The 57,671-nt window shown below is 45.7% G+C and carries 40 protein-coding genes and 1 riboswitch (1 of these 41 only partly in view); of the genes, 15 read left to right on the top strand and 25 right to left on the bottom strand.

Going from position 1 to position 57,671, the window contains the following annotated elements; all coding sequences use genetic code 11:
• On the bottom strand, nt 1-4,728 hold the full coding sequence (locus QUB39_RS16245; RefSeq protein ID WP_333212252.1) for a glutamate synthase-related protein: 4,728 nt from the start codon (nt 4,726-4,728) through the stop codon (nt 1-3).
• Nucleotides 4,729-6,066: 1,338 nt separating this feature from the next.
• Here QUB39_RS16245 and QUB39_RS16240 point away from each other — a divergent pair.
• Together QUB39_RS16240 and QUB39_RS16235 are read left to right on the top strand one after the other, a co-directional pair.
• A complete protein-coding gene (locus QUB39_RS16240) occupies nt 6,067-11,559 on the top strand; it encodes an AAA family ATPase (protein WP_333485102.1) in 5,493 nt (1,830 codons plus the stop codon).
• Nucleotides 11,560-11,674: 115 nt separating this feature from the next.
• Nucleotides 11,675-13,807, top strand: coding sequence for a phosphodiester glycosidase family protein (locus tag QUB39_RS16235; RefSeq protein WP_333397350.1), 2,133 nt, complete (start codon nt 11,675-11,677; stop codon nt 13,805-13,807).
• Nucleotides 13,808-13,924: 117 nt separating this feature from the next.
• Here the strand turns inward: QUB39_RS16235 and QUB39_RS16230 are convergent, their stop codons facing one another.
• The 3 genes from QUB39_RS16230 to QUB39_RS16220 all read right to left on the bottom strand — a co-directional run bounded on the left by QUB39_RS16230 (nt 13,925) and on the right by QUB39_RS16220 (nt 14,957).
• Nucleotides 13,925-14,332, bottom strand: coding sequence for a hypothetical protein (locus QUB39_RS16230; RefSeq protein WP_333055959.1), 408 nt, complete (start codon nt 14,330-14,332; stop codon nt 13,925-13,927).
• The gene (locus QUB39_RS16225; protein ID WP_190739384.1) at nt 14,322-14,537 is read right to left on the bottom strand and encodes a hypothetical protein; all 216 of its coding nucleotides are present in this window, start codon (nt 14,535-14,537) and stop codon (nt 14,322-14,324) included. Before QUB39_RS16225 ends, QUB39_RS16230 begins: the two co-directional genes overlap by 11 nt.
• A gap of 204 nt (nt 14,538-14,741) precedes the next feature.
• Nucleotides 14,742-14,957 (bottom strand): plasmid partition protein ParG, encoded by a 216-nt coding sequence (locus QUB39_RS16220; protein WP_333055961.1) that lies wholly within the window; start codon nt 14,955-14,957, stop codon nt 14,742-14,744.
• A gap of 227 nt (nt 14,958-15,184) precedes the next feature.
• Here QUB39_RS16220 and QUB39_RS16215 point away from each other — a divergent pair, with 227 nt between their 5' ends.
• From QUB39_RS16215 to QUB39_RS16205, 3 genes are all read left to right on the top strand, one after another.
• Nucleotides 15,185-15,397 carry a hypothetical protein gene (locus QUB39_RS16215; RefSeq protein ID WP_333278841.1) on the top strand — a complete coding sequence of 71 codons (213 nt, stop codon included), beginning with the start codon at nt 15,185-15,187 and terminating at the stop codon, nt 15,395-15,397.
• Between the two features lie 142 nt (nt 15,398-15,539).
• Nucleotides 15,540-16,391, top strand: coding sequence for a 3-deoxy-7-phosphoheptulonate synthase (aroF, locus tag QUB39_RS16210; RefSeq protein WP_333212182.1), 852 nt, complete (start codon nt 15,540-15,542; stop codon nt 16,389-16,391).
• Between the two features lie 306 nt (nt 16,392-16,697).
• Nucleotides 16,698-16,898 carry a heavy-metal-associated domain-containing protein gene (locus tag QUB39_RS16205; protein WP_333055964.1) on the top strand — a complete coding sequence of 67 codons (201 nt, stop codon included), beginning with the start codon at nt 16,698-16,700 and terminating at the stop codon, nt 16,896-16,898.
• 2 nt (nt 16,899-16,900) lie between these two features.
• On the opposite strand, the gene QUB39_RS16200 is transcribed toward QUB39_RS16205, so the two are convergent.
• Nucleotides 16,901-17,308, bottom strand: coding sequence for a metalloregulator ArsR/SmtB family transcription factor (locus tag QUB39_RS16200; protein WP_333485103.1), 408 nt, complete (start codon nt 17,306-17,308; stop codon nt 16,901-16,903).
• A gap of 146 nt (nt 17,309-17,454) precedes the next feature.
• On the opposite strand from QUB39_RS16200, the gene QUB39_RS16195 reads away from it, so the two are divergent.
• On the top strand, nt 17,455-17,622 hold the full coding sequence (locus QUB39_RS16195; RefSeq protein WP_333055965.1) for a metallothionein: 168 nt from the start codon (nt 17,455-17,457) through the stop codon (nt 17,620-17,622).
• 289 nt (nt 17,623-17,911) lie between these two features.
• Nucleotides 17,912-18,172: a DUF7219 family protein gene (locus QUB39_RS16190; RefSeq protein WP_333055966.1), complete on the top strand. Its 261-nt coding sequence runs from the start codon at nt 17,912-17,914 to the stop codon at nt 18,170-18,172.
• 113 nt (nt 18,173-18,285) lie between these two features.
• Here QUB39_RS16190 and QUB39_RS16185 read toward each other — a convergent pair whose 3' ends face one another.
• Nucleotides 18,286-19,386, bottom strand: a complete 1,101-nt coding sequence (locus QUB39_RS16185; RefSeq protein WP_333055967.1) for a metal ABC transporter solute-binding protein, Zn/Mn family — start codon at nt 19,384-19,386, stop codon at nt 18,286-18,288.
• 66 nt (nt 19,387-19,452) lie between these two features.
• On the opposite strand from QUB39_RS16185, the gene QUB39_RS16180 reads away from it, so the two are divergent.
• Entirely contained in the window at nt 19,453-20,172 is a 720-nt protein-coding gene (locus tag QUB39_RS16180; RefSeq protein ID WP_333055968.1) for a metal ABC transporter ATP-binding protein, read from the top strand.
• A 256-nt stretch (nt 20,173-20,428) separates the two neighbouring features.
• On the top strand, nt 20,429-21,265 hold the full coding sequence (locus QUB39_RS16175; RefSeq protein ID WP_333055969.1) for a metal ABC transporter permease: 837 nt from the start codon (nt 20,429-20,431) through the stop codon (nt 21,263-21,265).
• Between the two features lie 158 nt (nt 21,266-21,423).
• Here QUB39_RS16175 and QUB39_RS16170 read toward each other — a convergent pair whose 3' ends face one another.
• The 7 genes from QUB39_RS16170 to cynS form a co-directional block, all read right to left on the bottom strand.
• Complete coding sequence (locus QUB39_RS16170; RefSeq protein ID WP_333212179.1) at nt 21,424-22,530, bottom strand: WD40 domain-containing protein; 1,107 nt, start codon at nt 22,528-22,530, stop codon at nt 21,424-21,426.
• Nucleotides 22,515-22,865, bottom strand: coding sequence for a hypothetical protein (locus tag QUB39_RS16165; RefSeq protein WP_333278844.1), 351 nt, complete (start codon nt 22,863-22,865; stop codon nt 22,515-22,517). The genes QUB39_RS16170 and QUB39_RS16165 overlap by 16 nt, the downstream gene beginning before the upstream one ends.
• A 46-nt stretch (nt 22,866-22,911) precedes the next feature.
• Nucleotides 22,912-23,883 (bottom strand): GTP-binding protein, encoded by a 972-nt coding sequence (locus tag QUB39_RS16160; RefSeq protein WP_333212175.1) that lies wholly within the window; start codon nt 23,881-23,883, stop codon nt 22,912-22,914.
• Between the two features lie 238 nt (nt 23,884-24,121).
• Nucleotides 24,122-25,156, bottom strand: a complete 1,035-nt coding sequence (gene cobW / locus QUB39_RS16155; protein ID WP_333055973.1) for a cobalamin biosynthesis protein CobW — start codon at nt 25,154-25,156, stop codon at nt 24,122-24,124.
• Between the two features lie 266 nt (nt 25,157-25,422).
• The gene (locus QUB39_RS16150) at nt 25,423-25,833 is read right to left on the bottom strand and encodes a DUF1636 domain-containing protein (protein WP_332960812.1); all 411 of its coding nucleotides are present in this window, start codon (nt 25,831-25,833) and stop codon (nt 25,423-25,425) included.
• 22 nt (nt 25,834-25,855) lie between these two features.
• A riboswitch (cobalamin riboswitch) is annotated at nt 25,856-26,002 on the bottom strand.
• Nucleotides 26,003-26,150: 148 nt separating this feature from the next.
• Nucleotides 26,151-27,530, bottom strand: a complete 1,380-nt coding sequence (clpX, locus tag QUB39_RS16145) for an ATP-dependent protease ATP-binding subunit ClpX (RefSeq protein WP_333055974.1) — start codon at nt 27,528-27,530, stop codon at nt 26,151-26,153.
• Between the two features lie 359 nt (nt 27,531-27,889).
• A complete protein-coding gene (cynS, locus tag QUB39_RS16140) occupies nt 27,890-28,333 on the bottom strand; it encodes a cyanase (protein ID WP_333055975.1) in 444 nt (147 codons plus the stop codon).
• Between the two features lie 553 nt (nt 28,334-28,886).
• Here cynS and QUB39_RS16135 point away from each other — a divergent pair.
• The 5 genes from QUB39_RS16135 (at nt 28,887) to QUB39_RS16115 (ending at nt 36,340) form a co-directional block, all read left to right on the top strand.
• Nucleotides 28,887-30,155 carry a transposase gene (locus tag QUB39_RS16135; RefSeq protein WP_333212172.1) on the top strand — a complete coding sequence of 423 codons (1,269 nt, stop codon included), beginning with the start codon at nt 28,887-28,889 and terminating at the stop codon, nt 30,153-30,155.
• Between the two features lie 17 nt (nt 30,156-30,172).
• Nucleotides 30,173-30,517, top strand: a complete 345-nt coding sequence (locus QUB39_RS16130; protein WP_333056031.1) for a slr1659 superfamily regulator — start codon at nt 30,173-30,175, stop codon at nt 30,515-30,517.
• Nucleotides 30,518-30,664: 147 nt separating this feature from the next.
• A complete protein-coding gene (locus QUB39_RS16125; protein WP_333485101.1) occupies nt 30,665-32,803 on the top strand; it encodes an ATP-binding protein in 2,139 nt (712 codons plus the stop codon).
• Between the two features lie 544 nt (nt 32,804-33,347).
• Nucleotides 33,348-33,623 carry a hypothetical protein gene (locus QUB39_RS16120; RefSeq protein WP_333212169.1) on the top strand — a complete coding sequence of 92 codons (276 nt, stop codon included), beginning with the start codon at nt 33,348-33,350 and terminating at the stop codon, nt 33,621-33,623.
• Between the two features lie 131 nt (nt 33,624-33,754).
• Entirely contained in the window at nt 33,755-36,340 is a 2,586-nt protein-coding gene (locus QUB39_RS16115) for a PAS domain S-box protein (RefSeq protein WP_333485100.1), read from the top strand.
• A gap of 345 nt (nt 36,341-36,685) precedes the next feature.
• Here the strand turns inward: QUB39_RS16115 and QUB39_RS16110 are convergent, their stop codons facing one another.
• Both QUB39_RS16110 and QUB39_RS16105 read right to left on the bottom strand, forming a co-directional pair.
• Complete coding sequence (locus QUB39_RS16110; protein ID WP_333212880.1) at nt 36,686-37,147, bottom strand: VOC family protein; 462 nt, start codon at nt 37,145-37,147, stop codon at nt 36,686-36,688.
• 514 nt (nt 37,148-37,661) lie between these two features.
• Nucleotides 37,662-38,147: a glutathione peroxidase gene (locus tag QUB39_RS16105; protein WP_333161383.1), complete on the bottom strand. Its 486-nt coding sequence runs from the start codon at nt 38,145-38,147 to the stop codon at nt 37,662-37,664.
• A gap of 18 nt (nt 38,148-38,165) precedes the next feature.
• On the opposite strand from QUB39_RS16105, the gene QUB39_RS16100 reads away from it, so the two are divergent.
• Nucleotides 38,166-38,411, top strand: coding sequence for a hypothetical protein (locus QUB39_RS16100; RefSeq protein WP_333262597.1), 246 nt, complete (start codon nt 38,166-38,168; stop codon nt 38,409-38,411).
• Between the two features lie 26 nt (nt 38,412-38,437).
• Here the strand turns inward: QUB39_RS16100 and QUB39_RS16095 are convergent, their stop codons facing one another.
• From QUB39_RS16095 to QUB39_RS16050, 10 genes are all read right to left on the bottom strand, one after another.
• The gene (locus tag QUB39_RS16095; protein WP_333055982.1) at nt 38,438-39,331 is read right to left on the bottom strand and encodes a DUF2382 domain-containing protein; all 894 of its coding nucleotides are present in this window, start codon (nt 39,329-39,331) and stop codon (nt 38,438-38,440) included.
• A gap of 221 nt (nt 39,332-39,552) precedes the next feature.
• Nucleotides 39,553-40,407, bottom strand: a complete 855-nt coding sequence (locus tag QUB39_RS16090; protein ID WP_333210577.1) for a DUF2382 domain-containing protein — start codon at nt 40,405-40,407, stop codon at nt 39,553-39,555.
• A 602-nt stretch (nt 40,408-41,009) separates the two neighbouring features.
• The gene (locus tag QUB39_RS16085) at nt 41,010-41,525 is read right to left on the bottom strand and encodes a DUF1499 domain-containing protein (protein WP_333338976.1); all 516 of its coding nucleotides are present in this window, start codon (nt 41,523-41,525) and stop codon (nt 41,010-41,012) included.
• Between the two features lie 68 nt (nt 41,526-41,593).
• Entirely contained in the window at nt 41,594-43,252 is a 1,659-nt protein-coding gene (locus tag QUB39_RS16080) for an adenylate/guanylate cyclase domain-containing protein (RefSeq protein WP_333233414.1), read from the bottom strand.
• The gene (locus tag QUB39_RS16075; RefSeq protein WP_333245958.1) at nt 43,227-45,785 is read right to left on the bottom strand and encodes a response regulator; all 2,559 of its coding nucleotides are present in this window, start codon (nt 45,783-45,785) and stop codon (nt 43,227-43,229) included. The genes QUB39_RS16080 and QUB39_RS16075 overlap by 26 nt, the downstream gene beginning before the upstream one ends.
• Nucleotides 45,782-46,174: a response regulator gene (locus QUB39_RS16070; protein WP_333055987.1), complete on the bottom strand. Its 393-nt coding sequence runs from the start codon at nt 46,172-46,174 to the stop codon at nt 45,782-45,784. Before QUB39_RS16070 ends, QUB39_RS16075 begins: the two co-directional genes overlap by 4 nt.
• 363 nt (nt 46,175-46,537) lie before the next feature.
• Nucleotides 46,538-47,962, bottom strand: a complete 1,425-nt coding sequence (locus tag QUB39_RS16065) for a response regulator (protein ID WP_333485099.1) — start codon at nt 47,960-47,962, stop codon at nt 46,538-46,540.
• A 7-nt stretch (nt 47,963-47,969) separates the two neighbouring features.
• Nucleotides 47,970-51,914: a PAS domain S-box protein gene (locus QUB39_RS16060; RefSeq protein WP_333338979.1), complete on the bottom strand. Its 3,945-nt coding sequence runs from the start codon at nt 51,912-51,914 to the stop codon at nt 47,970-47,972.
• Between the two features lie 776 nt (nt 51,915-52,690).
• Nucleotides 52,691-55,459: a family 10 glycosylhydrolase gene (locus QUB39_RS16055; protein WP_445299487.1), complete on the bottom strand. Its 2,769-nt coding sequence runs from the start codon at nt 55,457-55,459 to the stop codon at nt 52,691-52,693.
• 493 nt (nt 55,460-55,952) lie between these two features.
• Nucleotides 55,953-57,671, bottom strand: partial view of a DEAD/DEAH box helicase gene (locus tag QUB39_RS16050; RefSeq protein ID WP_333485097.1) — the 3' portion only. 1,020 nt of this gene lie beyond the right edge of the window; only the last 1,719 of its 2,739 coding nucleotides appear in the window; its start codon lies beyond the right edge, outside the window; it ends in the stop codon at nt 55,953-55,955.

Raw genomic sequence — 57,671 nt, 5'->3', positions numbered from 1 at the left:
TTAAACTTCCACAGCAATCTTTTGTTCCGAAGCCTCCGGCGAATTCGCTTCACTTGGCGGCACAACTTGCCAGAACTTAGGCAAATATTCCGACCAATTTGCTAAAATCTTCTCAGCTTTCTTGCTGCCGGTTCGATCGCGCTGAGCCTCAATCAACTCCTTCAATTGCGCCTCCCCAGCCGCCGTACAAACGCGCTGCATCTTCACAATCTCCCCGTTGACGTGAGCCGGGAAAGTCCCATCTTCATCGAGGAAATAAGCCAAGCCGCCCGTCATTCCAGCGCCGACGTTGCGGCCGACTTTTCCTAACACGACGATCGCGCCGCCCGTCATGTACTCGCAGCAGTGATCGCCCGCACCTTCAATGACTGCTTTCGCCATCGAGTTACGCACCGCAAACCTTTCGCCAGCTTTGCCCGCAGCCAACAGAGTTCCGCCCGTCGCACCGTACAAACAAGTGTTACCGACGATCGCATTTTCGGAAGCATCATAAGTCGCACCAGCCGGCGGTGCGATCGCGATTTCGCCGCCGTGCATCCCTTTACCAACGTAGTCGTTGGCTTGGCCTGACAGTACCAGCGTCATCCCTGGCAAATTGAACGCGCCGAAGCTTTGGCCCGCGCTACCAGTGAAGTTGAGGGTGATTTGACCGCTAAAGCCGGTGTTGCCGTGTTGCTGTGCGATCGCACCACTGATTCTTGCGCCTACAGTGCGATCGGTATTCACCAAGTTGACACTCTTGCTAACAGTGCCGTGATTGGCGATCGCACTTTGAATCTCAGCATCCGCCAGCAAATCATCGTCTAACACAGGCCCGTTGGTGTGTACGTCGCCGTGGATCAAGAAAGATCGATCGCTCTTAGTATCCGGTAACTTAGTCAAACAATCCAAATTAATCGCTTGGGTTTTAGTTAGTTGCACCCCCTCGCGCATTTTCAGCAAATCCGCGCGGCCGATGATATCTGCGATCGACTTATAACCCAATTTCGCCAGCAAACTCCGCACTTCTTGTGCTACGAAATAGAAGAAATTAACAACGTGTTCCGGCGTTCCGGGGAACCGTTTCCGCAAGTGTTCTTGTTGAGTTGTCACACCCACGGGACAACTATTCATGTGGCAAACGCGAGCCATAATGCAGCCTTCTGCAATCATTGCCACCGTGCCGAAACCGTACTCTTCGCCGCCCATCAAAGCGCCTACAATCACGTCCCAGCCGCTTTTAAAGCCACCGTCAACGCGGAGCAAAACTCGATCGCGCAATTTATTTTCCATTAGCACCCGGTGAACTTCTGTCAATCCGAGTTCCCACGGAGAACCTGCGTGCTTAATCGAACTCAGTGGCGAAGCACCGGTGCCGCCATCGTGACCGGAAATTTGAATCACATCAGCATTTGCCTTGGCGACACCAGCGGCTACAGTCCCGATGCCAACTTCCGACACCAACTTCACCGAAACTCCTGCTTTCGGATTGATTTGGTGCAAGTCAAAAATCAACTGTGCCAAATCCTCGATCGAATAAATATCGTGGTGAGGAGGAGGCGAAATCAGCGTCACACCCGGTTTCGATCGGCGCAAATAAGCAATGTACTCGCTCACTTTCGCCCCCGGCAATTGACCGCCTTCACCCGGTTTCGCACCTTGTGCGATTTTAATTTCGATTTGTTGGGCGTTCATCAGGTACTCAGGAGTCACCCCGAAACGCCCGGAAGCTACCTGTTTGATGGATGAAGAAGCTGTATCGCCGTTCTGCAAACCTTTTAAGTGAGGTAGCGTTTGTGAGAAACCGGCCTCGCTCACATCGTTTAGCACTTTGTAGCGCACCGGATCTTCGCCCCCTTCGCCGGAGTTCGATTTGCCGCCGATGCGGTTCATCGCAATCGCGAGAGTTTCGTGGGCTTCCGGGGACAAGGCGCCGAGGGACATACCGCCGGTGGCGAACCGCTTGACAATATCTGCTACAGATTCTACGTCTTCGATGGGAATGGAAGGGCGATCGCTCTGGAAATCCAGCAAATCGCGCAAAGCCGTTACCGGGCGGTTTTCAAGCTGTTGCTTGTAAACCTCGTAATGATCGTAAGCCGTTTCCGAATTTTTGAGACCCATGGGTCTCATTTTTGGTTCGGTCCCATTGCCGTTACCGTTAGTTTGAGCCTTAAAAGTAGTCACAGCCTTGTGCAAAGCCTTCGCCATTTCCGGGCTGTTCATGTGATATTCACCACCCCGGCGGTACTGCACAAAGCCGTAATTTTCCAGCTTTTTGAGGTGCAATTCTGGGAAAGCCTGACTGTGGAAAGACATTACCTCGTTAGCGAGTTCCGCCACACTCAAACCGCCGATGCGGGAAACAGTGCCTTTGAAACCCAAATCTAGCAAATCACCGCCAATGCCGATCGCCTCAAAGATTTGCGCCCCCTGATAGCTAGACAGCAGCGAAATCCCCATTTTCGACATAATCTTCAGCAAGCCGTTTTCCACCGCTGTGCGGTATCTAGCTTGAGCTTGTGTCACGGTAATATTGGGAACTTTGCCGTGCTGCATCAAATTTTGAGTCTTGGCGTCAGACCACCAGGCGCGCACGCTTTCCAAGGCCAGGTAAGGGCAAACAGCCACCGCCCCGTAACCCATCAAACAAGCGAAGTGGTGAGTGCTCCAACATTGGGCGGTATCGACAACTAGCGAAGTTTGCATCCGCAGCCCGACGCTAATTAAGTGGTGGTGAACCGCGCCAACTGCCAGGAAGGGCGGAATATAAGTACATTCAGCACTCAATCCCACAGAAGATTCGCCTTCTTCCTTCGATGGTCGATCGCTCAAAATCAGAATTCTCGAACCCTCGCGCACCGCTTCAGCCGCCTCTTGACAAAGTTGCTCGACTGCTGTTTTCAAACCAGAAGGCCCGGCAGAAATTTTGTAAAGCGTTGACAATTCGGTTGCGGTGAAAGACTTTTGGTCTTTCAAGAAAGATAGTTCAGCGTCGTTGAGTACGGGGGAATCAATTTTTAGCAGCTTGGCATTTTCCGGGATTGCTTGCAGTAAATTGCCCCGCAGGCCCACATTCATCGTCAGGGACATGACCATCCCCTCGCGCAGGGGGTCGATCGGCGGATTTGTGACTTGAGCGAACCGCTGTTTGAAATAGTTGTACAGCAACTGAGGCTTTTCTGACAATACAGCTAAGGGAGCGTCGTCGCCCATGCAGAAAGTCGGTTCTTTTCCAGAACTCGCCATCTCGACGATTACCATGTCCAAATCTTCGGCTGTGTAGCCAAAAGCAGTTTGGGTTGCTAACAGCGTTTGCGAGTCGAGGGTTGCTGTTTCGGCAAAAGGCTGCGGTTGCAAGATTTCGCGGTTTTGTTTCAGCCATTCGCCGTAGGGGTGCCGCTTAGCAATTCGCTGTTTTAGTTGCCAATTTTTGAGAATTTCCTTAGTTTGCAGGTCAACTGCAATCATTTGTCCGGGCCCCAAACGGCCTTTTTCGACAATATCTGCTTCGGGAATATCGACAACTCCGGCTTCGGAAGCGACAATTACCAAACCGTCTTTAGTAATGCAGTAGCGGGCCGGCCGCAAACCGTTGCGATCGAGCGTAGCACCTACTTGTTTGCCGTCGCTGAACACGAGCAGTGCGGGGCCGTCCCAAGGTTCTTGAATGCCACTGTAATACTCGTAAAAATCGACAATTTCTGGGTAGGGAGCCAAATCCGGCTGATTTTTGTAGGCTTCGGGTACCAGAATTGTCAGGGATTCTAGGGGGGTGCGGCCGGAGTGCACCAACAATTCCATCACGTTGTCCAAGTTGGCCGAATCGCTGCTTTCGGGATTGACAATTGGGTTGAACGTGTCGATATCAGCTTGAGTCCAATTCGGGTGAGATAAATTGGCTTGCCGCGCCTTCATCCAGGTAATATTGCCCAACAGCGTGTTAATTTCGCCGTTGTGTCCCAGCAAGCGCATCGGCTGGGCTAAGTGCCACCGGGGCATGGTGTTGGTGCTGAAGCGCCGGTGATAGACGGCAAAGGAGCTTTTATAAGCGGGATTTTTTAGGTCTGGGTAAAATTCTGCCAGTACGGCCGATCGCACCATGCCTTTATAGACGATCGTGCGGCAGGAAAAAGAGCAAGTATAAAAGTCTCGGCGGGTGAAGTTGGGGCGATTTGACAGCGCGTGTCCGATGGTGCGGCGCGCCAAAAATAGATGTTTGTCGAGTTCGTCTCCGGAAGCGTGCGGTGAACTGACAATTACTTGTTCGATTTGAGGTTGATTTTCTAGCGCTTGCTCGCCCAAAACCGATGGTACAATGGGAACTTGGCGCCATCCCAAAAGTTTCAGCCCGCGATCGGTCAGAACTTGCTCAACCACCTGCCGCGCTATAGTCGCTTGAAATTTATCTTGAGACAGAAACAGCATTCCCACGCCACAGTTTTCCCGTGCGGGAGGCACAATTCCCTGTTCGGCGAACCAAGTATCCAGCAATTCCCAAGGAATCGCGGTCATCAAACCCGCACCGTCGCCGGAATCTGAGTCAGCGCTGCAACCGCCGCGATGTTCCAGACAAGTTAAAGCTGGCAGCGCTTTTTCAATAATCGAGTGCGTAGCTTCGCCGCTTTGGTTGGCAATAAACCCCACACCGCAGGCATCTCTTTCTTCCACTAACCAGCTTTGGCCGGCGAATGGAGTTCCTCGCTCTGTTTGATGCACGTTTCTGTTTGGATCGATCGTGTTACCCATGTTGATTGAATGTTATTTCCGTGATTGTGTGGTTGATGTGTTTTTATAGCTCGGAGAGAGAAGGCTGCCGAGCGGTGGGAGCCTAGTAAACTTTAAAACAGCACATTGGAAGCTGATTGGATAAAAATTTACGTCGATGCTGCCTGTACTTAGCACTAAAACCCTGTTGGCAGATTTCAAATTATCTCGCTCGCATCGCCTCGGAGATGTCTCCTAGAATACCTTGCTGTTAAAAAGCTGTGATTCTTTGGGAAATCGCCGCCCTGCAACTATATACATTGCAGGCGATCTAGTTTTTTGTGTGGGTTTTTCCTGAGTTCGGAAGGGTAGCCTTGCGAACACAGGTAGATAGTAACTTTAGCGTAATTTTGCTTGCTGCGCTGTTGAGTTGCTTTCGTCAGCGCCCGCAGACACAAAAGCCACCTGCCCGCTAAGTCGGTAGGTGCAATGTAGCAGCGCGGTTCACAACTGGTGAAACCTGTCTTATTGTGAAGTCAACTCTCAAGCCGCGAACATCAAGTTTATCAAAAAATTGATAAAATTTCACCCATTACACTCAGAGTTGGGGTGCAAGTCTTGTCAGGGATGTTCAGAACCCTGGCTAAGATGCCTAGCCCAAAAAGGTTGACAATTTTCCCTAAGCCTATTTTGTATTTTTTTACCCACAAACTTTTTTGACACTTTATGGTCTACAGACGCGCTTGATTCTTGATTCGTTGAGGCGATTTGATGATGCAGATTTTATAACCGCAACCGTGTCGGAATTAATACCAAAACTCCTCGTTAATTGACTTAGCTAGGCCAGGATTTTTTCACTACAACAGTTCTCAATCTTGGCGATGTATGCCTTAGACTCTATGCCCACGGAGGCAAAGGCTCGCCGATCAAGCGTGCACATCATGTTACTGAGAATGGCTATATATTTTTCATTCTATTAATTAGGATCTCGAATTAAATAACTTACAATTTTAATTGTTATTGTGGGATGGGCTCTTATAGCCCGTCCACTCATGACGGGCTATAAGAGCCCATCCCACTTTCAAGAGTGGAAGTTATTTAATTCTCATTCCTTAGCGTCTTACCTTCCTCTTCAATAATGAACTGCTGTCATTCAATCAGCGTTAGCATCCTTGATTTTCTACTTAGTATCAAATCCCTTATCAACATTTATTACCTCAAATATTAAGTCTTGTTTTAAAAATTGCATTTTCATAATTTGAGCTACAAAGTAGATTAAACTAAATATAGTTAATCAATAGCACGGCCGATAGAGCGAAAATATTAGATAGTAACTCTAAAAAGCTTCAGGCTTGACAGAAGCAGTAGGAATAGGTAGGTATGGCTAGTATAACAAATATTTTGCGAGGATATCAGATTAACGAGCAAATATACGCAGGCAATCGAACTCTAGTTTATCGTGCCCGTCGGTCTGCCGATCGGCAGCCCGTAGTGATCAAACTGCTGCGAAATGACTTTCCCCGCTTCCACGAACTCGTTCACTTCCGCAATCAGTTTGTCATTACTAAAAACTTAGAGATCCCCGGCACTGTCAAGGCATACAGCCTGGAGACATACCATAACCACTATGCTCTGGTGATGGAAGACTTTGGCGGAATTTCCTTAAATAGCTACCTCGCTAGTCTAGTGTTCGCCAGCAAGGAACCTCTGGAAGGGTTGCCTATTAACGAGTTTCTTCCCATTGCCATTCAAATTGCCAACTCGCTTGACGGACTTTATCGCCACCACGTCATCCATAAAGACCTCAAACCTGCCAATATTTTAATTAACCCTGTCAGCAAACAAGTTAAGCTGATTGACTTCAGCATCGCTTCCCTGTTGCCGCGCCAAACCCAAGAAATTCAAAATCCCAACCTCCTCGAAGGCACTTTACCTTACATATCTCCCGAACAAACTGGGCGAATGAACCGAGGCATTGATTACCGCACGGATTTCTACTCTCTGGGAGTTACATTCTACGAACTGCTGACGAGACAGTTGCCTTTCCAAAGCGAAGATCCGATAGAGTTAGTACACTGTCACCTTGCCAAGCAGCCTATCCCACTCCATCACCTCAACAAAAGCGTTCCATTGGTGCTGTCTGAAATTGTTAGCAAACTGATGGCGAAGAATGCTGAAGATAGGTATCAAAGTGCGATCGGACTCAAGTTTGATTTGGAAACTTGTTTGTACCAGTGGCAAGAAACTGGAGAAATCGCCTCTTTTAAGCTAGGGCAGCGAGATTTGTGCGATCGCTTCATCATTCCCGAAAAATTATATGGTAGAGAGAACGAAGTATTCTCCCTACTGGCAGCCTTCGATCGCGTAAGTGCAGGAAGCGCGGAAATGATGCTGGTGGCTGGCTTCTCAGGTATTGGCAAAACCGCCGTCGTCAACGAAGTTCACAAACCGATTGTCGCAGCGAGAGGCTACTTCATCAAAGGCAAATTCGACCAATTTGGACGCAGCCAACCATTCTCAGCTTTTGTACAAGCTTTTCGCGATTTAATGGGTCAATTGTTGAGTGAAACCGACGCTAAAGTTGAACAGTGGAAGACTCAAATTATGACAGCATTGGGCGAGAATGCTCAGGTAATCGTTGAGGTAATTCCTGAACTAGAACGGATTATCGGAGAGCAACCACCCGCACCAGAGCTTTCGGGCAGTGCTGCCCAAAATCGCTTCAATCGCTTATTAGAGAAGTTCATTCAACTGTTCACAACCAAAGAACATCCCCTCGTCATCTTCTTAGACGACTTGCAATGGGCAGACTCAGCCTCATTAAACTTGATTCAACTTTTGACGAGCGATCGCGATCGGCACTATCTCTTTTTAATAGGAGCATATCGAGATAACGAAGTCAGTCCCGTGCACCCTTTAATGCTGACATTATCCGACATTCAACAAACCGGAGCCACAGTCAACACTATTACTCTCGCGCCACTCGATTGTTTCAATTTAAATTGTTTGATTGCCGATACTTTAGTTTGTTCTAGAGCGTTGGCCATGCCCTTAACAGAACTGGTCGATCAAAAAACCCAAGGCAATCCATTTTTCAGCACACAATTTCTCAAATCTTTGCATGAAGATGGGCTAATTACCTTTAATTTTGACGAGCGGTATTGGCAGTGCGATATCGCCACAGTGCGAACCTTAGCTCTGACAGATGATGTTGTCGAGTTCATGGCGATTCAATTGCAAAAGTTGCCGATCCAGACGCAAGAAGTTTTAAAGTTAGCGGCCTGCATTGGCAACGAATTCGATTTGGCAACGCTGGCGGTAGTGTGTGAAAAATCTTCTTCAGATACGGCAGCCAACTTGTGGCCAGCTTTGCAAGCAGGGTTGATTCTGCCACTAACTGAAGTTTATAAATTTTTCAGTTCAGAGGAGTTTGAATTCACAAATCAGAATTCAGAAGAAGAAAGCAATACTTCTGACTCGTGGTTCCAGAATCCCGACTCCTGTTATTACAAATTTTTGCACGATCGCGTACAGCAAGCAGCTTACGTTTTGATTCCAGAATCCCAGAAACAATCCACTCACCTCAATATTGGTCAACTTTTGTTGATTAATACTCCAACAACAGAAAGAGAAGAGAAAATTTTTAATATAGTCAACCAGTTGAATTATGGTGTTGATTTAATTACCGAACCAACAGAGCGTTACCAACTGGCTGAGTTGAATTTAATCGCTGGACGCAAGGCGAAGAATTCTACTGCTTATGCTGCAGCACGCAAATATTTAAGTTTTGGCAGGCAAATCCTAGCTCCCGATAGCTGGCACACTCACTATGAAACAGCCCTGGAACTGCACGTATTAGCGGCCGAAACCGCATACCTGAGCTATGATTTTCAGGAAATGGAGGAATTAGCAGCTTTAGTCCTGCACAATGCCAAAACGCTGCTGGATAAGGTCAAAGTTTATGAAATCGAGCTTTCTGCTTGTACGGCGCAAGTCAAACCTCAACAAGCCGTTGAAATGGGCTTAGCAGTTCTCAAACTCTTGGGAATTTGCTTCCCAAAAAATCCAACTCCGGCAGATATTCAGCAGGGACTAGGACAAACCGCATCACTTTTTGCTGGCAAAAAAATTGCCGACTTTATTGATTTGCCAGAAATGGAAAATCTCCAAAAACAAGCAGCCTTGCGAATTTTATCAGGTTTAGTTTCTCCAGCCTACATCACGGCTCCACTTCTCCTGCCACTGGTTATTGTCGAAATGGTTAATTTGTCGGTTAGTTATGGCAATGCGCCCTTATCTGCTTTTGCTTACGGCTTGTATGGATTGGTATTAAGCGGTGTAGTTCAAGACATTGAAACAGGGTTTGAATTTGGAAAACTAGCGTTAAATATTGTAGATTTATTTAATGCTAATTATCTCAAAACTAAAGTATATTATACAGTCGGCGTTCACATCATACATGGTAAACATCATGTTAAAGAAACCATCCCTCTTTTAAAAGAGGGTTACGCCAGAGGACTGGAAACAGGAGAGCTAGAATTAGGATATTCTGCCAAAGAAATCTCTCAATATTCATATTTAATCGGTCGGGAAATTGCGGGACTCGAACAGGAGGTGGCGACTTACTGCAATGCGCTGGTTCAATTTAAACAAGAAGCAGCTTTAAATTATACTAAAATCGTTCATCAGGCTTTATTAAATCTGCTGGGGCGATCGGAAAATCCCTGTCAATTTGTGGGAAATGCTTACAATGAAGAAACAATGCTCCCCTTTCACATCCAAGCAAACGATCGCAACGGACTCCACTATTTTTATTTCCATAAATTGCTTGTGTGTTACCTGTTTGGAGAAACCGAGCAAGCTTTAGAAAATGCTCGGCAAGCCGAACAGTATTTAGACGCGGTTATGGGTATGCTTAATGTGCCGATATTCTATTTTTATGACTCTCTAGCACGGCTGGGAGTTTGTAGCGATGTGGGTTCATCCCAAGAGAAACAAGAACATCTGCAAAAAGTGAGAAGCAACCAGGAAATCCTTCATAAATGGGCACATCACGCCCCCATGAATTTTTCGCACAAATGTTACCTAGTGGAAGCCGAACTGTTCCGAGTGCTGGGTGAGAATGTGCAGGCGATGGAGGCATACGATCGCGCCATTTTTCTGGCTAAAGAAAACGATTATCTCAACGAAGAAGCTCTGGCGAATGAATTGGCTGCTAAATTCTACCTGGCATGGGGGAAAGAAAAAGTTGCCCAGGTATATTTAATAGATGCTTACTATGCTTATGCTCGTTGGGGAGCGAAAGCAAAAATCGACGCTCTAGAACAACGCTATCCCGAACTTCTGGCTCCTATATTCAAACAGGAAAACGCTCGTTCATTGGAGAAAGGTACTACCTCCCATGAGACTTCATTGATTTCTATTCATCGCCAAACAATTGCTGGCAGTACGAGTACCACAGTCATAGATTTACCAACTGTTATCAAAGCTTATCAAGCTTTGTCTAGCGAAATTAAGCTGGAACAATTGCTCACTACCCTGATGGAAGTGGCGATTCAGAATGCAGGCGCTCAAACAGGAGTATTAATTTTAAAAGAAGACGACAACTGGACTATCGCCGTCCACTGTAGCGATCGCCAAGGCTGTCTTCTGCAAGAAACTATTGGGATTGAGGAGAGCGAATCTATTCCCCAGACTGTGATTAATTACGTTAAACGTAGCAATAAAACCCTAGTTTTCGATGATGTCAAGACTGAATTAATATTTAGTTCTGACCCCTATATCCAGCAGCACCAACCTAAGAGCATCCTATGTACTCCGATTATCCATCAAGGCAAAATGATGGCAATTCTGTATTTGGAAAATAATCTGACGACGGGGGCATTCACTGGCGATCGCGTCGCCCTCCTCAACATCCTCTGCTCCCAAGCTGCCATCTCGCTGGAAAACGCCCGCTTGTATCAGCAATCTCAACAGCTTTATCAACAATCTCAGGATTATGCCCAAAAACTGGAGCAGTCTATTCAGAATCTCAAACAGATGCAGTTGCAATTGGTACAGGGTGAAAAGATGTCTGCTTTGGGAAATTTAGTCGCAGGGGTAGCCCACGAAATTAACAATCCCGTAGGCTTTATCGCCGGCAACTTGCAACCTGCTCAAGACTACGTGGGGGATTTATTCAATTTGATTGATTTGTATCAAGAAAAATTTCCCAATCCGGGAGGGGAAATTGAAGCCGAAATAGAGGATATGGACTTGGAGTATTTGCGAGAAGATTTGCCAAAATTGATTGGCTCGATGAAGGAGGGAGTCGAGCGCATCCGCAATATCAGTACGAGTCTGAGAACGTTTTCCAGGGCTGATAGCGATCGACCAGTTTCTTTCAATATTCACGATGGACTAGAGAGCACTCTGCTAATTCTCAAGCACCGTTTAAAAGCCAGCGAGTTCCGCCCTGCCATTGAAGTTGTGAGAGAGTATGGTAAATTGCCTCTAGTGAAATGCTTTCCCGGACAGTTAAACCAGGTATTTATGAATATACTGGCTAATGCCATTGATGCTCTGGAGGAGTCAAATAAGGGGCGCAGTTTTAGTGAAATTAAAGCCATACCTAATCAAATCACGGTTCAAACTGCTCTGAGCGAAGACAACAATCAGGTTTTGATTCGGATTAAGGATAATGGAGTGGGGATGTCGAAGGAAGTCCAAGAAAATATCTTTAACCACTTATTCACAACCAAGCCTGTGGGTCAAGGAACGGGATTAGGATTGTCGATCGCCCATCAAATTGTGGTGGAAAAACATGGAGGTACGTTACTCGTGAATTCTTCTTTGGGGGAGGGTTCGGAGTTTGTGATTTCTATTCCGGTGTGAGCCTTTTGTAGTAAGGCTTGAGGGCAATTAGTGCCGTTGAGTAAGAAGAGACATACGGATTTTCCGGGTTTCTAAATCCCCATGTGTTTAGAAGTGAAATTGTGAGTGGTAAGCTGTGAAACGTAATTTTTTCTATTGGCGTCTAATATTGTTAGTCTCGATTTTACCCGTAATGGCGATCGTCCCGTCTTTAGTCTGGAATCAACCCGCAAGAGCACAAGAGGGGGAAAAGGCTGGGTTGATTCATGCTTCGAGATCCCGCCAGGGAATTCATTCCCTGGCTGATAGCGAAAGTCGGTTAAAACCGACTGAAATATTGACAGATAGTCCTCTTGAGAGGACTTCAGCTATGAGACAGGGAATTCATTCCCTGTCGGAATATAGGTTTTTGGCTCAATCTCTACCGCCAGATTCCAGAATCAAACAAGGCCGCCAAGTGTCTCTAAACGGCCGCATTCTCCCCCTAAGTTGGACTCAGCAGCCGGCAAACAGCACTTCTGCGAATTTCCGAACTTGGATTGCTGATGTTGGATTGATGCAAGGTGCGGGAGTGGATTTGCTTAGCAGCGCCGACAGTACCAAACAACCTGTGCAGTGGTTTTCGGTATCTTTAACCGGTGATCAAAGCTTAGCAACCTGGGCAACAGGCCCGTATCGTTACTTAGATGTTACCGATTTTGCTAGACTTGCGGGCTGGGAGATATCTGCTGATGGGAATATTCTAAAAATTACTTCTCAAACTGCAAGTGTTACCGGAATTCGGCAAGCAGAAATAGAATCGGGCGATCGCATTGTAGTAGATATCGATCGACCCGCCCCTTGGCAAGTCAACTTTGTCAATAAACCAATCCCGTCGCCGACACCCACACCCAACCCCCCGGACGACCCCACAAAGCCCGCTATCCCACTGCCAAACCTCCGCGCAGCGCCAAACCTCGAAACACCAGACGACCCGACCAAACCCGCTCTCCCGCTGCCAATAACGCCCGCAGCGCCGATCGCCGGTCAAGAATGGTCGATCGCGATCGATGCCAAAGTCGATCCGGCGTTACTTCAGGAAACTTTTCAAACCAGCCAACAATTGCTATCACTAAAAGTCGAACCTGACGGAGATCGAACCAAAGTCAAAGTGAAGATTCCTTTAGGTTGGCGGCCGCAAGTTTTGGGCCTGGGAAATCCCAATCGATTAGTTATCGACATTCGGCCAGATTCGCTAGTAGAAAAAAACATCGTTTGGGCGCCCGGTGTGCAGTGGCGGCAGCAGTATCAGAATTTAGGAACCGATCGTTTTCCGGTAGTTTGGTTAGAAGTTAATCCGCGTCAAGCGGGTGTGAAAATTCGACCAATTCTCAGCAATCCGCCTGCCGATCGAGGCACTGCACCTTTATTGGAAACAGCCGAAGTTTCCGGTGCTGCTGCGGCGATTAATGCAGGGTTTTTTAATCGAATTAATCGCTTAGCTTTAGGGGCAATTCGGCGCGACAATAAATGGCTTTCCGGGCCGATATTGAACCGGGGGGCGATCGCGTGGAACGATCGGGGAGAATTTGCGATCGATCGTTTAACTTTGCAAGAAACTGTGATGACTCCGGCCAATCAACTTTTGCCTGTTTCTCATCTCAATAGTGCCTACGTACAACCGGGAATCGGTCGCTACAATTCTGATTGGGGAACAACTTATACTCCGTTGTCTGGCAATGAAATAGTTGTGACAGTTGCTGGCGATAGAGTTGTCAGCCAATCCCCCGGAGGTGCGCCGGGAACAACAACTTTTCCCATTCCAGCTAACGGTTATATTTTGGCTTTGCGTGCCGATTTGTTCCCGGCATCTGAACTTTCTATCGGCACTTTATTGCGTTTGGAAACTAACACTTTTCCTGCTGATTTCAACCGTTTTCCTTACATTATCGGCGGCGGCCCGGTGTTGGTACAAAACAGTCAAGTTGTGCTGGATGCTAAGGCGGAAGGGTTTAGCGATGCGTTTGTTAGACAGACAGCAATTAGAAGTGCGATCGGGCGAAATGCTGCGGGGAATTTGCTGATTGTAGCGGTGCACAATCGCGCGGGCGGGGCGGGGCCAAATTTCGCAGAACTGGCGCAGATTTTGCAGCAAATGGGTGCTGTGGATGCTTTAAATTTGGATGGGGGAAGTTCGACGGGTTTGTATTTGGGAGGTAGTTTGCTCGATCGACCTCCGTCAACTGCTGCGAGAGTTCATAATGCGATCGGTATTTTCATTCAACCATAAGTAGTTAAAGATTTTTGAGGCACATAGTTGCCAAGAGAGCGCTCTTTCATAGATATTAAGAGCGCTTAAACGCAACTACATACCTTTTTTGTGCCAGTTGCGCTCAGGACTAAAATATTAAGCAGCGGCCGTAGCATTTGCTTCCAGAGGCTCGATTTCCTCCGGCGTAGCGTGACGGCGCGGATCATTAAAGCTGCGTGCCGCTAGCCAGTTAGAATTTTGCGCCGCCTCGCAACCAATCACGTAAAGCGAAGATTGGTTAAAAGCAGCCCAGAGAGCATCACAAGCCTGTTTATCCATCAGTGAATCGGCGATCGGGCGATCGTGAATCAGAGCAAATAAATCAAACTCATTTCGTTTTGGATTCCACTGATATTGCAAAATAGGAGCATAACCCATTTCGATCAATTGTGCGATCGCGCGATCGGGCGTATATCCGTCTAAATGCACCCGATTGAGATAGATAGACACTTGCACATACTCATCTCTGGCAGGTAGCAGTCGGTAATTCGAGTTAGTCATCATTATTTGTCTCCGTGCAGTAGTAATAAGAACGGCCTGCAATATCGGGGCGTTTTTCAGCCTTCATTTTATGCTGAGCACATCGTCGCTTAGCATAAAGGTCTTTTTCAATTTCAGTCTCGCCGGGGGCATAAAAAGGACGGTGAGGAAGCAGTTCCGCTTCTAAATCCTCCCAAGATTTCTCTGGGTTGTCTGAATCTCTCAGCATTTGTCCCTCGCGGTTGGTTCGAGGATGCCATTTATTCGATATAGTCGATCGGTCATTCGATTTTAGATTTTAGATTTTGGATTTTGGATTGACTTGCGCGAGATAAATTCGGGGGACGCAAGGATTTGAGATTTGAGATGCTTTCGATTGATTTGCGCGAGATAAATCACGTGGCGGCTACCACATGAAGAAATTCGCTTGTCATCAGTGTGTTTCCTCAGTTTTGGCGATCGTCTTGACGCGCTGGGGCTTTGGCTCTAAAACGGGTTCGTTTTCCTGTAACCAAGTTTCGATATACTCCAACAGAACCTCATTCATGCTGAGGCTACGCATGGCGCAAGATGCTTTGAACTTGGCTCTTGTCTCTTCAGGTAGATAGATTTTTACGGACACAGTTTTACTTGTAGTCAAAGTTTCCATATCGCTATATCGATTTGTCTATGTGTCTAGCCTGACACACAGGCGCGCGATCGGATAGGGTCGCTTGTCGATATAAGGACTTGTCGCTTTGTCCCTATATCGATATAATAACAGACATAGCCAAAAAACGACAACCGCGCCGAGTTAAACGCCATTGCCGTTTCCATACATTTTGCAAACAATGCTTGACATCCCAGTCTCCCTGTGCTAGCTTGTCGAATAGTATTGTGTTTAATCCAAAAATCGCAGCACTTCAGCTATGTTCACAGCCAACAGCTATTTTTATTTTTGGTACAGCCAAGTTCGCCCGGAGTGAATTTGCAATTCACTGTGAACATCCGGGCGAACCGCAGATTAACACCTGCGGTTTTGTTTTTTCTACTTCTTTCCCCAACAACCAATCGAGTACAAGCGAAAACAGCAATGACATTATTCAGTAACTGGTACTACAGCTTTTATTTTTGGCCCAACAAGAGTTCTGGGTAAATTGTCGCGCTGTCTTTTCGCACGAACCCGGAACTCCTAAAAGTTCCGGGTTTTTTGTTGTCAACCACCCACTTAATTTTGCTGGAAAATATCCTCATGTTAGAAGCCAAACTCGTAACCAAATCTCATCCCGAACACCAAACAATTGTCAAACTTTCAGAAACAGTCTCAGTCGGCGGCACAGAATTATTAATCATCGGTGGCCCCTGTACCGTAGAAAGCTCCGCACAAATGGAAACAGTTGCCCGCCAACTATCCGCCGCCTCCGTGCAAGCTTTGCGAGGCGGAGTCTACAAACCCCGCACTTCTCCCTATTCTTTCCAAGGGATGGGAATTGAGGGACTGGAAATTTTAGCCGATGTCAGCCGGCGTTACGGTTTGCCCGTGGTGACAGAGGTAATGTCGAGCGCCCAAATTGAGCCAGTTGTCACCTATGCTGATATGCTGCAATTAGGCAGTCGGAATATGCAAAACTTCGAGTTACTAAAGGCGATCGGTCAAGCCGGAAAACCAGTTTTGTTAAAACGCGGCTTGTCAGCCACAATCGAAGAATTTGTGATGGCCGCCGAATACATTGTCAGTCACGGAAATCCTCATGTAGTTCTCTGCGAAAGAGGCATCCGCAGCTTCGACAATTACACCCGGAATGTATTAGATTTAGGTGCAGTCGTAGCCCTCAAACAGTTAACTCATTTGCCAGTAATTGTAGACCCTTCTCACGCCGTCGGCAAGCGAGAATTAGTCGCACCACTCGCCAAAGCAGCGGTTGCTTGCGGTGCAGACGGATTAATTATTGAATGTCACCCGCAACCAGAAAAATCGGTTTCTGACGCGCGGCAAGCTCTTTCTTTACCAGATATGGTAGATTTAGTTGCGAGTTTACGGCCTGTAGCCGCCGCCGTTGGCCGGTGCATACCAGATATTAAGTCATTAGTCATCAGTCATTAGTCATTAGTTATTAGTCATCAGTCATTAGTCATCAGTCATCAGTCATCAGTCATATTATGTCCGGTCGATTACCCCTAATACGGTAGGGGCGGGTTCACCCACAATATCTGCCAATAATTAACAATCTCAAAAACCCGCCCTTTTAATCGCTCGATCGGAGATGATATCCTTAGTCATTAGTTGGCGCCGCAGGACTTGGCTTTTGTAGGGTCAGAATTTATTCTGGCGCACTTTTGCGGGGAAAGCGAAATTAGATTAAAATAAAAGCACAATCAACACTGTCATCTACAATATTTGGCTTTTATTATGGCAATACTACTTAAGGTTCCCTCGATCGTCTGTTCTGGCTGCGGTGATACAATTACCAAAGCCATCAAAACTGTTGACTCCGAAGCTACTGTCAATGTGGATGTCGCAGCTAAGACTGTTACTGTTGAAGCCCAAGCTTCTGATGAGTCAATCAAACAAGCTGTGGTAGCTACGGGCCACACCATCCAAGGAGAATAAGATTAGGTTTCGTCTAAGTGTTCGGCGACTGCTTGGTAAAGTTCAAAAACGTGGCGATCGAGTAAACTATAAAAAACTTGTCTCCCAACCTTGCGGTAACTTACCAACCGCATCGCCCGCAAAGCCCGCAACTGGTGCGATACTGCTGACTCACTCATACTCAACGCCACAGCTAAGTCACACACGCACAGTTCTTGTTTTGCCAAAACCGACAGTAGCCGCAGGCGATTCGCATCTCCCAAAAGACTGAAAAACTCAGCCATCCGCTGAGCTTTTGCGGTGTTGAGAACCTGTGTTTGGATGTCGCCAGCCCGCACACAGTCAACTAAGTGCGATGGATCGCACATTGGTGTATCGTTTTGTTCGTGAGACTGACTTATCGCTCCGTTAACAGCAGAGTTGGGTGACATCTTTTCCCGGCTAGTTTTAATTCTCATTTTCATTTTAGTGCGATCGGCAAACCTTTTGTAACAAAACTTTTACATTCCCTTGACTTATATCTGAATATGTGTTCATATATAAGTATAGACAAACAACCCCACCAGGAGAAGCTCAAATGACTACCGCCACCCAAACAAAATGTGCCTGCCCTTCATGTTCGTGCGTTGTCAGTCCCAGCGAAGCCATTGAAAAAGACGGCAAAACATATTGTTCCAGTGCTTGCGCTGACGGACACCCCAACGGCCAAGGCTGCGGCCATACAGGCTGCGAGTGCAACAAATAAATATTCGGCTTCAGAAAAGGTTAATCACCCACTGCCAAATATCTCTAAAGGGAGATGCGAACCGCGCATTTCCCAATTTTTTTGCTTTTAGGTTAAAGAAAAGTTAAAATAAAGCTAACTTAAGGTTAAGACTGCATTAATAGACTAAATACAGAGCGAAAAAGCACAATTGCTACTTACGCAATACAATAGAAGCAAGTTGGCGCCGCGATACAGAGTACAAATAGTGCTATTAACAGCAGAGACCGAACCAAAAGTTGAATACCAAAAGTTAAATTAGGAGGGGGCAATGAAAGAGCGGGAAGATTTTTTACATCCTCGCAATCGCTACTACGGTGATTTCACGCCAGAAAACTTGGCGTTTAATGCCAATTTGCAGGAGTTTGCTCAAAAAATAACTTATATTTGCTCGCTGGAAACAGGGGGGAAAATTAGTGCTGAGAAAGCCTATAAAGATATTAAGATGCTTTGGAAAGACTTAAAATCCTCTAAGAAGCAATTGGGAATTGGCCAAAACCCCCCCAGTACCGAGGAGCAAAATTCACCTTAAAGTCATCGCAGCCAACGCAGCGTTTGCAATCGAAAACCCCTGCGATTGCAAACGCTGCGTTTTGCTGCGTATCCAGCAAATGTAAGGTGCTTGCTAGGCGAACTTTAGAAAGTCTATGGTTTGGGATTTGGTGCAGTTTCTCCTGCAAAGGAAGTACAATTGCCGCCGAGGCCAGAAATAATCGTGCAAGTATTAGTTTTCAGCATTCCCTGATAAGTATCAGCACCGGTGCCGGGGCCGCCCAACTCGTCGCTGTAAAGTTCCTTGTCCCAAATTTTGACATTTGCCTCCCTCGCCACAGTCTCCATCAACTTCGGATTAGTTGTAGTTTCGGCAAAAATAGTCGGCACTCCTGTACTCTTAATTTCTGAGGACAATTCGGCAATTCTTGCGGCCGTGGGCTGTTCCTCTGTCGTCACACCCTGTAAAGCTCCAGCCATCTCCAAACCGTAAGCATCGGCATAGTAACTCAGAGCATCGTGAGTTGTTACTAACTTGCGTTTTTGGGCTGGAATAGTCGCAATTTGAGCTTTGATCCAAGTATCTACTTTTTGCAACTCATCTGTTAAGGCGGCTGCATTTTTTGTATAAAGTTGAGCATTGGTGGGAGAAACTTCGATCAATTGGTCGCGAATTGTTTCTACCATACGGATGCCATTTTGAGGGTTATGCCAAACGTGAGGGTCAGGGACTTTTTCGCCTTCTGCATGGGCTTCATTTTCCGCTTTCTCTTCGCCGTGTTCGTGCTCGTGTTCGCCTATCAGCGGTTTGGGAACTGCGAGTTCGTGTACGGCGATTTTGGGTGCGGAATTACTGCTAGATTCAATTAACTTAATGATGCTGGGTTCGTGGTTGTAGCCGCCGTATAAAATCAGATTTGCGGTTTCAATCGCTTTGCGGTCTTCCGGCTTAGTTTGATAGGCGTGGGGGTCGTCTCCCGGCTTGATTAGACAGGTGGTGTCGATCGAACTTTGAGCGATTTCTCTAGTTAGGTTGCAGATAACGCCAGTCGTGGCGACGACTTTGGGCAAGTTGGCGGCCTGACTGGCTGGAGTTTGAGTTGCGGCGGGACTCTCTGACACCGGATTGGTTGCGTTCTGTCCTCCACTGCAGCCAACCAGCCCGCAGCCAATTGCCAAAACAGTGGCACCGCAAAATCTGCGGGTTTTTCCAGGCAAGTTCTTTAACATTTTCACCTTTGGAACGATAATCATTATTGCTTTTTCGAGTTATCCTATTGTAGTAGCTACGAACAAGAATCGTTCTCAAAATCTCTAATTATGCTAGAAGTGCAAGACTTGGCTGTCAATTATCGCGGAATTGCAGCCCTCAACAGCGTGAATTTCCAGTTAGATCCCGGACAATTAACGGGTGTGTTCGGCCCCAACGGCGCGGGGAAAAGCACGATGGTGAAAGCGATGCTGGGATTGATCCCGGCTTGTCGCGGTTTGGTGAAATATCAGGGGCGGTTGTTGAAGCAGCAGTTATCGCGGGTGGCTTATGTGCCCCAGCGATCGCAAATTGACTGGGATTATCCGATTACGGTGTGGAATGCGGTGATGATGGCGCGAACCGTTAAGACTGGCTGGTTTCGCAGCCCCTCGAAGCAGTCCCAAGAATTGGTCAAAGCCGCTTTGCTGCGGGTGGGAATGTGGGATTTGCGCGATCGACAAATTGGCGAACTGTCTGGCGGACAGCAACAGCGGATTTTTTTAGCAAGGTCGATCGCCCAACAAGCCGATTTATTTTTCTTCGACGAACCTTTTAACGCGATCGACAAAGCAACCGAAGAAATTATTTTCGATATTTTTGCCGAACTAAAAGCAGAAAATAAAACATTGCTAGTAATCAGTCACGATTTAGGCGAAACGTTAAAACAGTACGACAATTTATTATTGCTCAACAAGCAGTTAATTGCGAGCGGTTCCTGCCAGGAAGTGCTCACCGCAGCCAATATTCAAAAAGCCTATGGATACGATTTAAGTTTAGTGTCAGCGTAAGCCAAAAAAGATTTATCTTTAAAATTGATTGTGGCACAGGCGTCCCGCCTGTGCAATTGATTGTGGCACAGGCGTCCCGCCTGTGCAATTGATTGTGGCACAGGCGTCCCGCCTGTGAAGTAGATTGTGGGACAGGCGTCCCGCCTGTGAAGTGGATTGTGGGACAGGCGTCCCGCCTGTGAAGTGGATTGTGGCACGGGCGTCCCGCCTGTGCAATTGATTGTAGTTAAAAAAAACCTATTATTAACCTAATTCAATGTTAAACCTACTAATTGAGCCGCTACAATTCGAGTTCATGCGAAATGCGATCGCCGTCGGCATTTTGCTAGGAATTCTCTGCGCCGTTGTCGGTTCATACCTAATTGTACAGCAAATGGGAATGATGGTTGACATGATTGCCCATTCAGTATTAGCAGGATTGCCCGTAGCTTTTTCTTTAGGTTTCAATATTTCGATCGGTGCCTTTATATCGGGAATTATCAGCGCCGTGATTATGGCGTGGATTCAATCCCAATCGCGCCTAAAAATTGATGCAGTCATGGCATTAATTTTATCGACATTTTTAGCAATTAGCGTCACCTTAATTAGCCTGTTGCGGACAACAAAATTAGACCTAGATGGGTTTTTGTTTGGGAATATATTGTCAGTTGCACCTGCTGACGTGCAGCAGACTTTTGTGATAACTTTGATTATTTTGGCGATCGTTAAAATCTTTTACAAAGAACTGCTATTCTATACTTTTGACCCCCTGGGGGCGCAAGCCTGCGGTTTGCCTGTAAACTGGATTTATTTGGGGATGATTTCGGCGATTACGCTGACGATTGTTGCGAGTTTGCAAACCGTGGGAGCGCTGTTAGTAATTTCGCTGTTAATCGGGCCGGGAATGACGGCGTATTTGTTGGTAAAAGAGCTACATTTAATGATGGGATTAGGAGCTATTATTGGGATTACAGCTAGCGTGACTGGTATGTATCTCAGCTATTATTGGAATATGCCGTCTGGTGCGGCAATTGTATTAGTTGTTTTTGGGTTATTTTTAGTAGCTTTGCTGTTCAGTCCCAGTCAAGGGATTTTGACAAGAAAGAGAGGATAACACTCCAGGACGCACTTCGACGCTTAGAAACCGGGTTTTTTACTCGATGCGGTATGCAACGAAGTAGACGCTCGAAAAAGCCGGTTTCTCGGCATCCGTGGGTAAATCCTAAAGTTTTCAATTGTTTATGTTTTGGTCAAACCGGCACCTATGCGAACTTAGCGCCCCCCGAAGCCTTTGCCACGCATAAACTTTGACCAAACCAGCAATTCGCCTCCACAGCCGCCAGCCGCGAGAAACTGGCCTTCGGGATGCCATGCGAGACAGGAAAAACCGCCCTCTGCACCTTTGAGAATTTGCAGCAATTGTTCTGCTTCATACCACAAACAAACTTGACCATCTGCGGCTGCAGAAGCTAATAAAAATGTGGTAGGTTGAAAGGCGATCGCATTTACAACTTTTTCATGCACTTCTAACGCCCAACCTTCCCAACCGACTCTTTCATCAGCGTCTCTTTCCCAGACAGAAATGCCTTGAGAACTCGAAGCAGCTAACAAAGGTGCACCCAAAGAATTAGTTTTACCCGACCAAGCTAACTGCCGAACTTTCCCCGGAAAACCCTGCATTATCCACGGTTGAGAACTGCCCCATTCATTAACAATTAGGGTGTTGTCAATATTACCGCAAGCTAAATATTTCCCTGACGTATCCCAAGAAATTGCACCTGTTGCAGACGGTACTGACAAGACGTGCGGGTCTTCGTCCCAGTCTTCGCCGTCCCAAACTTTGACACCTTGATAGCCGCTAACTGCCAGATATTTAACAACAGGATGCCATGCTAAATCGAGGATAGATGATGAGTCGAAATTCAGCGTTACTTCAACAACATCATCATCAGCATTCCAAACTTGAACGCAGCGGCCCATACTAAAAGCTAACTGATTGCAGTTCGGACTCCAAACTAACTTGTCCACCCAGACGCGCTGGTTGTCCAAATTAGCAATTAATTCCCCAGAATTAACGCGCCAAATTTGCACCCGTCCGTCTTGTCCGCCAGCAGCTAGGAATTGACTGTCGCGTGAAAAAGACAAGCAATCGGCTGATTTACCCGTAGCAGTTTGTAGCGGTTGCAAGGACAATTCATTCATTGTCCCTACAGTCCCTAACATCACTTCGCCCGCAGCGGAACAGACTGCTAAAGTTTTGCCATCCGGCGACCAAGTAACAGCAGTTACGTAGTCAGACAGCATTTTTTTAGCGTGAAATTGCAGGGTTAGTTCACTTTTATTTGTCTTTTTGTTACCCATATTTATTGAATCTGACATATTGTACTATTCTTAAGAACGGGCAAGATGCCCGTTCCACAAGAGATGAATTCTCTTCTTGTGGAACAGGCATCTTGCCTGTTCCCTTCCACAAAAGATGAATTTTCATCTTGTGGAACAGGCATCTTGCCTGTTCCCTTCCACAAAAGATGAATTTTCATCTTGTGGAACAGGCATCTTGCCTGTTCCCTTCCACAAAAAGATGAATTCTCTTCTTGTGGAACAGGCATCTTGCCTGTTCCCTTCCACAAAAGATGAATTTTCTTCTTGTGGAACAGGCCGGAAAGCCTGTTCCCTTCCACAAGAGATGAATTCTCTTCTTGTGGAACAGGCATCTTGCCTGTTGCTAAAAGGCTTATTGAAAATGCTTCAATATGTCAGTTAAACCAGACATTTACGAAAATCCTCTCGCAATTGATTTTCGTTTAAATTCCGACCGATAAATACAAGCTCATTTTTAGGAGTTTCTGTATCTTTCCAAGGTCTATCCGGTCGGCCATCGAACACCATGTGTACTCCTTGAAAAACAAATCGCTTGTTGTCTCCGGCGACATTCAAAATGCCTTTTGTCCGAAAGATATTCGGGCCTTGAGTTCGCAACAATTCCTCAATCCAATCGCTAAATTTGTTGCCATCAATGGCGCCGGATTCTACTATTGCTACCGAGGTAACAGTTTCGTCGTGTTCGTGAGTGTCTTCGCCCAAAAAGTCGGGTTCTATTTCTAATGCCCGGTTTAAATCAAATGCTTTGACGCCCAACAAAGCATCCATTTGTAATTCAGCGTTGTGAGTACGGTAAATTTTTGCCATTGCATTCATGGCGCGAATTCGCTTTTCTAATTCTGCCAATTCTTCCTCAGTCACTAAATCTGTTTTGTTGAGCAAAACTACATCGGCGAATGCAATTTGCTCTTGAGCTTCGTCTGCGTCCCAGTGCTGCCAGATGTGCTTGGCATCGACTACGGTGACAACTGCATCTAGCAGTAATGTGTCCCGCATATCTTCGTCTACAAAAAATGTCTGAATGACGGGTGCGGGGTCGGCTAAACCTGTGGTTTCGATGACTATGTGGTCGAATTTGTCTCGCCGCTTCATCAAGTTGCCGATAATCCGAATTAAATCGCCTCGCACTGTACAGCAAATGCAGCCGTTGTTCATCTCGAAAATTTCTTCGTCGGCATCAATTATCAGTTGGTTGTCGATGCCTACTTCGCCGAACTCGTTGACGATGACTGCAACTTTTTTGCCGTGTTCCTCTGTTAAAATTCGGTTCAGTAGCGTAGTTTTGCCTGCACCCAGATAGCCTGTGAGAACGGTAACAGGAACTGATTCGATCGCCCCAGCACTCACCATACTTGACCTCGATTAGTGTACAATGATAACCATTATCGTTATTTTACACCAAACTTGCTGGTAGTAGCAAGTTTATTAAAAAATGTTAAGAGTTTTTAACTACAGGAATACGCAGTCTTTGGTTCAGGGCTTACCCATAGGGCTAGAAACCGGGTTTCTACGAGTTTTGGAAGAACGAGAAATATAGGAAGAAACCCGGTTTCTGAGGTCAGCGTGTGTGGCTAATGACTGATGACAATTAATTGTTAATCATAGCTGCAATTCGATCGCGCTCTAACTCTCGACCGATCAGCACTAATTTGGTTTGACGGATCTCGGAAGATTGCCAAGGGCGATCGTAAAAATATTCTATCCGAGAGCCCACACCTTGCAACACCATCCTCATCGGTTTCTTGGGAACCGCCACAAACCCTTTAATCCGATAGATTTCCTCCTGCTGCATCAAGGATTGCAGTTTTTTCACCAAAGCTTCAGGTTCAAATTCGCGATCGGCAATAAAGTAAGTCGAGTTAATATCATCATCGTGCTCGTGTTCCTCCTCAGTGTCGTGGTGACTTGGGCGAGACTCCAAATCATCCTCAACCGCCGCATTAAATCCCATTAACACATCCGGGTTAATTTCGCCACCTTTGCAGGGCACAATTTTCACACTCGGACGTAACTCTTGCTGCAACCAGCTTTGGACTTTCTTGTGAGTTTCCACATCTACGCGATCGACCTTCGTTAAAAGTACCATATCGGCACAGGCTAACTGGTCTTCAAACAATTCCTCGATCGGAGTTTCGTGATCTAAACTATCATCAGCCTGCCGCTGTGCCATCAAAGCATCGATATCACCGACAAAAGAACCGCTAGCAATAGCTTCGCAATCGACAACAGCAACCACACCGTCTACAGTAGCACCCGTGCGAATTTCCGGCCAGCGAAAAGCTTGAATCAAAGGTTTAGGAAGTGCGAGGCCCGAAGTCTCAATTAAGATACAATCTATTTGCTCTCTACGCTTCAACAATTCCTGCATAGTGGGCAAGAATTCCTCTTGAACAGTGCAGCAAAGACAACCATTTGTTAGTTCAACAATATTGCTGCTGACATTTTCTTCTTCGTCGCAAACTTGGCAATCGCGCAGCAGTTCTCCGTCAATTCCGATTTCGCCAAATTCGTTAACCAGAACAGCAATGCGGCGACCTTGATTATTTTGCAATAAGTGGCGAATTAAGGTAGTTTTACCGCTACCAAGAAAACCAGTGATGACAGTAACAGGAATTTTGTGCATTGATAATTTAGTTGTTGTACTGTGATTGAATATCTTTCAATTTTGGGTCAGTCAATTGCTGACAGGAAACTCGTTAAACCGACATTCCGGCAGGGGTTTAAACCCCTGCCTCAAAGCGAAAGTCCTCTCAAGAGGACTAATGAGTTTAAATTTTTTATTCTCAGTCCTCTTTAGAGGACTTTCGCTATTAGCCAGGGACTTAAGTCCCTGGCGGATTGGTGGTCTTAGTTATCGCCGATGGGCCGAGCATGGTAAGGAGAAAAACTCTAATTTGGTAGTGGTGGAATCTTTGCTAAAACACCTTTTTTCAGAGCTTGAGGACGCTCAGACCAAGGCAACAAACCGTCTGGTTTAGCATAGTATTGACCCGCGCATTCGAGTACCGCCTCGACGCTTTCCGACTCATTTGCTGGTAAATCGCCAAACAGATAAGTGTACTTTCCAACAGCAGCAAAAGACACCGCACAAGAGTGACTACAAGCACTCATGCACTCAACCTCTTGAATCTCAAACTTATCAGAAAACTCCCAATCTTTAGCGAGTTGCGACAAATTTTCCATAAATTGTTGACCGCCGCTTTTACCTTCGCGCTTGCCGTTTTTCCAAACACTAGCGCAAGCAGTGCAAACAAATAGACTGTGCTTTGTGCGTACAGCCGTGTTAATTCCATCCATCATCCGTACCTCGCAGATGCGTTCAAAAGTGAGTTATATATCGGCGGGCATTCTGACTTGAGAAACCCCAAGGGTTTCATTACAGTTGCGGGACAGCGCCGGACTTGCACCGAACTTTCCCCGTTTCCTCTAACGGCTGCTCCCCGCTAGAACCGATCGCGAAATCACATCATACCGCACTTACCGCCAATCGATTTTAGATTTTAGATTTTAGATTTTAGATTTTAGATTTTAGATGGGAGAAAGCGAGCCCAGGGATAAATCTGGGGGCTGGTTTAGTAGTTTGTAGGATGCGCCACAAGCACCCTACAGATTACAAATTATGCAGTTTCGTGCTGCCGCCATGCGGGATGCCACAGCAATTCAGCAGTCGATCGCTTCTCGACCATTTCAGGAGTAATCATACAGTTAGCCACATCCTTGCGAGAAGGCAACTCGTACATCACATCCAGCATTAACTCTTCTAAAATGCTGCGGAGAGCTCTCGCGCCAGTTTTACGACGATAGGCCTCTTGGGCGATCGCCCGCAGCGCTTCCGGCTGGAATTCCAATTCCACACTGTCCATCTTCAACAGCTTTTGATACTGCTTCACCAGCGCATTCCGGGGCTCGGTCAATATCTGCATCAAAGCTGCTTCATCCAGCGGCGAAATCACCGTCACCACCGGTATCCGCCCGACAAACTCAGGAATCAAACCAAACTTGACTAAATCGTCCGGCTGTACCTGCTGCAAAATATCAGCGGCCCGCTTATCCTTCGCCGGCAAAGTTGAGTTGGTGTCGCTTTCTGTTGGCTGAATAAAGCCCAAGGATTTTTTACCCAAACGCTGTTCAACTATTTTTTCCAAACCGACAAAAGCACCGCCACAAATAAATAGAATTTTGCTAGTGTCAACTTGAATAAAATCTTGGTAAGGATGTTTGCGGCCGCCTTGCGGGGGCACGTTAACCACTGTTCCTTCCAACATTTTTAGCAGCGCTTGCTGCACTCCTTCTCCCGATACATCTCTAGTGATCGAAGTGTTTTCGCTTTTGCGAGCAATCTTGTCAATTTCATCAATATAAATAATGCCCCGCTGCGCCGCTTCCACATCAAAATCGGACATTTGCAACAGCCGCAGCAAGATATTTTCTACATCGTCGCCGACATATCCAGCTTCTGTCAGTGTCGTCGCATCAGCTACGGCAAACGGAACTTCGAGCATTTGCGCCAAACTTTGCGCTAACAAAGTTTTGCCACAACCTGTGGGTCCTACTAGCAGGATGTTGGATTTTTGCAATTCTACATCGCTGTCAGGGGAAGACTTGTCGCTATCTTTTACTTGGTCAACGCTCAAGCGCTTGTAGTGGTTATAAACTGCTACAGAAAGGACTTTTTTTGCTGAGTGCTGGCCGATGACGTGGTTGTCTAAATGCTGCTTAATCTCTGTTGGTTTCGGAATTTGACCTAAAACAATTTTCGATTTATTCGATCGACCTGGGCGCCTGGTTCCTTGTCCCTGAGACTCTCGCACCTCTGATTGGGGAATCTGTTGGCCAATTGTTTTACTGGAGTCAAAGAACTCCTCCTCTAAAATTTCATTGCACAGTTCCACGCATTCATCGCAAATGTAGACGCCGGGCCCAGCTATTAACTTGCGGACGTACTCTTGCGACTTGCCGCAAAAGGAGCATCTGAGATGGGAGTCATATTTTGACATATTTGCCTCTTACTTTACGGTTGCGGTTGCTTGTTTCGACTGGGGAAGTTGCCGCGGGAGTTACCTTAGCTGTGCCCTAGAGGGGTTTCCCGATCGGACACCCAAGCCAGTCAGTCGATTTTAGATTTTAGATTTTAGATTTTAGATTTACTCCACAGATGAATTTTGGAGCTGAACTAGGGTCTAAAATTTGGGGCTCTGCACGACTTAAGTCGGGGGCTTGTCTCGGTTTTTTGGCGCAGTCAAGCTTCGCGATCTCTGTTTCTAAGTTAACACTTTTGAGGCTTTAGTGATTAGTCATGAGTCATGGGAGCCAATTTTAATTTTTCATTTTCACTTGAAAATAAAGCCGCACGGGCTTACCATTTTTTGTATTCCAAAAATTTTCCCGACATAATTATTTTCACTCGATCGCCTTTTGGGTCTGCTTCTTTCTCGACATCCAAAGTAAAGTCGATCGCGCTCATAATCCCGTCACCAAATTTTTCGTGAATCACTGCTTTGAGTGGCATCCCGTAAACCTGCATAATTTCATAGAAACGATAAATCAGCGGGTCAACCGGAACCGAGGATTCCAAAGAACCTTTTAACGGAGGTTCACAGAGAACCGCAGCCGTCTCGCTATCTAGTCCCAAAGCCGATACAATTTTCTCGGCTTCATCTGCTGATGCGGTAGCTTGACGGTAAAGAACCGCCGCAATCCAAACTTCGTCGCGCCCCAAAACTTTTTCCAAATCTGCAAAACTAATTCCCTTAGCTTTTTTAGCAGCCAAAAGCTTTTCTGTAATTCCTGAAATTGCCATTAAATATTCTCCCCTTCACTTCAGTGCCAGATGTGCAATATGTCTCACATTTTGGGGATTTTGTCAATACCAAATTGATAAAAAAAATCAAATTGATAGCTCGGAACTTCAGCAAAAGCTGGTCTCGTCTACCCCCACAACTCATACAATTTGAGATTTGAGATTGGAAATGTTAGATTGGCAATGACTGATGACTACCAGGGTTGAGAGCTAGTCAACAGTTGCATTATTTTTGCCAACTCGTATCACAACCGCTAAATCCTAAAATAACTCCTAACTGCCCAGGGGCAATCGTACAGTTGGCAGTATATGTAACAAAAGTTACACACGCCAAGGCCTTCGGCATTCGGCAAACGGGTGAATTTTGATCGTGCTAGCCTGAAGCTCAATCCTCGCTCACGCAGCCAAAGCCCCTTTACCACTCAAAATCGGCAACTGACAAAAGTATTGTAAAACTTCATTGAGTTTATAAGCAATTATAAACAATAATGGTATTCTATTGTTGTGAGTGTTGAACAAGGAATACGCATCGCCCAAAAAACGCAACTCTCAAATGCAACTAACACAGAGGCACATCATTAAATCAACGTCACACCGTTTCGCCCAAATAGACGAACTAGCTTTCAAGTCCAAAAACCTCTACAATGCCGCCAATTACGTCATTCGTCAGAGCTTTATTTATGGATGGGGTTATGTCAATTACAACGAAATGAACCGATTGATGAAGTCTCACGAAGCATATAAGGCTTTGCCTGCTAAAGTAAGTCAGCAAATCTTAATGGTGCTAGACAAGAATTGGAAATCGTTTTTTGAAGCCATTAAAGCTTACAAAGCTGACTCTTCAAGATTCACGGGTAGCCCAAAATTGCCAAAGTACAAAGATAAGACTAAAGGGCGAAACCTTCTCGTCTACACGATTCAAGCAATTAGCAGCAAACAGTTGAAGAAAGGAATCATTAAACTTTCCGGCACTGAACTTTCAATTAAAACCCAACTCAATCCCAACCAGATTTGTCAAGTTAGACTGGTTCCGAAATGTGATTCCTATGTAATTGAGGTGATTTATGATGAAGCGGAGTCCACCCTTGGCAATGCCAACTCTGTAGCTAGTATTGATTTAGGACTGGATAATTTAGTGGCGTTAACTTCAAATCAGCCGGGATTTATCCCTTTGTTGATTAACGGGCGACCATTAAAATCGATTAACCAGTTCTACAACAAACGCTGTTCACGATTACAATCCCAGTTGAAAGGGAATCGCAAAACTTCACCCCGGATTCAGCGCTTAACTCGCTGTCGCAATCAGAAAGTTGACAATTACTTACATCATGCCAGCCGCCTAATTATTGACATTTTAACGGCCAAGCAGATTGGGACGCTAGTAATTGGCAAGAATGCACAGTGGAAAACTGGAATTTATCTAGGGAAGCAAACCAACCAAAACTTTGTCAGTCTCCCTCACGCTCGACTAATTGAGATGTTGGAATACAAAGCTTGGTTGGCGGGAATTAAGGTAATCGTGCAGGAGGAATCCTACACGTCGCGGTCAAGTTTTTTGGACTTAGACCCAATCCCTGTTTACGGAAAAACTGATAAAGAGCCTGTGTTCACTGGTAAGCGGCTCAAGCGAGGTTTGTACAAAACATCGACTGGTCAGTTAATTAATTCTGATATCAACGCTTCGTACAACATCCTCAGAAAAGCAATCCCAAATGCCTTCAGCGATGGGATAGGGAGCTGCGTAGTTCAGCCGAGGCGGGTTAATCCGCTCAAAGTAAAAGTGAAGGGGGAGGGACTTGAAGCCTCCCATGCCTATAAATGACTATACTTTTACCAGCTATGGAGATTCAGACCAAAGATTACACGATCCAGTACGATCGCACTACGCAAACAGTCACCTGTAGCGGGTCGTTCCGACTCAGCCAGGTGGAAGAATACGCACCGATCGTCGATCTGCTCAACGAAGTGGCTGACTCCTGCCCAAACACGGTGACTCTAGACTTGCGAAAGCTAGAATTTTTAAATAGTTCTGGAATTAATATTCTCTCAAAATTTGTGATCAAAGTGCGCCAGCAAAAAAATATTCAAATCGCCATCAAAGGTTCTAAACAGATCCCCTGGCAGATAAAATCCCTGAAAAACTTGCAGCGGCTGATGCCTTCCTTGCACTTAGAATTGGAATAATAGCGAAAAAGGTAGACAGTAATCCCCGGCTAAGTCCGCGAACCAGGATCGGGGTGGCTGAAGTTAATCGGAATAAGTCATAGTTAAACTAGCACAAAACCATAAAAAACTTCAGAACCGACTAAAATTTACCAATTTTCAATTGCTATGCAGGAAGAACCATCGACAGAACAGCTACTTTTCGACGTTCAGCGGCTGAGTGCGGAACTTGAAAACTTGAAGCGCGAAAAGGTTGACCTAGAACTTTTGCTGGAGACAACCACCGAACATTCAGATACGATGGAAGCTCACTTGCTGAGCAAAGCTCAGTTGGCGCTGCGTTCCAGCGAAGAGCAGTTTCGGGCGATCGCCTCGGCAACTCCCGTGCCGATATTAGTTTCTCGCCTCTGTGACGGCTTGATTATGTATGCGAACGCTCAATTGGCTTCTCTCCTGAGCATACCTCTAGAAAAATTGATCGGCTGCAGCACTCCAGACTTTTACTTCAACCCCGCCGATCGCCCAAAGGTACTTGAGGCACTTGCTAAAGAGGGATACCTGCAAAACTACGAACTCCACTGTAAAAAATCAGACGGCACCGCTTTCTGGGCCATGATCTCGGTTCAGTCGCTGGTGTTTAACGGCCAGCCGACGGCATTGTGCGCCTTGTACGACCTCACCCAGCGCAAGGAAGCAGAACAAACCCTCCAAGAGAGCGAAAAGCGCCTCCGCCGCCAGAGTTTGGCTTTGTTGCAGCTAGGTAGGCAGAGGACTCTCAACAGCGGTGCGCTGAATGTGGGAATTCGCGAAATTACCGAGGCTGCAGCCCGGACTTTGGATGTCGAAAAAGTCAGCGTCTGGCTTTACAACCATGGAAGATTTGGAAATCGCTACCCCAGCGATCCCCAGCTAAATTTTACTGAGAGATTACTCGCCCACAACCAAACAGAGGCAATCGAGACAGATACCGCTGCCCCAGAGCAACACGAGGGAGTTAATCATTCTAAGTTTAAAATCCCCAACCTCAAATTAGTTTGTCTCGACGTGTACGATCGCACCCAGGAGAATCATTTGAGCCGGGAGTGCATATCGGCAAGCGATTTAAATTTATCAATTTTAGATGTTGAAGGCGACGCACCGCGCGAAAATTTGCGATCGGACAATGGTTTAGAACCTACGACAAAGACTCAAAACTCTCTACAAACAAATTTGTCCCACTCATCTTCCCTCGCCGAACATTCCGGTGTGCTGCCAAATGCCAGCAAGCCGAATTCATCCATATTAAATGTAGCAATTAGGCTCGGTGGCCAGATCGTGGGCATTCTCTCTCTCGAACATATCGGCGCGCCCCGCCAGTGGGCTCTGGAGGAGCGCACCTTCGCTGATTCTTTGGCAAATTTGGTAGCACTGGCGATCGAAGGATTTGAGCGCCAGCGGGCTCAGGAAGCCCTTTCCAAAGCCAAAGCACAGCTAGAAATGACCGTCGATCAGCGCACCGCTCAACTCACCACCGCCAATAAACTGCTCCGCATCGAAATTGCCGAGCGCAAAAGAGCCGAAATAGCCTTGCAAGAAGCCTTACACAAAGCTGAAGCAGCTTCGAGAGCTAAAAGCACTTTTTTAGCCAATATGAGCCACGAGCTGCGGACACCGCTCAACGCGATTATCGGTTACAGCGAAATGCTACAAGAAGAAGCACGGGAATCGGGACTCGAAGAGATCGTTCCCGACACCCAAAAAATTTATAACGCCGGCAAACACTTGCTGACTTTAATTAACGATATTCTAGACCTTTCTAAGATAGAAGCCGGTCGGATGGAGCTTTATTTAGAAAAATTTGACCTCAGTAATTTAATAGAAGAAGTCGTTGCAACTTTGCACCCTTTGGTCGAAAAAAATCACAATCAATTGCAAGTTTCTTGCTCGGACAATTTGGGAGTGATGTATGCTGATTTGACCAAAGTCAGGCAAATTTTGTTCAATTTGCTCTCGAATGCCCTGAAGTTTACCGAAGGTGGAACGGTGCTGTTGAGCGCGACTCGCGAACCCGCAGGCGACAGCGATTGGGTTTATTTACAGGTATCTGATACGGGGATTGGAATGTCGGCCGAACAGCAGCAGGGTTTGTTTCAACCTTTTATTCAAGGGGACGCTTCGACTACTCGCAAGTACGGCGGCACCGGTTTAGGATTGGCCATTAGTCGCTTGTTTTGCCAGATGATGGGCGGCGATATTACTGTTGAGAGTGAGTTGGATGTTGGCTCTACTTTTACGGTGCATTTAAATGCAAAAGTTGATATTAGTTAGAAACAAGTTGGGCAACTAGCAATGTAGGGGATTTAAGGGACTTAACGGGTGGGAATTTTTCCCGAAATTGTGTACCGGATTTAACGGATTTAACGGATGGCAAAAGATGGAATAATTTCCCCATTACCAATTTTCCAATTACCAATTACCCATTACCAATTACCCATTCCCTTTTTAATTGTGACACCGATCGCGATCGACCTCTGTTGTCGATCACACAGTAGCATTTTTTTTCAGCCTAGAATACCTATATTATTCCAAGATTGTCCTGCAGGCACGATCGGGGGCCTCGCTGCATTCACAAGTCCCACCTCAACCTAATTAAGGCGGTGGGGGGTTGCTTCCAGAAAGGCAATTTGGTAAAAGTAATGCTATGGTCGCGAAGCAGTAGAAGGCAAAATTTAACAGGAAATCAGGAAGTTTCAAAAGTCTCTGGACGCAGAAACACAATTCTGCTTTTTGCCTTCATACTGCTTCTACGGGCGAGATAGCATTGCTGCTGAAAGCAATGCACAATTTCTCAGAATCAAAGGAGTGCATCTACATGATTAAACCTTGCAGTCAACCGCTAAAAATAAACCCTTTTACTTGTTATCGCGATCCGGCTACAGGCAGGTGGACTACTGTAGTTACAAGTGTTCCAAACACTGGCGAAACAGACTCTAGTTTAAAAGCAGAAGCCGAAGGCGAAAACGAAGGTAAAACAGAAACGATCCTTTCTGCTTCGCCTGCTGTCTCGGTGTCGAAAAAAGTCCTTTCTTTCTCCCTGCCTCCGTTTAAACACCGTGCCAAAAAATCTGCTGTTAGTGTCAGCAGGTAGCTATAGCAGGGGTCTAATCTAGTTTCCACGGTTAGTCCCCAACGCTCGCCCAACTAAACAAAACAAACTTATCCATAGCCTAAACGACCAAAAAGCGATATACTGGCAGCAAACTTTCTCCTTCAATATTCGTGAAGTATTTGCTCGATCGCTGCCTCCACTTTGTATGGACAGACCGACCAATTCGCCAGCGGGGAGCAATCATCGTTGCTATCCCCATTATTTTTCTGTTTGCTTCCCTGCTAGCAATTGCAGCCCTCCGCGATAGTACCCTACAGATAAGAAAGCGAGCAGATACTAATAAGGCAATACTTCAGGAAACTAACCGCTTGTTAAGCCTCGTGGTGGATGCGGAAACGGGCATTCGGGGTTACGGGTTGACAAAGCGCCGCGAATTTCTATCACCCTACTTAGAAGCCAAGACGAGTTTGCCTCCGCTGCTGGCTAAACTCAAGGTTATGGTTCGAGGAAATCCACGGCAAGCTCAGCGATTTGAAGATATAAAAAAAAGTACCGAACAGCATATAAATTTCTTGCAAAACACTTTGAATAAGCTCGATAGTTCGGCAACAAGCGTGCAGTCGCCGGAAATAATTGAGGTGTTCACTCAAGGCAAAGTGAGGAGGGATAACCTGCGCGCCAAAATTAATGTGTTTGCTAATGCCGGCGAAGCCTACCAGAAAGCTGTAGATCGGAAAATACAGGAGTTGATAGATTTCATTAATTTCGTGCAATTTGCTGGTTTGCTTTTCGGCTGTTTGGGGGCAGGGGTTTCCTGGTATTTATTTGATAGTTTAGAGAAGGAATTGAGCAAGCGGGAAGCTGGCTTGGAAGAAAGTAAAAGTCGCATTCAAGCTGTGGTAGACAATGCGGCTGACGGTATTATTACTTTGGACGCACAGGGAAATATTGAGTCTTTTAATAGGGCAGCAGAAAAGATTTTTGGCGAGAAAGCCGATCGAATAATTGGCTCTAACTTGCGGCAACTGATAGCTCAACCCCAGCCTTACAGCACCGTGGGGGATTATTCGATCGAATATTTTGTGTTACATCCAGATACTACGCTGAAGACTTACCAACAAGAAACAGTTGGTATTCGCAGCGACGGCACGAAGTTTCCGATGGAGTTGGCAGTCAGCGAAATGCGTCTGGCAAATCAACACTTGTTTATTGCGATTTGCCGCGATGCCAGAGGACGCAAACAAGCCGAGGAAACTCTGCGAAAGCAAGCGCAAATGCTGGATTTGGCCAACGATACGATCGCGGTACTAGACTTGAATGGAGCGATTTCTTATTGGAATTTAGGGGCCAAGTGGCTCTACGGGTGGCGGAAGTCGCAAGCAGTAGGAAAAAATATTCACAAGCTTTTACAAACAGAATGGGTTCAACCTTTTGAGGCAATTCAAAAAGTATTTTTCGAGAAGGGTTCTTGGCAAGGAGAACTGGTGCGAACTAAGAAAGACGGGACAAAAATAACGGTGGCCAGCCGGTGGACTTTGCAGCGCGACGAGCAAGATCGACCGATCGCTATTTTGGAAATCAGCAACGATATTAGCGATCGCAAACGCTCAGAAATTGCTTTGGCCCAAAGCGCCCAGCGGTTTCGCGCTACTTTTGAGCAGGCGGCAGTCGGCATGGCCCAAGCGACTGTGGAAGGCAAATTTCTGTTAGTCAATCAAAAACTTTGCGATATTTTGGGCTACAGCAGGCAAGAATTGCTGGAGAAAAGATTTCAGGAGATTACTTGGCCTGGAGATTTGGCAAGTGAACAGGAACTTGTGCGCCAATTGTTAGCAGGAGAAATTGAAAATTTCTCTTTGGAAAAGCGCTACATCCGCAAAGACGGAGAGTTGGTGTGGGCAAACTTGACGGTTTCGCTGCTGCGAGAAGAAAATGGCACTCAATTTTTGATGAGTGTGGTTGAAGATATTAGGGATCGCAAACAAGCGCAGGAATCGCTGCGGTTGCGCGCTCAAGAATTGAGGTTAACAGCCCAAAATCTGGCTCAAACGACGAATGTTTTAAGAAAGCGGAATCAAGAATTAGACCAGTTTGCTTATGTAGTTTCTCACGATTTGAAAGCGCCACTCAGGGCGATAGCAAATCTCAGCAGTTGGATAGAAGAAGACCTCAGCGAGTCGATGACAGAGGATACTCTGCACCAAATGAACCTGCTGCGCGGCAGAGTTCACCGCATGGAAGCTTTGATTGAGGGACTGCTGCAATATTCCCGCGTCGGACGGATTCAAGTGCCTTCAGAAATGGTAAAAGTTGAGAATTTATTAGCCGAAATTATTGATTCGTTGGCGCCGCCGTCTGGATTTGAGGTGAAAGTTGAACCGAAAATGCCAACTTTTGTGGCAGAAAGATTGCTGTTGCAGCAGGTTTTTTCTAATTTAATTAGCAACGCAATTAAGCACAACCGATCTGAATCGGGTCACGTAAACATATCCGTTAAAGAGTTAGATGATTTTTACGAGTTTTCTGTAGAGGATGACGGGCCGGGAATTGATCCTCAATATCACGATAAAGTTTTTGTGATTTTTCAGACCTTGGAAGCTCGTGATAAAGTTGAAAATACTGGGATTGGTTTGTCGCTGGTGAAAAAAATTGTCGAAGGTCAAGGGGGCACTATTTCCCTAGAATCTGCCGAAGGTGAGGGAGCAACTTTTCGGTTTACTTGGCCGAAGCAACCTATTAGCCAAGACGGAAAATAAAACAACTTTAAAGGTAGGATGTTTAGGAATGAGAATTAAATAACTTCCACTCTTGAAAGTGGGATGGGCTTCCCGCCCGTCCTTTTTGGACGGGCGGGACGCCCATCCCACAATAATAATTAAAATTACAGCGGATTCCAGGTTTATAAAGTACACCCCAGAAACCGGGTTTCTTCTGGATTTCTCGCCAGAAACCGGTTTTATTCAAGAAACCCGGTTTCTCTGTACTTCACTTACCTGGAAAGTGCTGTATAAGTTATTTAATTAGCGATCGTTAGGGATTACCGCAATGCAAAGAGTAAATGTAGGGTGCACCCGGACTACAGAGAACCCGATAGCGAGTGTTTAAGCTGGATCACAACGGATTTCGATGATAAATCCATCAGGATCGTAAAAGTAAATGCCGCGTCCTGTAGCGCGAGTGACGGGGCCGCTGTCGATCGCAATTTGATTTGACTTTAGCACTTCCAGAGCGCGATCGAACAAATCCGGCTCAATATCGAAGGCTAAGTGGTTGGCGCGGGTAAAAGCTTTCTCCGGGTCTGGGTTTGGCGGTTCCAAGTCGGGCTGCCAAAATAAGTCAATAACAGTACCGTCTGGGGTAACGAAATTAGCGACTTTACCAGCGGCTACCATTTCTGTTAAAGTTGCGGGAATTTCTGCACCTGTTAGTTCGTGCAGACCGAGAATTGTACCATAGAAGTGGCGGGAAGCTTTCATGTCGCGCACGTTTAAAGCAATATGGTGAACGCGGCGCAAATTCCCCGGCGCGAGGGCAATTTTGACGTTGTTTTCGGTAGTTTGCATGATTGTCATCAATTGCGAATGTTCAAATTGAAAGGAGTTTGATTTATTCAGATGGTCTGCTGTAAAATAAGCATTTTAAGTTGGTAGTCAGGACTTAATCGGGGCCTCGAAACCGGGTTTTTTACCTTTGGTGCGGTCTACAACGTGTCTTTTCGTAAAAAAACCCGGTTTCTCAACAATTGTGAGTAAGTCCTAGTATTGTTATTTTTCTTTAGGAAATGATGCCATGCCTACAAATAGCATGGCCAGACCACCTGCCAGAATTGCGAAGGCAAGTACACCTACAACTAAATCTAATCCCGATGTATTTTCCATTAAATTAAACAGTTCTCCAATTAAATACAATCATCGGTATTTGTTCATGGTTTAGTGCTTGCACACAAGGGGGAAAAGCAGAAGGAAAAAAATAGCTTTCAACTTATTGGAAAAAAAGCCTATTAATTTCTTCCCTCTTCCCTAAACATCCATCCGTTAAATCAGTTAAATCCTGTACACTGCTTAGTTGCCGAACTTCTTATTTCGCCAATTCTCGATCGATGGCAGCGATCAGTTCGGGCGAATCGGGGCCAACACTACTGCGGAATCTGGCAACCACTTCACCCTGTTTGCTAACTAAGAATTTCTCAAAATTCCAGGAAACCTCACCCTTGGGCTCGACTGCACTCGTAAGCTTAGCGTACAGCGGGTGCTGCTGAGTGCCTTTAGCGCGTACTTTGTCAAATAATTCAAAGGTGACGCCGTATTTTGTAGTGCAGAAATTGACGATTTCTGGATTACTTCCGGGTTCTTGACCTCCGAAGTCGTTGCAGGGAAATCCTAAAACACGGAGTCCAGCCGCGCTGTACTTCTGGCTTAATTCTTCGAGTCCTTTGTATTGAGGTGTATAGCCACATTTGGAAGCTACATTAACTATCAAGAGTACCTGGCCAGCGTACTCTCCTAGCTGCTTGTCTTCGCCTGCGATCGTTTTTACTTTAATGTCGGAGATTGTGCTGGGCATTTTCAAATACTTTTAAATTTGACCACCACAATTTTACCGCAAGTCGCTACAATTTTGTCTAGAGGTCGATCGCTAAAAATTTCCATATCCCGGTCGGGGCGGGTTGACGGATATCGGGCTTATATTATAGATATTGGTAAACCCGCCACTACCAAAATTACGGTTAATTTACCGAACATGATCTTAGTAGATGGCGGTGAACTTTCTCCCCAGCACGAATCGCCACAGTCCGTTCTTAGATTTAAGTTTCTCGCTAATAGCTAAAATCTAGACCGAAAAGGACGAATATTTTAACTCTCTGAGTGGTGTTCCGTCATCCATTTTTGGTAAGTATCCTCAAGTTGCTTGTCTTCGAGAACGAGTTCTAGGCGGACTTTGACGCAACCGTGACGGGGTTGAGAGGCGATCGAATTTAAGATTTTGCTAGCTTTCTGCACAGAGGTAAATTCAGCCTTAACTGTCGGTTCTTGGCGATCGCTCTTAATCTCCGTCAAATCTATACCGGTGATGCTTCCCTCGCCTAAATCTATTTCGGCCAACACCTTCGGATCGTCGCCGACTTGTTCGACAATCAGCTTTTCCCACTGGATAGGTACTTGTACCATCCGAGTTTCAATTTCTTTACGCACTATGACTTCGCCGACTTTGCGCTTGCTGCGATTGATCACCAATCGTTCTTCTAGCAGGCGAATTACTTCTCGATCGACAATATCCAAGTTTTCCTCATCCCGATCGGTCTCCCAATTTGCATCAGTGCGATCGGCATCTGTTAGATTTGACATAACTGTTGAGGGATTTGTTAATTCACGGTTGCTAAATTCATTATCCGGTTCCGAGGGATTTTCTAAATACGGATGCTCGCCATTTGCCGAAACTACGGGCAGCAGATCGACTTGAGCCGAATTAATAGTTACAAACAGCGCTTTTTGGTGATAATCCACTTTCTTGAGCAGCTTAACACTTAATAAAAAAATGCGGGGATTTTCGCTGCCTAGCCCGGTCACGACAAAGTTTAACTGACCGTTAGCATCAAAATAGACATCTTTAACTTTGCCGACCAAATGACCTTGGTTGTCTTTGACGGTAAAACTTTTTAGCTTAGTTCTGACTTTTTCAGGTACCCGGTTGAGACGGGTTATTGATTTGGCAGTTGCTATTTTTTCTGCTGATGCTTGACCGTTCATTTTTTAAACTTTCCTGCTTAGGGATTTTTATTATGAATTGGTAAGGGGAAATTGGTAAAGGCGGGGAAAGTGCATAAACGTTGCCAAAACTAGACAAGTTTTGTACCCCCCCCGCCAATCACATAGGAATTGCGCGATCGCCACCAATTCAATCAAACCTGCGCGGTGACAGAATTATGTCATTAAGGCACAATTCCTATGCAATACCTGTTGCGGTTGGTTTAGATGTTTTTATTATCTACAACCGCAGTGCCATCGGTCTTAACCTCTAATTCTTCACGACGCAAGGTTTCTTCGCCCTCAACCGTGGTGCGAACAACTTCTTTTCTGACGTTGACTTCTTCGCGCACGAAAGCTTCCTTGTGAATGTCGGCAGTTTCTTCGTAGACTTCCATGCGTGCAACTTCCCCTGATTGGAAGTCAGCCTCACCGACTGAAACTACTCGACCCGCTTCTACCGGGGTTACTCGATCGATTACAACTCGTTCTTTTTCAATGGGTACTGAAGCTCGCGCTGTTTCAGTTTCCACGCGCTTGCCAACTGCTACTTCGCCTGTTTTTGCGCGGTGTTTGTTAGCAATCAAGCGTTCTTCATAAAGCTTGAGATTTTGGTGCTGCTGTTCGTTGGTTTCGTAGAGGGGGCGATCCATATCGTAGCTGTAGCTGCTGCGATCGTAGCTAGCAGGAGTTGCAGTGCGGGCAGTGGCAGTTTCTTGATTGCGGTAGACGCCTCTTACCTGTTCTTCGCGATCGTAATCTAATGGTTCTAATTCATTGTAAGCCGGCAATTGTTCTGCTTGAGATTTGCTACGAAGGCCTGTTGCGTAGACCCGATGGGCTCCGTAGTCAAAGCGAGCCGAGCCGATTGGCAACAATACTTTTTTGCCAAAAATCCAAATACCGGTATCAATTACCAGATAGCGGAAACGACCACTGTCATCAACCAAAGCGTCATAAACCGTGCCTACTTTTTCATCCGAGTCGCCAGCATAAACATCAAATCCCTTGATGTCGTCTCCAGCAAATATTTCTTCCTGATAATTAGGATAAAAGTCTGCTAATTTTTGAAGTGCCATGTGTTTTTTCCTCTTTGCTCTACTTAATTTAATAGTAGAAATTAATTCGCTAACTTCCCTCTCCCTAAAGTCAGAAGTGTATCATTTAGGTTGTTTAATACTATAGGAATACTACGGCATCTATTATTCTGTGCTAGCGCGCTCAGCTATTTTAAAGATTGTAAAACTCTACAATCGTCAATTGTATAACAATTATTAAAACTCAAAGGCAACCGTAGGGACACGGCATTGCTGTGTCCTACTCCCCCTGCTGGACACTCCTTTGTGCTGTGTCTACTGTTAATAATTGTTAACTAGGTAGTGACAAATCAACATTACATAGTAGTACACAAATCTCAAAGCCCCTCATCTTGTAGGAGAGGGCAGGGCTGTTTTATTCTCACGGAAATCATGGTTTTGTAGGGGTAGCGCCCCCGTGCCTACCCCCTCCACGGACGTGGGGAAATCATGGTTTTGTAGGGGTAGCGCCCCCGTGCCTACCCCCTCCACGGACGTGGGGAATCGGTGTTTCAAATATCGGGGCAACCACGGGGGGTTTGCCCCTACGGATAATGAAACAGCCGTGTAGGAGAGGGGCTTCAGGAAAGCTAGAAATTTTAAGTTCAGAGTTGATTGAATTGAGTTCTGATAGTTTCAATCCGTTTGCGGTTAACTCCCAAATCCGACTGTCCCAGACGCGAAGCCGATCGCACATGGATCACTTTCGCTCCATCATCTACCAAAAATTCAACGTCATCAACAAACCCCATCAAAGCACTGGTGAACTCCGCATACAGGTAATTATCAGTTGCCGTGATAATTTTAGTTTTTCCATAGGACTCGATCGCCCCTTTTAGCTTTACCATCGCTTCACTCTGGGACGAAGTGTATGCCAAAGGCTCAATTTTGTGTTCGGCATCTTGACTGAAGCTGCTGACGCAGTTGGGGGAACTCGGGCACGCTGCGAGTTTTCCTGACTGAATTCCGATATTGGCAGGTCTAGTTCCAGCAAACATTGTTTTTTCTCCGGGTAGAGCGATAAAAGTAGCGATCGACAGTACCGCTACTGCTAGCAGTGATATTAAAATAACTAGGACTCTTTTCAACGCTGTCGGCGATTTTGTTTCAACTGTTTGCAAAGGATTAGCCCTCCTGAAAGTATAAATGCGGTCTACCTTTCATATTAATTGAAATTTACATCATAAACTTAAAAAGATTTCTTTTGTTCTTCAATTAACCAGTAAGTCAGCATCTTTCCTTTGCCTTTGATCGGGATATGACCCCGTTCTTCCAAAACAAACTGCTCTTTCAAACGCTCGTAAGTCGCCTCCGTCACTTGAATTTTACCAGGCAATCCGTTCGACTCCATGCGTGAAGCAACATTAACAGTATCGCCCCACAAATCATAGCTAAATTTACTAATCCCAATAATTCCAGCCACCACCGAACCGCTGTGAATTCCGAGCCTCAATTGAAAATTTTCTCCCATTTTGGCATTAAACCTCCCCAAAGCTGCCTGCATCTCCAAAGCTAAAAGTGCGATCGCCGAGGAGTGATCCTCCCGCGGCGTCGGCAAACCCCCAACCACCATGTAAGCATCCCCAATCGTCTTAATCTTTTCCAACCCGTGCAATTCAGACAACCTATCGAACTCCGAAAAAATCCCATTCAAAATTTCTACCAACTGCGTCGGACTTTTGTGAGCCGAAAACTCTGTAAAACCCACCAAATCAGCAAACAAGACGCTCACCTCATCAAAATGCTCCGCTATCAACTTTTGCTCTTTTTGCAAACGATCCGCAATAGGTTTCGGTAAAATATTCAGCAGCAATTTTTCTGTTTGCTCTTGCTGCACTTTCAGAGCTGCTTCAGCTTGTTTGCGCTGAATCAACGAACCGAGCTGCGTAGCAACCGCGCTCACTAATTCCAACAAGCGCGGCTGACAATTCAGAACTTTCTCGCGATAAAAAATCAAAATAGCTAACACTTGGTTTTCCGCCAAAATTGGCACCCCAAAAGCCGCTTTCAATCCCACACTCAGCGCAATTTTAGCTCTTAAAAAAACTTGTTCCGGTGCAGTAGAAACATCATCTATCCATTCAGACTGCTGCGACTGCCAAATCCTACCCGGAAGTCCCACACCGGGAGCAAAAATCAACTCCCAACTTGTTTGTTGGAATTGGGCAAAACTGGAGTCACTGACGTACCTACCTGTAGCGCATTTTAAAAAACCCTCACTGCAAGGAATCCAAGCTTCGCCCAGATTCCATTCAATAGTTTTGCAAATTAAACCTAAGATCACATCTATAGCCGACTCAAAATCTTCAGATTTGCTAATAGCTTGTGTAGCCTGCAGCAGCAATCTTGTTTCCATTTCCACCTGGTGGCGTTCAGCGATTTCCTGGTGCAACTGGATATTTTGATCGGTCAATTTTTGATTTTTTTCTTGCAATTGCATTTGCAATGAACGCACAGTAAGTTGATTGCTGACTCGTGCCAATACTTCTTTCACCTGAAAAGGTTTAGTTATATAATCCGAGCCGCCCACTTCAAAAGCTTTGGCTTTATTTATTCCTTCTTCCAGCGCACTCAGGAAAATGATGGGAATTTCCCGAAATTGCAATTGGGATTTTAATTTTTTACATAGTTCGTACCCGTCAATATCCGGCATCATAATATCGAGCAAAATCAAATCTGGCGCGCTAGATTGAATAGCATCTAACGCCGAAAAACCATTAGTAACTGGTCGAACTTTATAGCCATTTTTTTGCAAAATTCTAATTAACAAACGCAGATTATCTGGTGTATCGTCAACTACTAAAATATCCGCTTGATGGTTTTCAGTTTGTTCCGCCTTCATCTGCATTATCTGATTCCTCCGCCTCGGCAATTAAATTGAGAATTTTCTGGTAATCAAAATTATCGAGATGACCCTGGAGGATTTCCGCCAATTCAGGATGAGGCCTCCTTATTTCGTCGATTGTCCTGACAATTAAGTCAAAATCAGCACTGCGGATTACCTGCTTCATGTTGTCTATCCATTCTGCGGGAAGTATGGGTAAATAAGCAAGCGCAGCATTAGAGAGCGAGTCAGATAAATTATTTGGATCGCCTATTGAGATAAAGTCCGTTGAGTTAGAGTAGAGATACCTCACCCCCAAATGTTTGGTGATGGCATCAAATATATCGGTTTTGCGGAAAGGTTTGCTAATAAAATCGTCGCAGCCGACCAATAAAGCAAACGCTTGCCTTCCTTCAATTGTACTAGCTGTCAAAGCAATAATCTTCGGAATCGGGGATTCGGGATCGGAAATATTCATTTCCCCCTCTTGCTCTCTCTGCTTGATTCTAGTCTTAATTTGTTTAGTAGCTTCGTAGCCGTCCATCACCGGCATTCGCACATCCATCAAAATTAAGTGCGGATGCCAATTTTCCCACATTTCTATTGCTTCCTGGCCGTTGGTGGCTTCTTCCACCCCGAAACCTAAAGGAGAAAGCATTTTGACTAAAAGTTGGCGGTTGTCTTCGCGATCGTCCACAATTAAAATCCGGTAGCACGGTTGATTGGGTTCCAAACCACTCACTTCGCGGTTAAGTTCCGGATCGGGAAGCTCAGCAGCATCAACGGCACCCACTGGAATTTCAAATTTAAAAGTAGTGCCGAGTTCCAGTTGACTTTCTACGACAATTTCGCCTCCCATCAGGCGGACAAATTGACGACTGATCTTCAATCCTAAACCCGTGCCTTTCTGATTTTTTTGACCGGAAGCTGTTTGCACAAAAGCATTAAAAATGCTGCCCAATTCTTCAGGAGCAATGCCAACTCCTGTATCTTCAATTTCAAATAGAAGAAAAAAACCAGGCACAGTTGAACCCTCAGCCTCATCGCTCCATTCAACCTTTGCAAAATCACTGCTAGTTCTCGAAAATTCCCGAATACTTCTTGTGGTATCAAAGCAAGCTGTAGAACTATCCAGTAAATCCAGAAAACCCGATTTTTCTAACTTGATAACTCTTAAGATGATTTCGCCTGTTTGGGTAAACTTAATCGCATTACTCAGAAGATTAATCAACACTTGCCGCAGTTTAATATCATCGGTTCGCACGTACTGAGGAACGTCAGCATCGCGCTGAAAATGCAACTGCAATTCTTGATTATGTACCCGCAGTTGAAACATATCTTGCAAATCGTCAAGCAAGCGGTAGATGTCGAAGTTTTTCGGGTTAAGTGTCATCCGCCCCGCTTCGATTTTTGACAAGTCTAAGACTTCATTGATCAAGGTAAGCAAGTGTTCGCCACTACGGCGAATAATTCTCATATTTTCTCGGTTTTCGACAGTAAGATCCGGACTGGGTTCCATGATTTGTGCAAAGCCGAGTATAGAATTGAGAGGGGTGCGTAACTCGTGGCTCATATTGGCGAGAAACGTGCTTTTAGCTTTGTTTGCTGCTTCAGCAGCTAATGCAGCTTGTTGCAGTTGTTCTGTACGTTCGTCAATTTGGGCTTCTAAGGTGTGGTGGTAATCTGCTAGTATTTTTTCCGCTTGTTTGCGATCGCTAATATCTTGAAAAGCTGCGATCGCATAAACAATATTTCCGCTAGCGTCAAAAATCGGCGTGGTATTGATCTCGATCGCAATTCTTTTGCCATCTTGACGGATTTCTACATCGTCAACCTTGACAGATTCTCCATTCAGTGCACGCAAAATTGGCAGATTATCCGGCGGATAAAGCTCATCAGTATTGGCAACATACAGTTGATAAGTCGCAGCTAATTGTTCCGCAGTGCTTTCCGGGATAGTGTCTGCACCCAGCAAATCCCGCGCTGTCTGGTTGAAATAGGCGATCGAGCCATCGGGATGATAAACAGATACCCCCACTGGCAAAGCTTCTAAAAATTGACTCAGGCGGCTTTCACTGGCAGACAGCGCCTCATTTGCTAGCTTTAACTCCTCATTTACTTCTTGGCGCTTATGAATTTCATCTGTTAACTTTTGATCTTGCAAATAACTGTGAACTGCTTCTACTACCGTTAATTTTAAGTCTTCATTTTGCCAAGGTTTAGGAATATAACGGTACAATTTAGCATACTTGATAGCATTGCTCAGGGCTTCCAAATCAGCTTGTCCCGTTAGCATAATAGTCAGCGTCTCCGGCGAGCTTTCGTGAATTTTTCTGAGCAGTTCATCTCCTTTAATATCCGGCATGATATAATCGGAAAGCACCAAAGCAATCTCGTATTCATCTGCCCGCAAATCTGCCAGCAACTCTAAAGCATCAGCCCCCCCTTCAGCGGTTTCAATTATACACCGATCGCCGATCGCCTTTTTCAGTTCAATCTTTAAACTGTTCAAAACGTCAGGTTCATCATCAATACAAACAATCACAGGTTTTTTCATAACTTAGCCAGCCCAGATTTTATAATTTCTATTAAGTCTTTGCTTTGCCAGGGTTTGTACAAACAACAGTATAAATCTGCTTCTTCTACTGCCCGCTGAACAGCCGATACCTCGGCCTGTCCAGTCAACATCACTTTAATAATTGTAGGATACTTTTGGTGAACTTTGATTAAAAGTTCGTCACCTTTAATTCCCGGCATCAGCCAATCCGAAACAACCACAATCACCTGAGCTTTTTCTTGAAATTCCTCAAGTAAATCTAAAGCTTCATCACCACTTTCAGCTAATTCATAAAAATAATCATTTTTAAATTCATTTTTGAGCTGCATCTTGAGAGTATTCAAGATATCTGGTTCATCGTCAACGCAAATAATTACAGGCTTATTCATCTTTTCCTCTCTGCTTAAATTTTCTTAGGTTTATCGATAGGACTTGCTTTTACATTTTTTTACATTATTGATTTCGGGCAAGGAAGCAGGATATCTGTCCCCTATCTTATTTTAATAGGACTTCCGAAGATTAACCCGGTTTATTGTAATAAATCTTGTATTTGTCAGCGAGACAGCGACGGGAGTCAATCGATTTTAGATTTTAGATTGCAGATTAAAGAATTGAAGCCTTGACTTGCGCGAGATAAATTCGGGCGCGCCTTTATCCGATACAAGTTTTTTATTTCTGGACGGGTGAATTTGGGGGCTGGCATCCTGGATGTTTTCGGTCAGAGGGAATCAGCTCCTACAGGTAAGTTTTGTTTAATAAATTGGCAGCGAGACTGTAAAAGTTGTCTGCCCCGGTACAGAATCAACAGCAATTGTGCCTTCGTGTTTTTCCACAATTTTTCTCACAATATCCAATCCCAAACCGCTACCTTCGCCCGCAGATTTTGTCGTAAAAAATGGCTGAAAAATTTTGGGAATAACTTCTGAGGGAATACCTTTGCCGTTATCAGTAAACTTAAGTAAAATATTCGCCCCTTGCTGCCCAGTTTCAATCGTCAAAACACCTTTATAATCCATTGCTTGCAGGGCATTATGAACGAGATTCGTCCAAACTTGATTTAAGTCATCGGGATAGCACATAATTTCGGGTAAATCTCCATAATTTTTCACTACTTCTATACCGTGTTTTAGTTGATTTTGATAAAGGGTTAACACCGTTTCAATGCCATCATGTAAGTTCGCCTGGACTTTTTCTGGTTTGCTATCAAAATGAGCGTAGGTTTTTAAGGCAAATACTACTTTTCCCGACTTCGCTGTGGCTCTTTGGATCAGGCTAATACTTTTTTTAAAGCTCGCAAACTGGTAAGCACTATTTAAAACTACTTCCCAATCCGGCGATTTGAAAAGCGGCAAGAACTCTTCTATATTTTCGTAGATTTCCATGTCAACTAAAGTATCCGCAATTTCCTCGGAGTTTTCAACATATTCTGCCATCATGTCCGCAGTCAACTGCTGCTTAAACTTGCGTTTTTCTCTACTTGTGAATAAAACTTCTTGATGGGTTGCTCTGTACATTAAAGCTAAAAAATAAGCTTTGCTTTCGTCAGAAAGTTTTTGATAAATTTCCTGAAATTTCTCTAAAAAATCGTCGGAAAAATTAGCTATATTATTAATAGAAGAACCTATAATGCCCAGGGGGGTATTGATTTCGTGGGCAATGCCGGCAATCAGTTGTCCCAGGGCTGCCATTCTTTCCGATTGAATCAAATGCTCTTGGGTGGCTTGCAGTTGGTGGAGCGCCGTTGCTAAATCTTGATTTTTTTCTTGCAAAGTTTGTTGCAGCGAACAAATTTTTAAATGAGTTTCTATCCGGGCTAAAACTTCTTCAACCTGAAACGGTTTAGTAATAAAGTCAACTCCACCAACTGCAAAAGCTTTAACTTTATCCAGCACGTCATTAATCGCACTAATAAAAATAACAGGAATGTCTTTGGTAATTTCAGAAGCTTTGAGTTGCTGGCAAACTTGATAGCCGTCCATTTCCGGCATCATAATATCCAGCAGCACTAAATCCGGAGGTATTTTTTGAGCAGCAGACAATGCTAGCTTGCCATTGGGTACGGGGCGAACTTGATAGCCTTTTTCGCTCAAAATTCCTGCCAGCAGCCGCAGGTTTTCTGGGGTATCGTCTACTACTAAAATATTAGCTCGATTGGTTTTAGGTATAGTTAAAGTCATCGGGTCTTTACTGTTTCTCGCTGAGTTCGATTATGTTCAAAATTCTGTCATATTCAAAATTATTAATGCAATCTTGAAGCTTGGCCGCAAGAGAGGGATTGACAGTGCCGATTTGTGCGATCGAACTAGCGATCGCCTCCATGTCCACACTCAAAATACTTTGCTTGAATTGGGCCATCCAATCTGGAGAAAGAGAGGCGAAAGCCTCCGGTATCAGCACCTCCTGACTTGACTCCTCTACACCTGTGGCACTTACTGCCGTTGGATCTTCATAAATATAGCGTACTCCTAAATGTTTCCCCATTGCCACAAAGATATCCTCCTCTCGGAACGGTTTCCGCATAAAATCATCGCAACCCGCCGAAAGAATCACCGCCCGTTCTTCCTCCAAAACGCTAGCAGTTAGGGCCACAATCGCCGTTGCTTGCCCCCCAGTTGTAGTTTTAATCTGTTTCGTTGCCTCATAGCCGTCCATTACAGGCATTCTCATGTCCATCCAAATCAGATGCGGTTCCCACTCCCTAAAAATATCAACCGCTTCTTTACCATTATTCGCTTCTCTCAACTCAAATCCGAGTGGACTGAGAAGTTTTACTAACAGTTGGCGGTTCAAAGGTTTGTCGTCCACAATTAGCAAGCGATAACTCGGTTGATTTGGTTCCAGGGCAACAACTCGACGTTGAGTTTTTTTGCTTTCAATATCACTAGCTTCAACCAAATGAACTTGGATATCAAACTGAAATAATGCACCCTTTCCGATCTCGCTGCTAACCGTAATTTCACCTCCCATTAATTGCACGAACTGGCGGCTAATAGCTAAACCTAAACCCGTTCCTTCCTGAGAATCTTTACCTGTTTTCGTCTGCACGAATGCTTCAAATAACTGATTGATTTCCTCAGCAGCAATGCCTGCACCAGTATCTTGAACTTCAAAATGCAGCCAGTAGTGGCCGGGCAATTGGTCAGTGCTGTTTTTATGTATATTCCGCCTTCCTGCTTTGACTTGCATCGACACTCCCCCTTCTGAAGTAAATTTAATTGCATTATTGAGCAAATTAATTAAGACTTGCCGCAATTTAACTTCATCAGTACAAATGTAATGGGGAACTTCTGCATCCCTGTCGAATATTAATTGCAAACCTTTTTGCTCAGCTTTGAGAGCAAACATATCTTCTAAATCGTCGATTAATTGGTACAAATCGAAGCTTTTTGAATTAATAGTAGTGCGTCCGGCTTCAATTTTTGATAAGTCTAAAACTTGGTTAATTAAAGTCAGTAAATGTTCGCCACTCCGCAGGATAATTCCGACATCTTCTTGATTTTCCTGAGACAAAGTTTTACTGCGAAGCATGACTTGAGCAAAACCGATGACCGCGTTCAGGGGCGATCGCAATTCGTGGCTCATATTGGCGAGAAAGGTACTCTTCGCTTTGTTTGCTGCTTCGGCCGCTTCTTTCGCCTGCTGCATTTTGATTTCCGCTTGTTTGCTATCAGTAATGTCTTTAATAAAGCCTTCGTAGTAAAGCAGATTTCCTGCTTCATCGCAGACAGCGCGACAATTTTCCGAAATCCAGATTATGCTGCCATCTTTGCGGTAAATTTCCGATTCAAAGTTTGATAGTATTCCGTCCTCGTTCATCAGCGCAGCAAATTCATCGCGGCGGTTGGGTTTCACATAAAGCTGGTTATGGAAATTCGGCTGTACTGCTATTAAATCTGCTGGCGAGTCGTAACCGTAGATGTTAGCTAAAGCGGGGTTAGCGCTGATGTATTTCCCGTCAATAGCAGTTTGAAAAATTCCATTCAAAGCATTTTCATAAATATTGCGGTACTTTTCTTCTGCTTCCCGGAGTGCAGTTTCGGCTTTTTGGCGCTCGGTAATATCGCTAGAAATCGACAAAAAACAAGCTTCTCCGTCAATATTGATGGTTTCTATAGACAGTAGTGCCGTTCTTTCTGTACCATTTTTATTGCGAAACCTCAGCTCATAATTGTGAATAGCCGTCTTATTTTTCAACATTTGAATCATGCGATCGCGCTCTCCCAAACTCGCCCAAAAATTGAGTTCTACCGCAGTTTTGCCAATGATTTCTTCGTGACTGTACCCCATCATCCGACAAAAGCTTTCATTGGCTTCTATATGACGACCATCGCTGATTCTAGTCAGGGTAATCGCATTAGGGCTTAAACGGAAAGCTTTAGAAAACTTTTCTTGTGCTTTGGCAAAATCGGCGGTACGTTCGGCAACTTGCACTGCTAAATTGTCGTTGTATTCCTTTAATACTTTCTCCGCTAGTTTGCGTTCTGTAATATCTTGAAAAGCGCACATCCCGTAGATAACATTTCCTTGAGCGTCATAAATAGGAGTTCCCCAAACTTGCAGGGGAACAGTTTTGTCAGTCGAGGTGATTTCAAGGTCATCAACAGTTACACTCTTACCCTGCAAAGCATTTAAAATTGGGTCGCGTTCCGCCGGGTAAATTTCCTGAGTCCCAGCTAAATAAACTCGGTAGGATTGACGTAAAGTTTCGGAATCTGCTGGTACAATTCCTTGAGCTAACAATTGCTCTCCAGTAGGATTAATGTAGTGAGGTTGACCGTTGGGATCGGCAATAAAAATTCCTAGCGGTACTGCATTTAAAAATTGTTTTACTCGGTTTTCGCTTTCCGAGAGAGAAGTAAATGAATGCTGCAATTGCTCGGCCATGCTGTTAAAAGCAGTGGCAAGTTCTCCGAGTTCATCTTCGCGATTCAGAGTGAGCTTTGTATCCCATTCATTCCGCGCCAAAGCTTTCGCGGCAGCATTCAATCTTAAAATCGGCTGAATTACCCATTTAGCAGTAAGAATTCCCAGAATTGTCGCCCCCAGCAATGCTGCAAGCGACAGTAAAAAAGTCGTGCGCGTGTTGAGGTTAATTTGCTCCATAAAGTCAGACTCTGGCACAACTACGACAATCAGCCAATCCAACCCTCGATCGTCTTTAAAAGGAGCTACCTGAATAAAATTTCGCTGGCCATCAACATCAAAAGTAAGTTGTTGAGAATTATTAATTTTAGCTAAGCTATCGTAGGATTTATCTAAATGTTGTGCAGTTTGGCGAATTACCGGATTTTCGCTTTCTGAAGCTTTAATGCGCCTTGTTTCTTTACCTTCCACCACGAATTCTGGACTCGCCGTAGAAGTAGCAATTAACATCCCCGATCGCTCCATGACAAAAGTTTGTCCTGATTTGCCAATTTTGAGGCTAACGAGAAATTCTTTGATGCGGGAAAACAGCAAATCGCTGCCAGCTACGCCTAACAATTTGCCAGCGTCGTCGTAGATAGGCAAAGCAGCCGTAATTGCCAGTTCCCTAGTCAAAAAATCTGTATAAATTGGAGTCCAAATAGGTTTTTTTGCCGCAGCCGCTGCTATGTACCAAGGGCGAGTTCGCGGGTCATAAATATCGGGTGAAATTTGCACTAATTGAACGCGGTTTCCCTGAGAGTCCGCAGTATATCGAGCTAATTTATTGTCAGTAGAGATGTCAGCAGCCGATATCAAAATCCCATCTTTAGTGCGGATTGCTCCAGAGTGTTCTCCATTTTCTTTGCCTGTGTAAATGATACTGATAGAATCAAAATATTGAATTTGTTCTAGAAAATGATGTTCTAGTTTTTGCTTGTCTTCTAGGTTCAATTGCCCCAGTTTTATGCCTTGAAGGTTCAGGTAATTTACAATGTGGGGAATTGACATATAATGTTCCATGCGGTCTTTGATGCGATCGCTAATTTCTCCCCGCAACTGAGCAGCAACATCGTTGACTGCCCGCTGACCGTTTTGGAAAGAGAGCCAACCTACAACTCCTACCGTGCCGACAATTTGCACTAAAAAAGGAACCACAAGCACCGTTTGTAATGGAACTTTGCCGATAAATTTTGTAGCTAAACGATTGAGGGGTTTAGGAAACATATTCATCCTAAAAGTAGTGAAAATGGGCATTTTAAATTAGTAGATGTTAAAATCTTGGGTCGAGAGACGAGCGAGGAATATAAAATCCGGTTAATCACTCATCGTCAAATTGTTTTAACTGGACCTTTAAGAGTTTTCAGGACTTCCGTCCTCACTAAGTAGGTGCAAACTTATATCTGGCACCATTCTCAATTAGCCTTTTAGGAACAGGCTTTTCGGCCTGTTCCACAAGAAAAATTATCTTTTGTGGAACGGGCCCCAGAGCCCGTTCTTGAGAATGGTGCAAGATGTGAGTGCAAATAAACATTACATGGTTCGGGCGGGTGAGAGGACTCATCTACTCGCTGTGATCGTGGATCTTAGCTCAATCCTCCCTGATAAGATACTATGGTTATTTTGTGATGACCTACTTAGGATCGCGAATTAAATAATTGACACTCTTGAAAGTGGGGAGTAGAGGTTGGGCCTAAGAGCCCGCCCTTTATGGACGGGCGGGACGCCCATCCCACAAGAACCATGACGCATTGTAAGTTATTTAATTCTCATTCCTTACAAACTTACAGTTCGCGATCGCACTCCGACCCAAGACAGCGGGTTTCGGCTTCGCTCAAACACCGGGTTTTTTACTGCATCTGCGGGATTGAACGAAGTATGACTGTGAAAAAAACAAGGTGAGGATTACCCGTGGATCGCGAACTAACTTAATTAGAGTACGATCGCCCAAATGTTAGCACGATCGCACTATCCAGAGCAGCAAACACCCCAAAAATCTGTATTTACCTGCGATTCAACTCCATCCTTTCGCCGTAACGTAAAAGCATATCCAAACTCTCCAAACGATTCTGCCAAGTTTGTACCTGATAGCTATTTTCCGCAGAATGCAAGCGCATCGAAGATTGAAACTGAGATTGAAAACTCCCCAACAATCTTTTAGCAGTTGCTAAACTTTCTCTAGAAGGATTTGCCGCCAACTTGCTCAAAGCTTGCGCCAATTCATCCGCCCGACTTTGCAAAACCTTCAGTTCAGATTCCGACACCCGCAACTCATTGTTAGCTAACAAAAAACTCCATTCCTGCTTGAGAGCAGTATACCGCGAAGCCGCCGCTGCAAACGGCTGTCGGTAAGGAATGGGCTCTGCAGCAGAAGTAGAACGCACTGGCGGGCCTTGAGTGCGGTTAAAAAACCCCTGCATCGCGCTGCTGATACTTTCCACAGCAAAAATAGCATAGCCCCCAGTCGGTAAATCGCGCAAAGCTTGAATTTGGTCGATCGCCACAACTTCCGGGAGAGTCAACAACTTAACCGAGGGAGAAATCAAAGCCGAACCCAGAATTTGTTCATTTACCAAGGGTTCAGTGATGCGTTGAAGTCGGTTCGTATCCAAAGCATAAGTCATCGGCACAATCAAATCTACAATGCCCTGACGAGCCCAAACTTCCCAATTTTGCTGAATTTTGTAAATCCGCTGACTTTCCGGGTGCGGAAACACTGCAACCGACAGAATTGTGCGCGGATAATTCTGCCGCAAAAGCTGAGAAACTTCAGCTACAAAACTATTAATTTGATTAGTTTTAAACTCAACCCACTGCCGCCACAAACTGCCGTTTCTGGGGGAAATATTCACCGGGTCTGCACCAGTCAACTGCCTAAATTGCTGCCTCGCCGCAATACCGTAACCGTAAGTAAAGTTCGCATTATCATCTTGAAAAGGATAGCGAATATAGTCTAATTGCACTCCATCTACTTTGTAGTTATTGGCAATTTCGCTGACTATTTGTAGCAAATAATTCCGCGCTTCCGGGTTTGCCGGATCGAGATAAAATTTACCATCGTTAGGATTTTGCGTGCGTCCTTTATTGTCAATATTTGCCCACTGTGGATGAGCGGAAAGCACCGGGCCGGGATAAGAACTAGGCTGGCCAATTAAAGTATTGTGGCGCTTATTTCCTGTGGCAAAAACCCAGACCCAAGCGTGCAGTTCCATGCCTCGCTCGTGGGCTAATTTAACTGCCGATGCCAGCGGGTCCCAGCCAACTGTTAGGGGATTTTGTTGCGGTGCAACTTGACTGGGATAAATGGTATATCCGGCATTCAATGTTTCAAAGAAAACAGTATTGATACCTGCGGCGGCGAGTCGATCGAACACTGCCGCCAAACCCTGTTCAGATCGTGCTGCGACGATCGTCCCGCGATCGAGCCAAACCGCCCGAATTTCCGCCCCAACGCGCGGCCCTTCCTTCGGGTAATTTTGCCACAGCAACTGCCGCGCTTCCACCCACTGCTTTCTCGCCTCCGCGTAGTTTTGCTGTTGCAGCAGTTGGTCAAAAGTTTGCAAAACCTGCCGCGCCTGGGCGATCGCCCGTACCCTGATCGCTTGCAGAACAGGGGGGCGACTGGCTGCTGGGCCGCCTCCGCCCTGTTCTGCAGCCAGCAGTTGAGGGGAGGTAGCAGCATTGAGATTGATGGCGGTATTGGCTGAATTAGATGCTGTCAGGGCGCTTTCAAACCGGCCGAGGAGGTTAGTGAGTTCTTGGCGCATCAAGTACGCTTCAATGCTGACGATCGGCTTATTGGAATTGGGCTGCACGTCCAAACCCGCCGGCGCCGACTGATCCGAAGGGTCTGTAAAAGTTGCAGGTACTGAATCGGGAAGCGAGCCAGAGGGAGAAAGTCGGCTCAGCGGGGTAGTACGCGGCAAACTAGGGCTGTTTCTAGTGACTCTGGAGGGGGGGGTTGGCAGTGGGGTCGCGGCAGCAGTGGGCGGCGCGGAGGGCCCAGAAGCGATTGTGCCTCCCCAGCGGGCGATCGAGGCTTGGAGCCAAGCCTTATCTACATTTGCCGAACCGTCGCTACCCCAACGCCAGCCAAGGTAGGTAGCGCGATCCGTGGCGATGGCTGCGGAGGAACCGGAACTATCTTTCCAAGTAGCAATAGTTTGACTGTTTGCATCAGCCGGAATCAAGACACCGCCTTGGACTGAGGCATTTTTTTGTTCGGGTGGCACCCAATTGCTAGAAGTAGTGCAAGCCAGATCCCGACAGCGGCTGCGCGGTTGCGGAGTCGCCGGTTGGGTTAACGGAAAAGCCCAATAGGCCCCAAGGAGCGATCGCAAAGATTGGCGCACCAAGGCTGGGGAACTGCGGCCGACGGGGCCCGAAGCAATCAAGCGGCCGCCCTGGGATGCCCAAGCTTCTAAAACTTTAATTTGTGCCGGACTCAAAGTTTCAATGTTGGGCAAAAACAGCACGTTAACGCCTGTTAAATCCCCCAAATTTTTGATTTCTTCGAGATTGATTGGTTTGTAAGCAATGCCACTTTCCCAGAGGCGCGTGGTAATCTTTACCCAGTCGGGAGAATTCTCGGAACTGCGAACTACGCCCAGAACTACTTCTGCGAAACTCGGAGAGGGAAATAGGATGAAGAGATGGAGTAATGTACTCGCTAGAGTGCCAATTAGGACTCTTTGCAAGAAAGTGAAAAAGCGAGTTTTTTTAGCCTGGGAGCAGGCATCAGGCAGTCGATCGGGCTTTTTGATTTGTTGCATCATAAAATAGGAGAATTACCCAGCGCACCGTTTCGGAAAATTTCAATAACAATTAAGATCGAGCGATTTTAGATTTTAGATTTTAGATTTTAGATTTTAGATTTGGGATTTGGGATTTGGGATTTAAATCTGGGTCTATTCCTCATGACAGTTGACAGTTGACTGTTTGAATATTTGGACATTTGAACAATACCGATGCCACCGGAAACGATTTTAGATTAAAATCTGGGTGCATTTGGGTTGAAAAACCAAAAATACAATTTAGATGCCGCACAGCTTAGGAATGAGAATTAAATAACTTGCATTTGTTGTAGGTTGGGTTGAGGAACGAAACCCAACAATCAAGCGTGGCGTTGGGCGGAGCGAAGCGTAGGGTTCGTTCCACGGGCCCAACCTACGAAGTTATTTAATCCACGATCCTTACAGCCAAAAGTCAACAGCCAACTGTCAACTGTCAACAGCCAACTGTCAACTGTCAACTGTCAACACTTTTCTAACTTGCAGCTTCATTCACCGGGAATCTATCGATTAACTGCATCGCCCGACAAGCATTCCTCCGCAAAGAATCGGAAACATGAGGAACATGAGGAATCTGAGACAAGAAATCCAAAGTCCGGCGCAAAATCCGCACCACATCCCCTTCATCCAAACTCGTATGGCTAATCAGTTCCAGCCATTCAACACCCAGAGCCCACTGTTCAACCAAAGTCACTAAATCCCGTTCCAGCCAAATCGGAATTGCAGAATCGTGCTTGCGCTGCACTTGAAACAATCGGCGGCGCAAGCCTTTTTGCAGATTGTCCAAAGGTGCCAAAACTTCTGGCGACAGCGAGTAGTGAGTCCAACTGTCGGGCCTGGAAACTTCTGTAACTAAGGCCGCGCAAGCTGCAGCGAGGTGGTGGGGGTCGAGTTCGTCAAACTCGGCAGACATCAGGGACAAACCCAGCCACAGTTCGTTATCGCCGCGAATGGCGGCGCAAGCTTGACCCAAGATTGTGGGTACTAACCTACCGGAGGAGTCATCTCGGTTTACATTTGCCGAAACTACTCTTTCCAAGCAGCCAAAATTCAGCAAGATGTCGATTAAGTTGAGAAATTCCTCCCAGTAGCGAGCTCTCTGCTTTTCTAAGTCTTCTTCGCTTTTGCGAACTTCTTTTTTCAATTCTTCCCGGCGGCGCTGACGTTTGAGCAAAGTACCGGGATTGCCCCATTCTAGAACCGGGTGAATTTCTAGCTGAGCTTCTAGGGCTGCGATTTTCCGCTGTTGCTCGTGAGCCTCTGGGGTCGGTTCTGGTGTGGGCAATGGTGGGATCGATGCAGCAATTGAAGCAGTTTCTTCAGTTCCCAAGCGGCACTGGCCGAGTCTCAGGGGCATTTCCGAGGGCGGGTTCAAGGTATCTGCAACGCTCAAGCGGGGTAATTCGGCGTGCAGGGTAGCGACATCGCTAATGGCGACGACATACCAGCGGTTATCTTTGCCCAAGCACACCAAATTTGGTGCTTGGCCGGAACCTGCGACTTTGGCAACCAATACGGCGGGTACAGGAGTTGTGTGCGATCGTTTGGCTGTCGGAACGTGCTTGCCTTTGAGACTCAGAACCGTGCCGAGCACTGCAAAAGCCACAGCTACGGACATTTCCTTAAATCTGGCTTCTTCAGCTTGCTGCAATAGAGTTTTCAGCAAACGTTTGTCTTCTTTGAGTCTGCCCTGCAATTTTTCGTAATGGGCGAGGTTTTTTTCCAGGGTGGAGACATTTCCTCCGGCCGCTAGGGACTGTTCCAGCACTGCTAATTCTGTTTGCAGTCGGTCTAATTCTGATTGCTGGGGCTGCAAGTACAAGGTAGACAGGTATTGACCAAAACTCCGCTCTACCAACTCTTGAGCTTCGTCGAGAGTGTGTGTTTGCAGCAAATTCAGCACCATGCCGTAGCTGGGCGTAAACTGACTGGCGAGGGGGTCGGCTTTGGCTGTTGCCAAATAGGAGGCTTCTTTTGCGCCTTCAAAGCGCGTCTGAACTGCGACCACGTGCCCCTGCTTGTCCATGCCCCGCCGACCCGCCCGACCGGCCATTTGGAGGAATTCTGAAGCGTTTAGCAGTCGGTGTCCCTTGTCGGTGCGCTTGGACAGGGTGGAAATGACTGTGGTGCGGGCGGGCATATTTATCCCGGCTGCTAGGGTTTCGGTGGCAAATACGACTTTAATCAAACCTCT

This window comes from Microcoleus sp. AT8-B5, from assembly GCF_036705565.1.
In the GTDB taxonomy this organism is placed as follows: Bacteria; Cyanobacteriota; Cyanobacteriia; order Cyanobacteriales; family Microcoleaceae; genus Microcoleus.
This window is presented reverse-complemented; position numbering and strand designations above follow the sequence as displayed.

Bases quoted from the DNA above. Each gene is read 5' to 3' on its own strand.
- QUB39_RS16110 (WP_333212880.1), bottom strand. From the start codon at position 37,147: ATGCAAACTACCGAAAACAACGTCAAAATTGCCCTCGCGCCGGGGAAT.
- QUB39_RS16135 (WP_333212172.1), top strand. From the start codon at position 28,887: ATGCAACTAACACAGAGGCACATCATTAAATCAACGTCACACCGTTTC.
- QUB39_RS16130 (WP_333056031.1), top strand. From the start codon at position 30,173: ATGGAGATTCAGACCAAAGATTACACGATCCAGTACGATCGCACTACG.
- QUB39_RS16220 (WP_333055961.1), bottom strand. From the start codon at position 14,957: ATGGAAACTTTGACTACAAGTAAAACTGTGTCCGTAAAAATCTATCTA.
- QUB39_RS16075 (WP_333245958.1), bottom strand. From the start codon at position 45,785: ATGAAAAAACCTGTGATTGTTTGTATTGATGATGAACCTGACGTTTTG.
- QUB39_RS16070 (WP_333055987.1), bottom strand. From the start codon at position 46,174: ATGAATAAGCCTGTAATTATTTGCGTTGACGATGAACCAGATATCTTG.
- QUB39_RS16060 (WP_333338979.1), bottom strand. From the start codon at position 51,914: ATGTTTCCTAAACCCCTCAATCGTTTAGCTACAAAATTTATCGGCAAA.
- QUB39_RS16095 (WP_333055982.1), bottom strand. From the start codon at position 39,331: ATGAACGGTCAAGCATCAGCAGAAAAAATAGCAACTGCCAAATCAATA.
- QUB39_RS16200 (WP_333485103.1), bottom strand. From the start codon at position 17,308: ATGTCACCCAACTCTGCTGTTAACGGAGCGATAAGTCAGTCTCACGAA.
- QUB39_RS16195 (WP_333055965.1), top strand. From the start codon at position 17,455: ATGACTACCGCCACCCAAACAAAATGTGCCTGCCCTTCATGTTCGTGC.
- QUB39_RS16150 (WP_332960812.1), bottom strand. From the start codon at position 25,833: ATGATGGATGGAATTAACACGGCTGTACGCACAAAGCACAGTCTATTT.
- QUB39_RS16190 (WP_333055966.1), top strand. From the start codon at position 17,912: ATGAAAGAGCGGGAAGATTTTTTACATCCTCGCAATCGCTACTACGGT.
- QUB39_RS16240 (WP_333485102.1), top strand. From the start codon at position 6,067: ATGGCTAGTATAACAAATATTTTGCGAGGATATCAGATTAACGAGCAA.
- QUB39_RS16055 (WP_445299487.1), bottom strand. From the start codon at position 55,459: ATGCAACAAATCAAAAAGCCCGATCGACTGCCTGATGCCTGCTCCCAG.
- QUB39_RS16090 (WP_333210577.1), bottom strand. From the start codon at position 40,407: ATGGCACTTCAAAAATTAGCAGACTTTTATCCTAATTATCAGGAAGAA.
- QUB39_RS16065 (WP_333485099.1), bottom strand. From the start codon at position 47,962: ATGACTTTAACTATACCTAAAACCAATCGAGCTAATATTTTAGTAGTA.
- QUB39_RS16105 (WP_333161383.1), bottom strand. From the start codon at position 38,147: ATGCCCAGCACAATCTCCGACATTAAAGTAAAAACGATCGCAGGCGAA.
- QUB39_RS16165 (WP_333278844.1), bottom strand. From the start codon at position 22,865: ATGCCTGTTCCACAAGAAGAGAATTCATCTCTTGTGGAAGGGAACAGG.
- QUB39_RS16080 (WP_333233414.1), bottom strand. From the start codon at position 43,252: ATGCAGATGAAGGCGGAACAAACTGAAAACCATCAAGCGGATATTTTA.
- cynS (WP_333055975.1), bottom strand. From the start codon at position 28,333: ATGGCAATTTCAGGAATTACAGAAAAGCTTTTGGCTGCTAAAAAAGCT.
- QUB39_RS16125 (WP_333485101.1), top strand. From the start codon at position 30,665: ATGCAGGAAGAACCATCGACAGAACAGCTACTTTTCGACGTTCAGCGG.
- QUB39_RS16185 (WP_333055967.1), bottom strand. From the start codon at position 19,386: ATGATTATCGTTCCAAAGGTGAAAATGTTAAAGAACTTGCCTGGAAAA.
- aroF (WP_333212182.1), top strand. From the start codon at position 15,540: ATGTTAGAAGCCAAACTCGTAACCAAATCTCATCCCGAACACCAAACA.
- QUB39_RS16225 (WP_190739384.1), bottom strand. From the start codon at position 14,537: ATGCTGAGAGATTCAGACAACCCAGAGAAATCTTGGGAGGATTTAGAA.
- QUB39_RS16180 (WP_333055968.1), top strand. From the start codon at position 19,453: ATGCTAGAAGTGCAAGACTTGGCTGTCAATTATCGCGGAATTGCAGCC.
- cobW (WP_333055973.1), bottom strand. From the start codon at position 25,156: ATGCACAAAATTCCTGTTACTGTCATCACTGGTTTTCTTGGTAGCGGT.
- QUB39_RS16170 (WP_333212179.1), bottom strand. From the start codon at position 22,530: ATGTCAGATTCAATAAATATGGGTAACAAAAAGACAAATAAAAGTGAA.
- QUB39_RS16245 (WP_333212252.1), bottom strand. From the start codon at position 4,728: ATGGGTAACACGATCGATCCAAACAGAAACGTGCATCAAACAGAGCGA.
- QUB39_RS16120 (WP_333212169.1), top strand. From the start codon at position 33,348: ATGATTAAACCTTGCAGTCAACCGCTAAAAATAAACCCTTTTACTTGT.
- QUB39_RS16230 (WP_333055959.1), bottom strand. From the start codon at position 14,332: ATGATGACTAACTCGAATTACCGACTGCTACCTGCCAGAGATGAGTAT.
- QUB39_RS16160 (WP_333212175.1), bottom strand. From the start codon at position 23,883: ATGGTGAGTGCTGGGGCGATCGAATCAGTTCCTGTTACCGTTCTCACA.
- QUB39_RS16175 (WP_333055969.1), top strand. From the start codon at position 20,429: ATGTTAAACCTACTAATTGAGCCGCTACAATTCGAGTTCATGCGAAAT.
- QUB39_RS16205 (WP_333055964.1), top strand. From the start codon at position 16,698: ATGGCAATACTACTTAAGGTTCCCTCGATCGTCTGTTCTGGCTGCGGT.
- clpX (WP_333055974.1), bottom strand. From the start codon at position 27,530: ATGTCAAAATATGACTCCCATCTCAGATGCTCCTTTTGCGGCAAGTCG.